This window comes from Pseudomonas sp. S60, assembly GCF_016647865.1.
GTDB lineage: Bacteria > Pseudomonadota > Gammaproteobacteria > Pseudomonadales > Pseudomonadaceae > Aquipseudomonas > Aquipseudomonas parafulva.
Genome location: NZ_JACVVH010000036.1, coordinates 1 through 54,465, shown reverse-complemented (window position 1 = coordinate 54,465; position 54,465 = coordinate 1). Strand labels below are relative to the sequence as shown.

General features: G+C 62.6%; 50 protein-coding genes, 1 tRNA gene and 1 pseudogene. 28 read left to right on the top strand and 24 right to left on the bottom strand.

Annotated features, from left to right (window positions below; genetic code table 11):
- Positions 1 to 379: 379 nt before the first annotated feature.
- Positions 380 to 2,005, top strand: a complete 1,626-nt coding sequence (locus IAE33_RS18050; protein ID WP_201164512.1) for a methyl-accepting chemotaxis protein — start codon at positions 380 to 382, stop codon at positions 2,003 to 2,005.
- A gap of 77 nt (positions 2,006 to 2,082) precedes the next feature.
- Here IAE33_RS18050 and IAE33_RS18045 read toward each other — a convergent pair whose 3' ends face one another.
- The 7 genes and pseudogenes from IAE33_RS18045 to IAE33_RS18015 all read right to left on the bottom strand — a co-directional run bounded on the left by IAE33_RS18045 (position 2,083) and on the right by IAE33_RS18015 (position 5,084).
- Positions 2,083 to 2,253, bottom strand: a complete 171-nt coding sequence (locus tag IAE33_RS18045; RefSeq protein WP_169338814.1) for a hypothetical protein — start codon at positions 2,251 to 2,253, stop codon at positions 2,083 to 2,085.
- A 364-nt stretch (positions 2,254 to 2,617) separates the two neighbouring features.
- Positions 2,618 to 2,830 carry a hypothetical protein gene (locus IAE33_RS18040; RefSeq protein WP_201164511.1) on the bottom strand — a complete coding sequence of 71 codons (213 nt, stop codon included), beginning with the start codon at positions 2,828 to 2,830 and terminating at the stop codon, positions 2,618 to 2,620.
- A gap of 65 nt (positions 2,831 to 2,895) precedes the next feature.
- A complete protein-coding gene (locus tag IAE33_RS18035; RefSeq protein WP_236404058.1) occupies positions 2,896 to 3,315 on the bottom strand; it encodes a hypothetical protein in 420 nt (139 codons plus the stop codon).
- Positions 3,312 to 3,431: pseudogene (locus IAE33_RS25000) on the bottom strand (glycoside hydrolase); the annotation flags it as partial. The pseudogene IAE33_RS25000 and the gene IAE33_RS18035, both read right to left, overlap by 4 nt.
- 223 nt (positions 3,432 to 3,654) lie before the next feature.
- Positions 3,655 to 4,017, bottom strand: a complete 363-nt coding sequence (locus tag IAE33_RS18025) for a hypothetical protein (RefSeq protein ID WP_201164510.1) — start codon at positions 4,015 to 4,017, stop codon at positions 3,655 to 3,657.
- 170 nt (positions 4,018 to 4,187) lie between these two features.
- Entirely contained in the window at positions 4,188 to 4,406 is a 219-nt protein-coding gene (locus IAE33_RS18020; RefSeq protein WP_201164509.1) for a hypothetical protein, read from the bottom strand.
- A gap of 590 nt (positions 4,407 to 4,996) precedes the next feature.
- Positions 4,997 to 5,084, bottom strand: a tRNA-Ser gene (locus IAE33_RS18015).
- Between the two features lie 133 nt (positions 5,085 to 5,217).
- On the opposite strand from IAE33_RS18015, the gene IAE33_RS18010 reads away from it, so the two are divergent.
- The 8 genes from IAE33_RS18010 (at position 5,218) to IAE33_RS17975 (ending at position 11,006) form a co-directional block, all read left to right on the top strand.
- Positions 5,218 to 5,889, top strand: a complete 672-nt coding sequence (locus tag IAE33_RS18010; RefSeq protein WP_028633595.1) for a Bax inhibitor-1/YccA family protein — start codon at positions 5,218 to 5,220, stop codon at positions 5,887 to 5,889.
- A gap of 210 nt (positions 5,890 to 6,099) precedes the next feature.
- The gene (locus IAE33_RS18005) at positions 6,100 to 7,479 is read left to right on the top strand and encodes a nucleobase:cation symporter-2 family protein (RefSeq protein ID WP_201164508.1); all 1,380 of its coding nucleotides are present in this window, start codon (positions 6,100 to 6,102) and stop codon (positions 7,477 to 7,479) included.
- Positions 7,480 to 7,563: 84 nt separating this feature from the next.
- Positions 7,564 to 7,956, top strand: a complete 393-nt coding sequence (gene tusD, locus IAE33_RS18000) for a sulfurtransferase complex subunit TusD (protein WP_028633597.1) — start codon at positions 7,564 to 7,566, stop codon at positions 7,954 to 7,956.
- 1 nt (position 7,957) lies between these two features.
- Entirely contained in the window at positions 7,958 to 8,317 is a 360-nt protein-coding gene (gene tusC / locus IAE33_RS17995; protein WP_201164507.1) for a sulfurtransferase complex subunit TusC, read from the top strand.
- On the top strand, positions 8,317 to 8,613 hold the full coding sequence (gene tusB / locus IAE33_RS17990; RefSeq protein ID WP_201164506.1) for a sulfurtransferase complex subunit TusB: 297 nt from the start codon (positions 8,317 to 8,319) through the stop codon (positions 8,611 to 8,613). Before tusC ends, tusB begins: the two co-directional genes overlap by 1 nt.
- A complete protein-coding gene (locus tag IAE33_RS17985) occupies positions 8,610 to 8,945 on the top strand; it encodes a TusE/DsrC/DsvC family sulfur relay protein (RefSeq protein ID WP_201164505.1) in 336 nt (111 codons plus the stop codon). Before tusB ends, IAE33_RS17985 begins: the two co-directional genes overlap by 4 nt.
- Entirely contained in the window at positions 8,942 to 9,952 is a 1,011-nt protein-coding gene (locus tag IAE33_RS17980; protein ID WP_201164504.1) for a glycosyl transferase family protein, read from the top strand. The genes IAE33_RS17985 and IAE33_RS17980 overlap by 4 nt, the downstream gene beginning before the upstream one ends.
- A gap of 94 nt (positions 9,953 to 10,046) precedes the next feature.
- The gene (locus IAE33_RS17975; RefSeq protein WP_201164503.1) at positions 10,047 to 11,006 is read left to right on the top strand and encodes a glutathione S-transferase family protein; all 960 of its coding nucleotides are present in this window, start codon (positions 10,047 to 10,049) and stop codon (positions 11,004 to 11,006) included.
- A gap of 117 nt (positions 11,007 to 11,123) precedes the next feature.
- On the opposite strand, the gene cysG is transcribed toward IAE33_RS17975, so the two are convergent.
- The 6 genes from cysG to IAE33_RS17945 form a co-directional block, all read right to left on the bottom strand.
- Positions 11,124 to 12,512 (bottom strand): siroheme synthase CysG, encoded by a 1,389-nt coding sequence (cysG, locus tag IAE33_RS17970; protein ID WP_201164502.1) that lies wholly within the window; start codon positions 12,510 to 12,512, stop codon positions 11,124 to 11,126.
- Entirely contained in the window at positions 12,513 to 13,793 is a 1,281-nt protein-coding gene (serS, locus tag IAE33_RS17965) for a serine--tRNA ligase (RefSeq protein WP_060482943.1), read from the bottom strand.
- A gap of 30 nt (positions 13,794 to 13,823) precedes the next feature.
- Positions 13,824 to 14,198 carry a fluoride efflux transporter CrcB gene (crcB, locus tag IAE33_RS17960; protein WP_028632348.1) on the bottom strand — a complete coding sequence of 125 codons (375 nt, stop codon included), beginning with the start codon at positions 14,196 to 14,198 and terminating at the stop codon, positions 13,824 to 13,826.
- Positions 14,195 to 15,520, bottom strand: a complete 1,326-nt coding sequence (locus IAE33_RS17955) for a replication-associated recombination protein A (protein ID WP_201164501.1) — start codon at positions 15,518 to 15,520, stop codon at positions 14,195 to 14,197. The genes crcB and IAE33_RS17955 overlap by 4 nt, the downstream gene beginning before the upstream one ends.
- Before the next feature lie 12 nt (positions 15,521 to 15,532).
- On the bottom strand, positions 15,533 to 16,156 hold the full coding sequence (gene lolA / locus IAE33_RS17950; RefSeq protein WP_028632346.1) for an outer membrane lipoprotein chaperone LolA: 624 nt from the start codon (positions 16,154 to 16,156) through the stop codon (positions 15,533 to 15,535).
- Positions 16,157 to 16,217: 61 nt separating this feature from the next.
- Entirely contained in the window at positions 16,218 to 18,791 is a 2,574-nt protein-coding gene (locus IAE33_RS17945) for a DNA translocase FtsK (RefSeq protein WP_442967388.1), read from the bottom strand.
- Positions 18,792 to 19,079: 288 nt separating this feature from the next.
- On the opposite strand from IAE33_RS17945, the gene aat reads away from it, so the two are divergent.
- The 3 genes from aat to infA all read left to right on the top strand — a co-directional run bounded on the left by aat (position 19,080) and on the right by infA (position 20,844).
- Entirely contained in the window at positions 19,080 to 19,760 is a 681-nt protein-coding gene (gene aat / locus IAE33_RS17940; protein WP_201164513.1) for a leucyl/phenylalanyl-tRNA--protein transferase, read from the top strand.
- Between the two features lie 56 nt (positions 19,761 to 19,816).
- A complete protein-coding gene (locus tag IAE33_RS17935) occupies positions 19,817 to 20,524 on the top strand; it encodes an arginyltransferase (RefSeq protein ID WP_201164499.1) in 708 nt (235 codons plus the stop codon).
- Positions 20,525 to 20,625: 101 nt separating this feature from the next.
- The gene (infA, locus tag IAE33_RS17930) at positions 20,626 to 20,844 is read left to right on the top strand and encodes a translation initiation factor IF-1 (protein WP_002553999.1); all 219 of its coding nucleotides are present in this window, start codon (positions 20,626 to 20,628) and stop codon (positions 20,842 to 20,844) included.
- Between the two features lie 80 nt (positions 20,845 to 20,924).
- On the opposite strand, the gene clpA is transcribed toward infA, so the two are convergent.
- Positions 20,925 to 23,195 carry an ATP-dependent Clp protease ATP-binding subunit ClpA gene (clpA, locus tag IAE33_RS17925; RefSeq protein WP_028632342.1) on the bottom strand — a complete coding sequence of 757 codons (2,271 nt, stop codon included), beginning with the start codon at positions 23,193 to 23,195 and terminating at the stop codon, positions 20,925 to 20,927.
- A 30-nt stretch (positions 23,196 to 23,225) separates the two neighbouring features.
- A complete protein-coding gene (gene clpS, locus IAE33_RS17920; protein ID WP_023534830.1) occupies positions 23,226 to 23,588 on the bottom strand; it encodes an ATP-dependent Clp protease adapter ClpS in 363 nt (120 codons plus the stop codon).
- A gap of 229 nt (positions 23,589 to 23,817) precedes the next feature.
- Here clpS and cspD point away from each other — a divergent pair, with 229 nt between their 5' ends.
- On the top strand, positions 23,818 to 24,072 hold the full coding sequence (gene cspD / locus IAE33_RS17915) for a cold shock domain-containing protein CspD (RefSeq protein WP_201164498.1): 255 nt from the start codon (positions 23,818 to 23,820) through the stop codon (positions 24,070 to 24,072).
- 71 nt (positions 24,073 to 24,143) lie between these two features.
- Here the strand turns inward: cspD and icd are convergent, their stop codons facing one another.
- The gene (icd, locus tag IAE33_RS17910; protein WP_028632340.1) at positions 24,144 to 25,400 is read right to left on the bottom strand and encodes an NADP-dependent isocitrate dehydrogenase; all 1,257 of its coding nucleotides are present in this window, start codon (positions 25,398 to 25,400) and stop codon (positions 24,144 to 24,146) included.
- Between the two features lie 460 nt (positions 25,401 to 25,860).
- On the opposite strand from icd, the gene IAE33_RS17905 reads away from it, so the two are divergent.
- The 10 genes from IAE33_RS17905 (at position 25,861) to IAE33_RS17860 (ending at position 38,310) form a co-directional block, all read left to right on the top strand.
- Complete coding sequence (locus IAE33_RS17905; protein ID WP_201164497.1) at positions 25,861 to 28,086, top strand: NADP-dependent isocitrate dehydrogenase; 2,226 nt, start codon at positions 25,861 to 25,863, stop codon at positions 28,084 to 28,086.
- Positions 28,087 to 28,269: 183 nt separating this feature from the next.
- Positions 28,270 to 28,710 carry an NUDIX hydrolase gene (locus IAE33_RS17900; protein WP_201164496.1) on the top strand — a complete coding sequence of 147 codons (441 nt, stop codon included), beginning with the start codon at positions 28,270 to 28,272 and terminating at the stop codon, positions 28,708 to 28,710.
- Between the two features lie 59 nt (positions 28,711 to 28,769).
- Entirely contained in the window at positions 28,770 to 29,894 is a 1,125-nt protein-coding gene (gene mnmA / locus IAE33_RS17895; protein ID WP_201164495.1) for a tRNA 2-thiouridine(34) synthase MnmA, read from the top strand.
- On the top strand, positions 29,891 to 30,508 hold the full coding sequence (hflD, locus tag IAE33_RS17890) for a high frequency lysogenization protein HflD (protein WP_201164494.1): 618 nt from the start codon (positions 29,891 to 29,893) through the stop codon (positions 30,506 to 30,508). Before mnmA ends, hflD begins: the two co-directional genes overlap by 4 nt.
- Before the next feature lie 225 nt (positions 30,509 to 30,733).
- The gene (gene purB / locus IAE33_RS17885; RefSeq protein ID WP_028632335.1) at positions 30,734 to 32,104 is read left to right on the top strand and encodes an adenylosuccinate lyase; all 1,371 of its coding nucleotides are present in this window, start codon (positions 30,734 to 30,736) and stop codon (positions 32,102 to 32,104) included.
- Between the two features lie 81 nt (positions 32,105 to 32,185).
- Positions 32,186 to 33,352 carry a ribosomal protein uL16 3-hydroxylase gene (locus IAE33_RS17880; protein ID WP_060482933.1) on the top strand — a complete coding sequence of 389 codons (1,167 nt, stop codon included), beginning with the start codon at positions 32,186 to 32,188 and terminating at the stop codon, positions 33,350 to 33,352.
- Positions 33,345 to 33,773, top strand: coding sequence for a GNAT family N-acetyltransferase (locus IAE33_RS17875; RefSeq protein WP_028632333.1), 429 nt, complete (start codon positions 33,345 to 33,347; stop codon positions 33,771 to 33,773). Before IAE33_RS17880 ends, IAE33_RS17875 begins: the two co-directional genes overlap by 8 nt.
- Before the next feature lie 190 nt (positions 33,774 to 33,963).
- Complete coding sequence (locus IAE33_RS17870; RefSeq protein WP_201164493.1) at positions 33,964 to 35,937, top strand: DNA topoisomerase III; 1,974 nt, start codon at positions 33,964 to 33,966, stop codon at positions 35,935 to 35,937.
- Between the two features lie 83 nt (positions 35,938 to 36,020).
- Positions 36,021 to 37,397 (top strand): glutamine synthetase family protein, encoded by a 1,377-nt coding sequence (locus IAE33_RS17865; RefSeq protein WP_201164492.1) that lies wholly within the window; start codon positions 36,021 to 36,023, stop codon positions 37,395 to 37,397.
- A 133-nt stretch (positions 37,398 to 37,530) separates the two neighbouring features.
- Entirely contained in the window at positions 37,531 to 38,310 is a 780-nt protein-coding gene (locus IAE33_RS17860; RefSeq protein ID WP_028632330.1) for a TSUP family transporter, read from the top strand.
- Here the strand turns inward: IAE33_RS17860 and nudC are convergent.
- Both nudC and IAE33_RS17850 read right to left on the bottom strand, forming a co-directional pair.
- Positions 38,278 to 39,108, bottom strand: coding sequence for an NAD(+) diphosphatase (nudC, locus tag IAE33_RS17855; protein ID WP_028632329.1), 831 nt, complete (start codon positions 39,106 to 39,108; stop codon positions 38,278 to 38,280). The two genes, IAE33_RS17860 and nudC, sit on opposite strands and share 33 nt — an antisense overlap.
- Before the next feature lie 35 nt (positions 39,109 to 39,143).
- Positions 39,144 to 39,956 carry a crotonase/enoyl-CoA hydratase family protein gene (locus tag IAE33_RS17850; protein ID WP_201164491.1) on the bottom strand — a complete coding sequence of 271 codons (813 nt, stop codon included), beginning with the start codon at positions 39,954 to 39,956 and terminating at the stop codon, positions 39,144 to 39,146.
- Between the two features lie 162 nt (positions 39,957 to 40,118).
- On the opposite strand from IAE33_RS17850, the gene IAE33_RS17845 reads away from it, so the two are divergent.
- Entirely contained in the window at positions 40,119 to 40,679 is a 561-nt protein-coding gene (locus IAE33_RS17845; protein WP_060482929.1) for a lipocalin family protein, read from the top strand.
- A 39-nt stretch (positions 40,680 to 40,718) separates the two neighbouring features.
- On the top strand, positions 40,719 to 41,678 hold the full coding sequence (locus IAE33_RS17840; protein ID WP_201164490.1) for an MBL fold metallo-hydrolase: 960 nt from the start codon (positions 40,719 to 40,721) through the stop codon (positions 41,676 to 41,678).
- On the opposite strand, the gene IAE33_RS17835 is transcribed toward IAE33_RS17840, so the two are convergent.
- Together IAE33_RS17835 and IAE33_RS17830 are read right to left on the bottom strand one after the other, a co-directional pair.
- Positions 41,679 to 42,962 carry a Zn-dependent hydrolase gene (locus tag IAE33_RS17835; protein ID WP_201164489.1) on the bottom strand — a complete coding sequence of 428 codons (1,284 nt, stop codon included), beginning with the start codon at positions 42,960 to 42,962 and terminating at the stop codon, positions 41,679 to 41,681.
- A 53-nt stretch (positions 42,963 to 43,015) separates the two neighbouring features.
- Positions 43,016 to 44,506, bottom strand: coding sequence for an NCS1 family nucleobase:cation symporter-1 (locus tag IAE33_RS17830; protein ID WP_201164488.1), 1,491 nt, complete (start codon positions 44,504 to 44,506; stop codon positions 43,016 to 43,018).
- A 336-nt stretch (positions 44,507 to 44,842) separates the two neighbouring features.
- Between IAE33_RS17830 and hydA the strand changes: the two genes are divergently transcribed.
- The 3 genes from hydA to preA are packed head-to-tail and all read left to right on the top strand — an operon-like array spanning position 44,843 to position 48,981.
- A complete protein-coding gene (hydA, locus tag IAE33_RS17825) occupies positions 44,843 to 46,282 on the top strand; it encodes a dihydropyrimidinase (RefSeq protein WP_201164487.1) in 1,440 nt (479 codons plus the stop codon).
- Between the two features lie 57 nt (positions 46,283 to 46,339).
- The gene (locus tag IAE33_RS17820) at positions 46,340 to 47,707 is read left to right on the top strand and encodes an NAD(P)-dependent oxidoreductase (RefSeq protein WP_201164486.1); all 1,368 of its coding nucleotides are present in this window, start codon (positions 46,340 to 46,342) and stop codon (positions 47,705 to 47,707) included.
- Entirely contained in the window at positions 47,707 to 48,981 is a 1,275-nt protein-coding gene (preA, locus tag IAE33_RS17815; RefSeq protein ID WP_201164485.1) for an NAD-dependent dihydropyrimidine dehydrogenase subunit PreA, read from the top strand. Before IAE33_RS17820 ends, preA begins: the two co-directional genes overlap by 1 nt.
- Positions 48,982 to 48,996: 15 nt before the next feature.
- On the opposite strand, the gene IAE33_RS17810 is transcribed toward preA, so the two are convergent.
- From IAE33_RS17810 to gnd, 4 genes are all read right to left on the bottom strand, one after another.
- On the bottom strand, positions 48,997 to 49,617 hold the full coding sequence (locus tag IAE33_RS17810; RefSeq protein WP_028632320.1) for a TetR/AcrR family transcriptional regulator: 621 nt from the start codon (positions 49,615 to 49,617) through the stop codon (positions 48,997 to 48,999).
- 75 nt (positions 49,618 to 49,692) lie between these two features.
- Positions 49,693 to 51,489, bottom strand: a complete 1,797-nt coding sequence (locus tag IAE33_RS17805) for a glycoside hydrolase family 15 protein (RefSeq protein ID WP_201164484.1) — start codon at positions 51,487 to 51,489, stop codon at positions 49,693 to 49,695.
- Positions 51,490 to 51,519: 30 nt separating this feature from the next.
- The gene (zwf, locus tag IAE33_RS17800; protein WP_201164483.1) at positions 51,520 to 53,028 is read right to left on the bottom strand and encodes a glucose-6-phosphate dehydrogenase; all 1,509 of its coding nucleotides are present in this window, start codon (positions 53,026 to 53,028) and stop codon (positions 51,520 to 51,522) included.
- Positions 53,025 to 54,008 (bottom strand): phosphogluconate dehydrogenase (NAD(+)-dependent, decarboxylating), encoded by a 984-nt coding sequence (gnd, locus tag IAE33_RS17795; protein WP_201164482.1) that lies wholly within the window; start codon positions 54,006 to 54,008, stop codon positions 53,025 to 53,027. Before gnd ends, zwf begins: the two co-directional genes overlap by 4 nt.
- Positions 54,009 to 54,465 lie beyond the last annotated feature (457 nt).

Here is a 54,465-nt window from a genome sequence, read left to right as displayed (position 1 = left end):
CGAGCAAAGCTCGCGATGCGCCGCGCGGGCGGCGCTCGATCTCACAGGCGCAGAACCTATTACGGCGAACACTGGATAACCCACACCCAATCTTGACCCGCCTCTTGGCCCAGCATGCGGTGCGGCTGGGAAACCTTCAACGGCTAAGCCGTCCGCTAACCTGCCCTATCGCAAACTTCTGCACTCCCCCTCCCCACCCCCAACTAATTAAAACGAAAGCGTTATCGCTTTTGTTACAGAAAAATATTTCCCTTTAACCATAAAGTTTAATAGCCCCTTGGCCGACAGCCTGAGCAAGAACGGAGTTCATAACCGTCCGCCCTCGAGCCCGTACCGCCTTGCTTAGATTAGCAAGTATTGCAACATCAAGGAGCTTCACATGTATTTAAGAAACCTCAAAATCGGCATTCGCGCCACTGCCATTTTCGCCGCCCTCGCCCTCCTGGTTTTAATACTCGGCCTCACCTCCCTGAACCGCATGCACACGATGGACAGCGCCACCGACGAGGTACGCACTTCGTGGCTTCCAGCCGTCATGCTGCTGGATGAAATGAGCATGAATCTGGGCCGCGCCCGCGCCCTGGCGCTGCGCAGTGTGCTGGAAGACAGCCCCACGGCCAGAACTGAAACACTCGATAAGATCGAGACCATCAACAAACAATATGAAACCCAACTAAGCGACTATGAAAAGTCGATAACGGAACCCACTGACCGTTCGCTGTTTGACACTTTCTCCGCTGCAAGCACAACCTATCACGGCTTGCAGAATGCTATTCGTGAAGCCGTTCGCAATAATGATCTGGAAGAAGCCAAACGCTTGGTGAATGGGTCACTGGCCGATTATGCCGACGCCATGATGAAAGCGTTGATTCAGCTCACTCACTATAATGCCAACGGGGCAACACACGCCTCAGAGGCCAGCAGTGAAGCCTACGAACAGTCATTTGCTATTATCGCCGTGACCATTGTGATCATCATCAGCCTGATGATCGCGCTGGCCATCTTGCTGACCCGCAGCATCGTGCTGCCACTGGCAGAAGCAGTAAAGGTGGCCGAGCGGGTAGCCGCCGGGGAACTCAACCAGGACATTCAGGTGAAGGGCCGCGACGAACCCGCGCTGTTGCTGCTGTCGCTTTCAAAAATGAAGGACAGCCTGCGCGAAACGATCGCCAGCATCGCTGCCGCCTCGGACCAGCTAGCGTCCGCTTCGGAAGAGCTGTTCACCGTCACCGAAGACACCAGCCGTGGCCTGCATCAGCAAAGCGCCGAAATCGACCAGGCTGCCACCGCCGTGAACCAGATGACCGCAGCGGTCGAGGAAGTGGCCAGCAACGCTGTAAACACCGCCGATGCCTCCAAAGGCGCAGACCAGAGCACCCGGGACGGCCAACAGCGCGTCAATGAAGCGTTGCAGTCCATTGGCCACCTGGTGGGCGATGTGACCACCACTTCGCAGGAAATCGAACACCTGGCCAGCAGCGCCAACGAAATCAGCCGCGTGCTGGACGTGATCGGCTCCATCGCCGGCCAGACCAACCTGCTGGCCTTGAACGCCGCTATCGAAGCCGCCCGCGCCGGCGAAGCAGGCCGTGGCTTTGCCGTGGTAGCAGACGAAGTGCGCGCCCTGGCCCACAGGACGCAGCAATCCACCGCAGAAATAGAAGGCATGATCACCGGCATCCAGACCGGCACCGAATCGGCTGTAAACGCCATGCATGCCAGCAAGGGCCGAGCGACCGGCACCCTGGAAGTGGCCCAGTCCGCTGGCCAGGCCTTGGACATCATTGCCGAGGCCATTTCGTCCATCAACCAGCGCAACCTGGTGATCGCCAGCGCTTCGGAAGAGCAGGCCCAAGTGGCGCGTGAGGTGGACAGGAACCTGGTGAACATCAGGGACCTGGCCATGCAGACGTCAGCCGGGGCGAATCAGACCAGTGCGGCGGCGCAGGAACTGTCGCGGTTGGCGGTCGAGCTGAATGGAATGGTGGGCAAGTTCAAGGTGTGATCAGGGGCCCTTGCTCGCCGCCATGTGCGGTGAGCAAAGGTGAATGCGGTGGGGCACTGAATGTAATGTCGGCCCTGTCACGCTCGGCGACGGTAACCGGTTACGAGCAACAGGAGGCCGGGGATCAGCAGGCCGATAGCGGTGTAGCCGAATGCAGGTTGGCCGGAGGCACCTACCGCAGCGAAAGCGGCGCCGGTTGCCAGCAGCGGTGCTGCTGCCAGGTAGAATGGTTTGGATGAAGTGCCCATGTCGAACCTCCTGTTTGATGGGGCTGGGGAGCTCGCGCCCGACTGACGTCGGGGTGAAGGTCGACAGTAACTGGGTGTTGTCAGTGGTGGCAAGGCAGATCAGTGCGATGACGTTGCAATGAGCTATTTTGGGCGCCCCAAAAACGCAAAAATCCCTGAATAATCAGGGCTTTGAATATGGCGGAAGCGTAGTGATTCGAACTCTACGATAGTTGCCCATCGACGGTTTTCAAGAGCGTGGGATAAAGCCAGAACCTATGCCGCTTGCGGGGCGTAATCGACTCCAATACAAACACGAAACGCCACGGCTATAGACCCCATACTGCAAGGGTCGCCGTTTAGGTTTTGGAATTGAAATTCGGCGTTATTCAATGGTGTTGGTGACAGCACGCACAACGGTAGACAAGCCCTGCGCCTTCACTGCAGCATCCTTCAAGCACTTATCCTGCTCAGCACCTTGAAGCCGGATACACGACACGGCTTTATTGTTGAGGTCAGCAATCGTGTTGTAGAAACCAAATGCTGTCGCAGAGACAACAGCGAGGATGACTAAGTAGACAAACGTGACAGGGTTCATGCGGTAATCCATGCAATGGCAATTGGCCGCACATCATACAATGGATTCCCCAGACTACTACTCTTTCAGCTTCCAGTACTGCAGCAGTGTCGGTTTGCTTGCGATAGGCATAGCCCCAGCTCCTTGTCGATGATCGAGGTGGCGGCCGCGCACTCATCGCCGCCGGCACGTTCCTGCTGCAGCCGGTTTGCGGCCTGGTAGTCGGCTTGGGCACTGGAACGAGCATCGGCGACCGCCTTCTCAGCGCTGGCCTGGGGCTGTTGCGCGGCAAGCTGCAGGTCGCCCAGCGCTATGCCCTGCTCAGTAGTCAGGGCAACCAGATTGTCTCGGGCAGCCTGGCACGCCCCGGCCTTCTCGGCCATGGCCGCGATATCGACGCGAGCGTCTTGTATCTGGCCATGCTGGCACCAAAATAGGCCGGAAGCTGCCAGGGCTAACACCAGCCAGAGCGGTATAGCCTTCAATGCCGCAAGCGCGGCGTTCATGCCAGCGCCCCGCCCATCTCCACCCACTTGCCCAACAGCTTGTCTAGGCGGTGTGGATTTTGTCCTTAGACATTACCTGGGAAGCTGGCCCAGATGTTCGAGCATTTGGCGATGGCGTTGGCGAAAACAATGTACAAAAAAGCCCCTCCGGAGGACCCAACCAATGTGGCCGGGTCCAATTCCGGAAAGGCCGCACACTGGCCGACGCTGGCAAGTGCGCCGGTCACTGCGAGGGCGCCGGTGCTTGGCTCGGCCATAAGCACTGTTCCATAAAAAAGCCCCAGCATTTGCCAGGGCTCGAAACGACAGAACCCGGCTTTCATAACCGGGCTCAAGGATTCAGTTGGACTGCTGCCTACTGTGATGCCAGTAGAGGTACAGCAATCCCAGAGGTGCGATGAAGATCGCCAAGAACCAGCACATGAACATCGTGATCACCTTGACAAACAGCATCAACAGCGCGTTTACGAAGAACACGTTGCGCCCCATGATGAAGCCCACCACGCTTTCATACACGAATCGGGAGTAGGGATAAAGCAAGGTGCTTACCACCGAAATTGCAACCGTTGCAAAGTCAATTCCGTGCGGTGCGCGTGATTTCATGTAGATGAAAAAAACCGCAAAGAGTGCACCAAAGAACAACTGCCGAGCGTAATAGCTAGGTGTGAGTCCGCCAATGGTCATCGCCAGAAACTGCCGCATAAGATCCGTCTCAAGTTTCAAAAAGGGAGCAAATTTTAGCAGCCTATCCGCACATCAAGTAAATCCCTGAAACAAAAAGCCCAGCATTTAGCTGGGCTTTTTTTGCCACTCCTCGATAACGCGCAGGAATAACAGGATGGGGAAATAATCGGCCATGCGGCCATTTGATGTCAAGCGGCATTTTCAATCGACAGGCCTTCGTAGTACAGAATTTCGGCTGCAGGCTCCAGCGCTTCTTCGGCCATTTGCTTCAGCACCTCCTCGATATCCTTCCTCCAGCGACGGCGAGTTCGCTCAGCTCGATCATCCGGGTCCCAACGGTTGAGATCATAGAACTGGGCCGGCAATACGATCATATCGCTCGACGGCTTTCCTTCGGCGCCCTTCATCCTCGGGATCGCCCAGGCCTAAACTGCACTGGTGATGAACAGCTTCGGAGCATCGGGGCAAAGCCCTCGCCGTGGACAGAAGAAGACCCATAAGAAGCTGCGAATCCTGCTGGAGGTGGACGGATCGGCCAGCGGCTTGGGCGTCCTTATCGAAAAGATCTTGAAGCGAAACGCTGGGCAAGTATCGCCATGCCTGATCCTCACCGAAGCGGGCAAACGGGTTACTGCGCCGATGCTACGCCACCGCTAGGATGATGCCCGGAAAGAAGCTGTGAAGGAGGCCGTCGCCACCGGTGACAAGTTGCTAGCCAACCAGATCAGCCAGTTCCAATTCCGCAACCTTTGACCCAAGGCGGCCTCGGAAATCGCCAATCTAGACCATGCCAGCCTGCTGCTGGACCACGCGAAAGGAGACATCACCGAAAGTGTTTACCGACGCGTCGGGGCGCTCGCCAAGCCGACCAAATGATCAAAGTTTTAGGACGCGTCCTAATACGATGATGGGAGCAGTACTCGTAAGGGTATTCCCAAAGGCAGATTTTCTATGCCCCAAAAACGCAAAAAGCCCTGAATAATCAGGGCTTTGAATATGGCGGAAGCGTAGAGATTCGAACTCTAGGATAGTTGCCCATCGACGGTTTTCAAGACCGTTGCCTTAAACCACTCGGCCACGCTTCCAGCTTGTTTTGCGGGCGCCATCATACCGTAATGAAACAAGCTGTCAAACTCTCTGTGTCGCGGGTTGCAGGAGCTCTGGTAGACTCCTACCATCTGAACGTTCCAAACCACAGGTCCACCTAGGAGTCTCGCCATGCGCGAACAGGATTACGCCGTCCATCACGGCCAGCAGGTCGAGCAGCAGGAGATCAGCAAGGTCCTGCGCAACACTTACAGCCTGCTGGCGCTCACCCTCGCTTTCAGCGGCCTCATGGCCTTCATCTCCCAGCAAATGCACTTCGGCTATCCGAACGTGTTCGTCGTGCTCATCGGCTTCTACGGGCTGTTCTTCCTCACTGCCAAACTGCGTGATTCGGTCTGGGGCCTGGTGTCCACCTTTGCCCTCACCGGCTTCATGGGCTTCATCCTCGGCCCGATCCTCAACCGTTACCTGGGCATGAGCGGTGGCGCTGAAGTCGTCAGCTCGGCATTTGCCATGACTGCACTGGTGTTCGGCGGCCTGTCGGCTTACGTGCTGATTACCCGCAAAGACATGAGCTTCCTCAGCGGCTTCATCACCGCAGGCTTCTTCGTGCTGCTGGGTGCCGTGGTGGCGAGCTTCTTCTTCCAGATCAGCGGCCTACAGCTGGCGATCAGCGCGGGCTTCGTGCTGTTCTCGTCGGTCTGCATCCTGTTCCAGACCAGCGCGATCATTCACGGTGGTGAGCGCAACTACATCATGGCGACCATCAGTTTGTACGTTTCCATCTACAACCTGTTTGTCAGCCTGCTGCAGCTGTTCGGCATCATGGGTCGCAGCGACTGATCCATTGCCATGCTTGAAAGCCCGCTTCGGCGGGCTTTTTTGTGCCTGCTGCGCGTGTAAGACCTGAACCAGTCCCGCGCATTATTCTGACTGTAAAGTCAGCTAAATGAACAAAACGTCGCCGATTGCGCGTATAGCTGGCTTGGCGCTACCACAGATGCAATCCAGCCCGTAGAATGCGCTCCTTTTTATTCCGGGGCAGCTTGCGCAATGAGCTCGAATGAACACAGCCCAGGCGCCGTGGCGCCTGACAACGAACTGGTATTGGGCCTTGAAGACAAGCCACGGCTGGCCATCAGCCTGTTGGCGGCGCTGCAACACCTGTTGGCGATCATTGTGCCCATCGTTACCCCGGGCTTGCTGATCTGCCAGGCACTGGGGGTATCGGCGCGGGACACCAACCTGATCGTATCCATGTCCTTGGTCATTTCAGGTATCGCCACCTTCGTGCAGTGCAAACGCTTTGGTCCGTTTGGGGCTGGGTTGCTGATCGTGCAAGGCACCAGCTTCAACTTTGTCGGCCCGCTGATTGCCGGGGGTGCGCTGATGGTGAAGCAAGGCACACCGGTTGAAGGGGTCATGGCCGCGATCTTTGGCGTGGTGATTGCCGGCTCGTTTGTAGAGATGGGTGTTTCGCGCATTCTGCCGTTCGTCAAACGGCTGATCACGCCCTTGGTCACCGGCATCGTCGTACTGATGATTGGCCTCACTTTGATCAAGGTCGGCCTGATCAGCATGGGCGGCGGCTTTGGCGCCATGGCCAATGGCACCTTCGCCAATGGCGAAAACCTGCTGTTGTCGGGTGTGGTGCTGGCGATCATCGTCGTGCTCAACCGCATCCCGGTGGTGTGGCTGCGCAGTTGTGCCATCGTTATCGCCCTGGCGGTGGGCTATGCACTGGCCGGCTACCTGGGCCGGCTGGACTTTACCGGCATGCATGAAGCGGCGCTGTTCCAGGTACCGACACCCCTGCACTTCGGCCTGGGCTTCTCCTGGGCGCTGTTCATCCCGATGCTGGTGATCTACCTGGTCACCTCGCTGGAAGCCATTGGTGATGTGACGGCTACCAGCAAGGTGTCCCGGCAGCCGGTAGAAGGGCCTGTGTGGATGCGGCGCATCAAGGGTGGTGTGCTGGTGAACGGTGCCAACTCATTGCTGGCCGGCGTGTTCAACACCTTCCCCAGCTCGATTTTTGCGCAGAACAACGGGGTGATTCAGCTGACCGGCATCGCCAGCCGGCATATCGGCGTGTGGATTGCCGTGATGCTGATACTGCTGGGGCTGTTCCCGAGCGTGGCCGGGGTGATTCAGGCAGTGCCGGAGCCGGTGCTGGGCGGCGCGGCCATGGTCATGTTCGGTGCGGTTGCCGCCTCTGGCATCAATATTCTGGCCAGCACCCGGCTGGACCGCCGCGCGCTGCTGATCATCGCCGTTTCCCTGGCCCTCGGCCTGGGTGTGGCGCAGGTGCCGGAGTTCCTGGCGCATATGCCGGCGGCCATTCGCAATGTGCTGGAATCTGGCGTGGCCACCGGAGGCATCTGTGCACTGGTGCTGAACTGGTTCCTGCCAGAAGGCAAGCAACAGGCCTGACCCCAGGCACCGGCAAAGGCCTGCGGCAAGCGAGCGCAGGCTTTTTTGCTTTATCATGGCGGCATTCCTTTGCATGAGTTAGCCATGAAATTCGCTATCGCGGTGTTCTCCCCGGCCCACGCGCCCTCCTCCCGGCGCGCCCTGCGTTACGCCGAGGCGGTGCTGGCCGGTGGGCATGAGATTGCCCGGCTGTTCTTCTATCAGGACGGGGTGCACAGTGCCTCGGCCAACCTCGTGGTACCGCAGGACGAACTGGATGTGGCCGGGCAATGGCGGGCGTTTATCCAGGCCAACCAGCTCGACGCGGTGGTGTGCATTGCTGCTGCGCTGCGCCGTGGCGTGCTGGATGAAGCCGAGGCCAACCGTTACCAACGCCCCGCCGTGAACCTGCCGGCGCCTTGGGAACTCTCCGGCCTTGGCCAGTTGCACGAAGCGGCGCAGTTGGCTGACCGGCTCGTGTGTTTTGGAGGCGATTGATATGGCCAAATCGTTGTTGATCATCAGCCGCCAGGCCCCATGGAATGGCCCATCGGCACGCGAAGCGCTGGATATCGCACTGGCGGGCGGTGCCTTCGACCTACCCCTGGGCATGGTGTTTCTGGACGATGGCGTGTTCCAGCTTGCCAACGGCCAGCAGCCTGCCGCGTTGCAGCAAAAAAACCTGGCGGCCAACCTGCAGGCATTGCCGATGTTCGGCGTTGACGCACTGTTTGCCTGCGGGCACAGCCTGGCCAGCCGGGGCCTGGCAGCAGGCGACCTGGCACTGCCGGTGCAGGTGCTGGATGACGCCGCACTCACAGGGCTTATCGCGCAATACGACCAGGTGGTGACCCTCTGATGGCGACCTTGCATGTAATTGCCCACTCCCCCTTCGGCGATGAGCGGCTGCGCAGCTGCCTACGCCTGCTCGGGGCTGACGACGCAGTGTTGCTGTGCGGTGACGCCGTTTACGCACTGCGGCCCGGCGCTGCACCTCATCAGCAGCTGCAACAGGCCAACCTGGCGGATCGCCTGTTTGCCCTGGACGAGGACCTGCAGGCCCGCGCAATAGAGAACACACTGGCAACGGCGGTCGATTACCCAGGTTTCGTCGCGCTTTCACTGCACTACGACAAGGTCAACAGCTGGTTATGAACACGCTCGATAGCGGCGGCCAGGCCATCGCACTGGACAAGGACGGCTTTCTGGTGGACTTGCACGCCTGGTCCCACGAAGTTGCCCAGGGGCTCGCCGCCCGTGAAGGCATCGCCCTCACCGCCGACCACTGGGAAATCCTCGAACTGCTGCGCCAGTTCTACCAGGAGTACCAGCTCTCACCGGCCACGCGCCCGCTGATCAAGTACGCAGCGCTGAAGCTGGGCCCCGAGAAGGGCAACAGCCCACACCTGAACCGACTGTTCAATGGCACCCCCGCCAAACTTGCCGCCAAGCTGGCGGGCCTGCCCAAGCCGACCAATTGCATATGATCCAGCCCACCCCACCCCGCCCACTCACCCTGCAAACGCCGGCTGAGCACCCATTTGCCGAGTTCGTGCGCATTCTGGGCAAAGGCAAGCGCGGCGCCCGCGGCCTCAGCCGGGAAGAAGCCCACGCCGCCATGACCCTGCTGCTGGAAGGCAAGGTCGAGGACGCCCAACTGGGTGCCTTCCTGATGCTGCTGCGGCACAAGGAGGAAAGCGCAGAAGAGCTCGCTGGCTTCACCGAAGCACTGCGCGCGCACCTGCAAGCCCCCGCTATTGCCGTAGACCTGGACTGGCCCACCTACGCGGGCAAGAAGCGCCACCTGCCTTGGTACCTGCTGGCCGCCAAGTGCCTGGCAGCCAATGGCGTGCGCATCCTGATGCATGGCGGCGGTGCACACACCGCAGGGCGGCTGTACACCGAGCAATTGCTCGACCTGTTGCAGATTCCGCTGTGTCGCAGCTGGGGTGAGGTCGAGCGCACGCTGGGCCAAGATAACCTGGCGTTCTTCCCCTTGCAGGACTGGGCGCCGCAGTTACAGCGCATGATCGACCTGCGCAACACCCTGGGGCTGCGCTCCCCCATCCACTCCCTGGCCCGGGTACTCAACCCGCTGGGGGCGAAGTGCGGTTTGCAGAGCATCTTCCACCCCGGCTACCAGGCCGTGCACCGCGAAGCCAGCCGGCTGCTGCGTGACCATGCCGTGGTGATCAAGGGGGATGGCGGCGAGATCGAGGTAAACCCGGATGTCATCAGCCACCTGTACTGGGCCACTGATGGCCAGGCGTGGGACGAAGAGTGGCCAGCGCTAAGCGAACGGCGACACGTGAAACCGGCGAGCCTGCAGCCCGAGCATCTGCTGGCCTTCTGGCGCGGCAACGTCGAGGACAGTTACGGTGAGAAGGCTGTCATCGCCACCATGGCCCTCGCCCTGCGGGGGCTTGGCCAGGACCGCGACGCGGCCTTCGCCACCGCTCGCCAGTACTGGGACGCCCGCAACAGATCGATTTGATCGATCATATCGCCTGACTCTTTGGGTTATTCGTTCGAACCACATGCCCTAGACTGGGCTCCAACGACAAATCGCTTTTGTTAAGGAGCTCATCATGGGCCTGTTGATCGATGGCCGCTGGCATGACCAGTGGTATGAAAACGGCAAGGACGGCACATTCAAGCGCGAGAACGCCCAGCGCCGCAATCAGCTGCCCGCCGCCGAGGCCGGTCGTTACCACCTGTATGTATCGCTGGCGTGCCCCTGGGCCCACCGAGCCTTGATAGTACGCGCCCTCAAAGGCCTGGAGCCGCTGATAGATGTCTCGGTGGTGAGCTGGCTGATGCAGGACCAGGGCTGGACGTTCGATCAGCAGCAGGGCTCTACTGGCGACCATCTCGACGGCCTGCAGTATCTGCACCAACGCTATACCGAGGACGATCCCAAGTACACGGGCCGGGTGACCGTACCGGTGCTGTGGGACAAGCAGGAAAAGCGCATCGTCAACAACGAGTCGGCGGAGATCATCCGCATCTTCAACACGGCGTTCAATGGGCTGACTGGCAATACCCTGGACCTGTACCCCGAGCACCTGCAAACAGCCATCGATGGGCTGAACGAGCGTATCTACCCGGCTGTAAACAACGGTGTGTACCGGGCTGGCTTCGCCACGACCCAAGCTGCCTATGAAGAGGCGTTTGATGATGTGTTCAGCGAGCTGGACCATCTGGAAGCGCTACTCGACCGCAACCGCTACCTGGCCGGCGAGTACCTGACCGAAGCTGATGTTCGCCTGTTCACTACGCTTGTGCGCTTCGATGCGGTGTACCACGGGCACTTCAAGTGCAACCTGCGCCGCCTGTGTGATTACCCCAATCTGACCCACTGGCTGCGCGAGCTTTATCAATGGCCGGGTGTGGCAGGCACAGTGAACATGGAACATATCCAGAAGCACTATTACCTGAGCCACACCACCATCAACCCGAACGGCATCGTGCCAAAAGGCCCGCTGCAGGATTTCAGCCAGCCTCACGACCGGGCGCGGCTGCCTGGTAAAGGGATCTACACCCGGTAGCCGACACCCCGTGTGGGAGCGGGTTTACCCGCGAAGCAGGCACCGCGGTGGATGGCACCGGCTTTGCCGGTGTTCGCGGCTGAAGCCGCTCCCACAGGTACATGAGCTGAAAAGAGGTTATGTACCGGCCCCTTCGAACCAGGCTAGCTTGTCCCGCAGTTGCACCACCTCACCCACAATCACCAGGGTGGGCGCGTGCACCTCGTGCCGGGCCACCAGGTCAGGCAGGTCCGCCAGGGTGCCGGTGAACACCCGCTGGTTGCGGGTGGTGCCCTGCTGAACCAGCGCCGCAGGCGTATCCGCCGCACGGCCGTGGCGGATCAGTTCGGCGCAAATCGTCGGCAAGCCTACCAGGCCCATGTAGAACACCAGGGTCTGGCCTGGCGCTACCAGGTCGGTCCATGGCAGGTTGCTGGTGCCGTCCTTCAGGTGACCGGTGACGAACCGCACAGATTGCGCATAGTCGCGGTGGGTGAGCGGAATGCCGCCGTAGGCGGAGCAGCCGCTCGCAGCCGTGATGCCAGGCACTACCTGGAACGGGATGCCGTGCTCGGCCAGCTCTTCGATTTCCTCACCACCACGGCCAAAGATGAACGGGTCACCCCCCTTCAGCCGCAGCACGCGTTTACCTTGCTGGGCCAGGTCCACCAACAGGCGGTTGATCTGGTCCTGGGGCACGGCATGATCGGCGCGGCGCTTGCCCACGTAAATGCGCTCGGCGTCGCGGCGGCACATGTCGATGATGGCCGGGGCCACCAGCCGGTCATACAGCACCACGTCCGCCTGCTGCATCAGGCGCAAGGCACGGAAGGTGAGCAAATCCGGGTCGCCCGGCCCTGCCCCCACCAGGTACACCTCGCCGCCCTGTTGAACCGGAGCACCGTCGACCATGGCTTGCAACAACCGCTCGGCCTCGGCGCCCTGCCCGGCCAACTGGCGCTCGGCAATCGGGCCCTGGAACACGGTTTCCCAGAACCCGCGACGCTGGTTGACGTCCGGGTAAAGGGATTTGACCCTGTGCCGGAACCGCGCTGCCAAACCGGCCAGCTCGCCATAGGCGGCAGGTATCCAGGCCTCCAGCTTGGCGCGGATCAGGCGTGCCAGCACCGGCGCATCGCCACCGCTGGACACGGCGATCACCAACGGCGAGCGGTCGACGATGGCGGGGAAAATCACCGTGCACAAGGCCGGCGCGTCCACCACGTTGACCGGCAGGCTCAACGCCTGCGCATCCGCCGACACCTGGGCATTGAGGCCAGGGTCGTCGGTGGCAGCGATCACCAGGCGGCATTCGGCAAGGTCGGCTGCCTGGTAACCACGCACCCGCACTTCACCGCCGCCTTCCCGGGCCATGGCGGCCAGCTGGCCGTCCACGTCCGGTGCGACTACGCGCAGCGCGGCGCCGGCATCGGCCAGCAGGCGCGCCTTGCGCAAGGCAATTTCGCCACCGCCGACGACCAGCACCAGGGCGCCCTGCAGCTTGTGAAACAGCGGCAGGTAATCCATTTAGCGAATGACCTCGACGCCGCCCATGTACGGTTTCAGCACATCCGGTACGCGGATCGAACCATCGGCCTGCTGGTAGTTTTCCAGCACAGCCACCAAAGTACGGCCAACAGCCAGGCCGGACCCGTTGAGGGTGTGCACCAGCTCAGGCTTGCCGGTTTCCGGGTTGCGCCAGCGCGCCTGCATGCGGCGCGCCTGGAAGTCGCCACAGTTGGAGCACGAGCTGATTTCACGGTATTTGTCCTGGCTGGGCACCCACACTTCCAGGTCGTAGGTTTTCACTGCGCCAAAGCCCATGTCGCCTGTGCACAGGGCCAGTACGCGGTAAGGCAGTTCCAGCAACTGCAGCACACGTTCGGCGTTGGCGGTGAGGCCTTCCAGGGCTTCCATCGACTTGGCCGGCTCTACCACCTGCACCATCTCGACTTTGTCGAACTGGTGCTGACGGATCATGCCGCGGGTGTCGCGGCCAGACGCACCGGCCTCACTGCGGAAACACGGCGTGTGTGCGACCAGCTTGAGCGGCAGTTGCTTGGCATCGAGGATTTCCCCGGCCACCAGGTTGGTCAGCGACACTTCAGCGGTCGGGATCAGGTAGAAGTCAGCCTCACCCTCACGGGTGATCTTGAACAGGTCTTCCTCGAACTTCGGCAACTGGCCGGTGCCTTGCAACGCAGGGGCCTGCACCAGGTAAGGGGTGTAGTGCTCTTCGTAGCCATGTTCACCGGTGTGCAGGTTGATCATGAACTGCGCCAGCGCACGGTGCAGGCGGGCTATGGGGCCACGCAGCACGGCAAAGCGGGCGCCAGACAGCTTGGCAGCCGCCTCGAAGTCCAGGCCGCCGCTCACTTCACCCAGGGCAACGTGGTCCTTGATCTCGAAATCGAAGGCTGTCGGCGTGCCCCAGCGGCGCACTTCGACGTTGTCGTCTTCGCTGGCGCCCACCGGTACGCTGGCGTCCGGCAGGTTGGGGAGGGTCAACAGAATGCCGTCCAGCTCAGCCTGAATACCGTCCAGCTCGGCCTTGCCAGCGGCCAGCTCGTTGGCCATGCGCTCGACGTCGGCCATCAGCGGTGCAATGTCCTCGCCCTTGGCCTTGGCCTGGCCGATGGACTTGGAGCGGGCGTTACGCTCGGCCTGCAGCTGTTCAGTGCGGGTCTGCACCGCCTTGCGGCGTTCTTCCAGTGATTCGATGCGCGCGACATCCAGGCTGAAGCCACGGGAGGCCAGGCGTTCTGCCACTTCCTGAAGTTGGCCGCGTAACAGTTTGGAATCGAGCATATCGTTCTCTCGTTATAGGTAGGTGTTGGTTCAGAAACGGGTAAGGCACAGCCCGGCCCAGGTCGCGAGCAGGCCGCCCACCACACTGATACCGGTATAGCCCAATGCCAGAGGTACCTGCCCGCTTTCCAGCAAGCGCACGGTATCCAGCGAAAAGGAAGAAAAAGTGGTCAGGCCGCCCAGAAAACCCACGATCAGGCCGGCACGCAGCTCCACTGGCACCATGGGTTTATGCAAGAACAGCCCGTACAAAAGACCGATGAGCAGGCAGCCGACCAGGTTCACGGCCAGCGTACCCAGATAGAAGTGCCGTGGCCAGTGGGCGACCACCCAATTGCCGGTGGCAAAGCGTAGCAGGGTGCCGGCGATGCCACCCGCCGTCACCGCAGCGATCAACGCAATCATGGTTTTCTCCGCTGGCGGGGGCTGTTGCGGTCCAGGTCGGCCAGGTGCCGCAGCTTCTCGCCGATCTTCAATTCAAGGCCGCGGGGTACAGGCTGGTAATAAGGGCGCGGCTCAAGTGCATCGGGGAAGTAGTCTTCACCTGCTGCGTAGGCATCTGGCTCGTCGTGGGCGTAACGGTACTCGTCGCCGTAGCCCAACTGCTTCATCAGCTTGGTCGGGGCGTTGCGAAGGTGCAGCGGCACTTCCAGCGAGCCATGCTCGGCAGCTTCGCGCAGGGCGGTCTTGAAGCCGACGTAAACGGCGTTGCTCTTGGGGGCACAGGCGATGTAGGTGATGGCCTGGGCGACGGCGAGCTCGCCCTCCGGGCTACCTAGGCGCTCCTGCACGTCCCATGCCGCCAGGCACAGGCTGAGCGCACGGGGGTCGGCGTTGCCGATGTCTTCGCTGGCCATGCGCACCACACGGCGGGCGATGTACAGCGGGTCGCAGCCACCATCGAGCATGCGCGCGAACCAGTACAGGGCCGCATTCGGATCAGATCCACGCACCGATTTGTGCAGCGCCGAAATCTGGTCGTAGAACGCTTCGCCACCCTTGTCGAACCGGCGGCGGCTGTCGCCCAGCAGGCTCTGCAGCAGTTCTACATTGATTTCGCTGCCGTCTTCGGCCAGGTCGGCGGCGTTTTCCAGAAAGTTGAGCATGCGCCGGCCATCGCCGTCGGCAGCGGCCATCAGCATCTTGAACGCCTCATCGCCAACTTGCAGGTTGCGCTTGCCCAGGCCACGTTCTTCGGTCAGTGCACGGTTCACCAGCTTGCGCAGGGCCGCTTCGTCCAGGCTCTTGAGCACGTACACCCGTGCCCGTGAAAGCAAGGCGTTGTTGAGTTCGAACGATGGGTTTTCGGTGGTCGCGCCGATGAACAGCAGGGTGCCGTCTTCCACAAACGGCAGAAAGGCGTCCTGCTGCGACTTGTTGAAGCGGTGAACTTCATCGACGAACAGAATGGTGCGCCGGCCGTATTGCCCGGCCTGCTGCTTGGCCACCTCCACCGCCTGGCGGATCTCCTTGACCCCGGCCAGTACCGCTGACACGGTTTCGAAATGCGCATCGCAGAACTGGGCCAACAGCCGCGCCAGGGTGGTCTTGCCCACCCCAGGCGGGCCCCAGAAAATCATCGAATGCAGTGCGCCCTGCTCCAGCGCCTCACGCAGCGGCTTGCCACGGGCCAGCAGGTGCTCCTGGCCCACGTACTCGTCCAGGTTGGACGGGCGCAGGCGCGCCGCGAGGGGCTGGGCGACAGGTTCGCTTCGAAACAGGTCCATGACGGGCTCTGGTTACTCCTTGATCACATCCGCGCCTTTGGGGATGTCGAACTTGAAGCGGCTATCGGCCACTGCCTGGTTGGCCTTGACGCCGTTGAACAGGATGTTGGTGCGCTGGCCGACACTGTCGATCAGCTGCATGTCGTTGATCAGGCCCTTGCGGAACGACACGCGCAGCGAATCGAACAAGGTGTCCTTGGTTTTGGGCTTGAGGGTGAAGTCCATCACGTCCCCCTGCTGCTTCGACGTAATGTCGAAGCTCTGGCTGATCTTCGAGACGTCACCGGACAACAACAGCGCCGGGGTCTGGTTCAGGCGCACGTCGAGCTTCTTGATGGTGGCCTGTTCCAGGTCAGGGTCCCACAGGGTGACGTTGATGCCGTCTGACACCACCACCTGCTCCTGGGGCGCATCGGTGTGCCAGTAGAACAGGCCTGGCCGTTTCACGGTCATCTTGCCAGACGTTTCCTGCAGGCTGGTGCCACCGGCATCCAGGGTCAGCTGGGAGAAATTGGCCTCGATGGTTTGCGACTTCTCCAGCAACTGGGTCAGGCGTTGTACGTCTTGCTCGCCGGCAAAGGCTGCAACAGGGCCCAGGGCAAGGGCAGAAACCAACAGCATGCGAATTGCGCGCATGGGAATCCTCATTGAGCGTTAATAAGCCGGGCGCCATGGTTGGCGACCGGCAGGGTGATCATCAGTCGCGCGGGCCGCCTGGGGCAATCACTTCCCGCGAGCCGTTGCTGTTCATGGGGGTGACCACACCGGCCATCTCCATGGCTTCGATCATGCGGGCAGCGCGGTTGTAGCCGATCTTGAGCTTGCGCTGCACGGCCGAGATGGACGCACGGCGGCTCTCGAGCACGAACTGTACGGCTTCATCGTACAAGGCGTCGCTTTCGGAATCGTCGCCATCACCACCGCCGCCACCGCCTTCGAAGCCACTGCCGGCTTCCTCGACACCGTTGAGGATGTCGTCGTTGTAGTCCGGGGCGCCGCGCTGCTTCCACGCTTCCACCACGCGGTGCACTTCATCGTCGGACACGAACGCGCCGTGTACGCGGATAGGCAGGCTGGTACCGGGCGGCATGTACAACATGTCACCATGGCCCAGCAACTGCTCGGCACCGCCCTGGTCGATGATGGTACGCGAGTCGATCTTGCTCGATACCTGGAACGCCATGCGGGTCGGGATGTTGGCCTTGATCAGGCCGGTGATCACGTCCACCGACGGGCGCTGGGTAGCGAGAATCAGGTGGATACCCGCCGCACGTGCCTTTTGCGCGATCCGGGCGATCAGCTCTTCGACCTTCTTGCCGACGATCATCATCATGTCGGCAAACTCGTCCACCACCACCACGATGGTGGGCAGGGTTTTCAGTGCTGGCGGCTCGTCCTCCATGCTTTCGCGACGGTACAGCGGGTCGTGAATGATTTCACCCGCTTCCTGGGCGTCCTTCACCTTGCGGTTGAAGCCCGCCAGGTTACGCACGCCCATGGCCGCCATCAGCTTGTAGCGGCGTTCCATTTCGGCCACGCTCCAGCGCAGCGCATTGGCGGCGTCCTTCATGTCGGTGACCACCGGGCACAGCAGGTGCGGGATGCCTTCGTAGATGGACAGCTCGAGCATTTTCGGGTCGATCATGATCAGCCGCGCGTCTTCCGGGCTGGACTTGAACAGGATCGACAGAATCATGGCGTTCACACCCACCGACTTACCGGAGCCGGTGGTACCGGCCACCAGCAGGTGGGGCATCTTGGCGAGGTCGGTGATCACCGGTTTGCCACCGATGTCATGGCCCAGCGCCAGCGTCACTGGGGACTTCTGGTCATCGTACTGCGGCGTGGCCAGCACCTCAGAGAAGCGCACCATCTGCCGGTTTTCGTTGGGGATCTCGATACCGACGGTGGTCTTGCCTGGGATCACTTCCACTACGCGCACGCTGGTCACGGCCAGCGAGCGCGCCAGGTCCTTGGCAAGGTTGGCGATACGGCTGACCTTCACACCGGCCGCAGGCTGGATTTCATAGCGGGTGATCACGGGGCCCGGATGGATGGAATCCACCGTCACTTCGACGCCGAACTCCTTGAGTTTGATCTCCAGCAACTGACCTACGCCCGCCAACGATTCAGGCGAATACTCGATCTTTTTCTGTTCGGCCGGGTCCAGGATGGAAATGGACGGCAAGGTGCCCTCCACGGCGCTGTCGATGAACAGTGGCGTTTGCTTCTCTTTCATCACCCGCTTGCTGGGCTCGGGCGCCTTGGCGGCGGAAGGCGGCACGATCGTTGGCATGGCTGCCTGCGGGCGCGGTACCACGGGCTCGCGCTCCACCACCGGTTCGCGGGCCAATACAGGTTCACGCCCCAGGGTAGGCTCACGCGGCTCTGCTGCCTGGGCAGGGGCTTCTTCGCGCTTGAACAGGCGCTCGCGCAACGGTGTTTTGGCCGGTTCGCGTTTTTCCGGCGTAACGGGCGCGGCCTTGGCCGCAGGCACCACCGGTTCATCATCGCGCAGTTGCGCCTCCAGGCGCTTGCGCTCGTTGCGCGCCTCCCACCAGCGCGACGCGGCGCCTTGCACCAGTTCCAGCAGGTCGAGGGTGATCTTGCCGGTAAGGTCCATCACCTTGAACCACGACAGGTCTGTAAATACGGTCAGGCCGAACAGGAACAGGGCGATGAACATCAGGGTGCTGCCCTGCACGTTCAAGAAGTTGCGGGCCAGCTCGCCGAGGCTTTCGCCCAACGCCCCGCCAGCCGAGAACGGCATGCTGGCCGGGGGGTGGAAATGAATGTGCGCCAAGGCCGCGCCCGACAGCACCAGGAACACCAGGCCGATCAGCCGCCAGGAGAACAGCCAGCCGCTCCAGTCCCAGGGCTGGTGACGCTGACGGAAGATCTGCCAGGTCTTGAGCGCCAGCAGCAGCGGGAAGATGTAGGCGAAATAGCCAAGCACCATGAACAGGATGTCGGCGAAGTACGCCCCGGCACGCCCGGCGGCATTCTGCACCTGGTCGACCGTGGCCGTGTGGCTGAAAGCCGGGTCCGAGGTGTCGTAGGTGAGCAGCGCCATCCACAGGTACAGGCACAGGGCGCCGACAGCGATCAACGCGCCTTCCTTCAGGCGATAGTGCAGCTGCTGCCGCCACAGGGGCACAGGCAAGGGAGCTGGGGTTGCGGTGGATTTCTTCAAAACGCGTCTATTCCTGCGCGTGGTGCGCGTCCAGTAGTGACCGGCAGGCCTGGGCCAACGGATCACTACTTTTAACATTACTGCCCGCCAGCCGCCATGGCGCTTAGCCATAAGGGGTCTGACCGGGGGCGACTTTCCAATAGCTGCAATTTGAGCACGCATTGCCTTCTGTGACAAAGGCTTATGCTGTGTTTTTGCACAGGTGTGACAGCAAATGTGGCAGATGGTGCCGACGCTTTCATGAATGCGTGGGAATTTGCCTATTCGGTTGTGAGGCGCCGCCGCACATCAGCCCCATCGGCATTGACCCTGGCAAGTACCCGCGCCATGCTGCCCCCTCTCCCCTCCCCCACCGTTAGGCAGACCATGCTGACCTGGCTCACCCGCGACGCCCTCACCTTCCCGCCACTGGAAAAGGCCCTGCAAGAACCCAACGGCCTGCTGGCCGCCGGCGGCGACCTGAGCCCCGAGCGCCTGGTGCAGGCGTATCGGCATGGCTGCTTTCCGTGGTACCAGGACGGCCAGCCGATCATGTGGTGGTCGCCCGACCCACGCACGGTGCTGCTGCCCGGCCAGCTACATGTGTCGCGCTCCTTGGCCAAGCTGATGCGCCAGGGCCGCTACCAAGTCAGCTTCGACACGGACTTTGCCAGCGTCATCGCGGCCTGCGCCGCACCGCGCAGCTATGCCGACGGCACCTGGATCACCGACAACATGTGCGCTGCGTATTGCGAGCTGCATCGCCGCGGCATCGCTCACTCCGTGGAGGTACGCCAGGATGGCGAGCTGGTGGGTGGCCTGTATGGCCTGGCCATGGGCCAGCTGTTTTTCGGGGAGTCGATGTTCAGCCACGCCGACAACGCCTCCAAGGTAGGCTTTGTAACCCTGGTGAACCACTTGCGCGAGGCCGGCTTCGTGCTGGTCGACTGCCAGATGCCCACCAACCACCTGCACAGCCTGGGCGCGCACGCCATCAGCCGCGCCGAGTTCGCCCGCTACCTCGACCGCCATCTGGACCAACCCAACAGTGCCAACTGGGTCGCCTAGGCGAGTTTCTACAGCTGGCTTACACTTAAGGCAACGTCTTACCGAGGGGGTTGATCATGACAGAGCTGGCGCGGTTGAAGTTTTATGCCACTCAACCCCACTCCTGCAGCTACCTGCCAGACGAGCAGGCCACCACCCTGTTTCTGGACCCCAGCCAGCCGATGGACGTGCACGTGTACGCCGATCTGTCGGAAATGGGCTTCCGTCGCAGCGGCGATCACCTCTATCGCCCCCATTGCCAGAACTGCAATGCCTGCGTGCCGGCACGCATCCCGGCTGCACGCTTCACCCCCAGCCGCCAGCAACGGCGCATTCTCAAGCGCAACACCGACATGACGGTGACCGCAGCACGCCCCGCCTTCAAAGAAGAATATTTCGAGCTGTACCGGCGCTACATCGAGGCCCGGCATGCCGACGGCGACATGTACCCACCCAGCCGTGACCAGTTTTCCACCTTTCTGGTACGTGACCTGCCATTTTGCTGGTTTTACGAGTTCCGCGCCGGCGGGCGCCTGCTGGCGGTGGCGGTGTGCGACTTGTTGCCCAACGGGCTGTCTGCCGTCTACACCTTCTACGAGCCCGACGAAGAGCGCCGCAGCCTGGGCCGCTTCGCCATTTTGTGGCAGATCGGCGAGGCGTTGCGTCAGGGCCTGGAGGCGGTTTACCTGGGTTACTGGATCAAGAACTGCAAGAAGATGAACTACAAGACGCAGTACCGGCCCATCGAATTGCTGATAAACCAGCGCTGGGTCACCCTCAATTGAAAGCATTGGCTTGAAACACAGTTTTCCGGCATAATCCACGCCACTTTTTTGCCCGGTGCGGTTATGCGTCGGGCCAACACTGGATCCGAGGGCTCAACTGCATGTCGAAAGAAGACAGCTTCGAAATGGAAGGTACTGTCGTCGACACCCTGCCCAACACCATGTTCCGCGTGGAGTTGGAAAACGGGCACGTCGTAACCGCGCACATCTCCGGAAAGATGCGCAAAAACTACATCCGTATTCTCACTGGCGACAAGGTTCGCGTCGAGCTGACGCCATACGACCTGAGCAAGGGCCGCATCACCTACCGTGCGCGCTAAGCTCCAGCCATGAAAAAGCCCGGCCATGTGCCGGGCTTTTTTGTGGGCGACAGAGGGGCCGCAAGGCGGCCCCAATACCGTTAGGCCACCTCGGCGGTAGTCTCGAAGTCGAACACCAGCTCGCCGTCGCGCAAGTCGACATGCACCACACCGCCATGCTCGGCCAGCTCCCCGAACAGGATCTCCTCGGCCAGCGGCCGCTTGATCTTGTCCTGGATCAACCGCGCCATCGGCCGTGCGCCCATCTGCACGTCGTAGCCCGATACCGCCAGCCAGCCGCGTGCGGCATCGCTGACTTCCAACAGCACGCGCTTGTCCTCCAGCTGAGCCTGCAACTCGATAAGGAACTTGTCGACGATGCTCTTGATGGTTTCGGTGCTCAGGCGGCCAAACTGGATGATGGTGTCAAGGCGGTTGCGGAACTCCGGCGTGAAGCTTTTGCGGATGACCTCCATGGCATCGGACGCATGGTCCTGATGAGTGAAGCCGATCGAGGCCCGAGCTGCCGTTTCTGCCCCGGCGTTGGTGGTCATGATCAGGATCACGTTACGGAAGTCCGCCTTGCGCCCGTTGTTGTCGGTGAGGGTACCGTGGTCCATCACCTGCAACAGCAGGTTGAAGACTTCCGGGTGGGCCTTCTCGATTTCGTCGAGCAGCAACACGCAGTGAGGTTGCTTGGTGATGGCTTCGGTCAGCAGACCGCCCTGGTCGAAGCCCACATACCCGGGTGGCGCACCGATCAGGCGGGACACGGTGTGGCGCTCCATGTATTCCGACATGTCGAAGCGTACAAGCTCCACACCCAGGGCCTTGGCCAACTGCCGTGCCGCCTCGGTCTTGCCCACGCCGGTAGGGCCGGCGAACAGGAACGAACCGACAGGTTTGTCGGGCGATTTGAGCCCGGCGCGAGACAGCTTGATCGCGGTAGCCAACGAGTCGATGGCAGCATCCTGGCCAAACACGGTCAGCTTCAGGTCACGCTCCAGGTTACGCAGCAGTTCCTTGTCGGAGCTGGTGACATGCTTTGGCGGAATGCGCGCGATCTTGGCAACGATGTCTTCAACCTGCGGCACATCGATACGCTTCACACGGTTGGCTTCTGGCTGCAGGCGCTGGTAAGCACCCGCTTCGTCGATCACGTCAATGGCCTTGTCAGGCATGTGGCGATCGTTGATGTACCGCGAAGCGAGTTCCGCAGCGGCGCGCAGCGCCTCATCGCTGTACTCGATGTTGTGGTGGCTCTCGAAGCGGCCTTTCAGGCCACGCAGGATGCCCACGGTGTCTTCCACCGACGGCTCGCTCACATCCACCTTCTGGAAGCGGCGGGCCAGGGCCCGGTCTTTCTCGAAGATGCCGCGGAATTCCTGGAACGTGGTAGAGCCGATGCAACGGATTTCACCCGACGACAGCAGCGGCTTGAGCAGGTTGGAGGCATCCATCACCCCGCCCGACGCCGCACCGGCACCGATGATGGTGTGAATCTCGTCGATGAACAGAATGGCCTGCGGGCGTTTGCGCAGCTCGCCAAGCAGCGCCTTGAAGCGCTTCTCGAAATCGCCGCGGTACTTGGTACCGGCCAACAACGCGCCAAGGTCCAGGGAGTAGACCACGCTTTGGGCCAGCAGGTCGGGCACCTGGCCATCAACGATGCGCTTGGCCAGGCCTTCGGCGATGGCGGTTTTGCCCACCCCCGCCTCACCCACCAGCAGCGGGTTGTTCTTGCGGCGACGCGCCAGAATCTGCGCCACGCGCTCCACTTCCTGTTCGCGGCCCACCAGCGGGTCGATGCGCCCGGCACGGGCCAGCTCGTTCAGGTTGCTGGCGTAGGCATCCAGCGGGTTGCTGGAGGATGTGGTTTCGCCGCCGTCCTCGTCCTGCATTTCCTGGTCGCTCTCGGAATGCGGGCCGTGGCCAGGCACCTTGGAGATGCCATGGGCGATAAAGTTGACCACGTCGATACGGGCCACGCTCTGCTGCTTGAGCAGAAACACCGCCTGGCTTTCCTGTTCACTGAAAATGGCCACCAGCACATTGGCACCGGTGACTTCGCGCTTGCCGGAGCTTTGCACGTGGAACACGGCACGCTGCAGCACCCGCTGGAAGCCCAGGGTGGGCTGGGTTTCACGGTCTTCATCGCTGACCGGGATCAGCGGCGTGGTTGAATCGATGAACTCTTGCAGGTCGTGCTTGAGCTTGTCGAGATTGGCGCCACAGGCGCGCAGAACGGTCGCGGCAGCCTCATTGTCAAGGAGTGCCAGCAGCAGATGTTCGACGGTCATGAACTCATGACGCTTCGAACGGGCCTCCTTGAAGGCAAGATTGAGGGTGACTTCGAGCTCGCGGTTTAACATAGCTTCACCTCATACCCAAGTGGTCGGCGATTAACCGTCCTTCTCGATTTCACAGAGTAGCGGATGCTGGCTTTCCCTGGCGTATTGGTTGACCTGCATGGCCTTTGTTTCGGCGATGTCGCGGGTAAACAATCCGCACACTGCCCGCCCCTCGGTATGGACGGTCAGCATGATCTTGGTCGCCAGCTCGCGGTTCAGATTAAAGAACGTTTCGAGCACTTCGACGACGAAATCCATCGGCGTGTAGTCATCGTTGAATAAAACCACCTTGTACATCGGTGGGGCCTGCAGGATCGGCTTGGCTTCCTGAACCGCCAGACCAGCGCCATCGTCCTCGTTGGATTGAGGGCGATCCTGATTGAATGTTAGTCGAATCTGGCTGTGTGCATGCATGGAAAGAATTTCATCACATCGACAGGATAAGGTTATGGGTTGACCCTGCAGCAGGCCGTTGGTGCAGCCGCCGCATGACCTTGACTATCGGCAAAACGGTGTTACAACCAATAAGAACCCACCGTGGTCAATAAAGATCCGCGCAGTCAACCCGATTTTTTCGCAGGTTCGTATGCGGATGACGTGGATGATACTCCAGTGATGGAGTCCTTTGCAGAGGGACATAGGGATGGCAAGCGGTAAAGTCAAGTGGTTCAACAATGCCAAGGGCTATGGGTTCGTCCTTGAAGATGGCAAGGATGAAGACCTTTTCGCCCACTTTTCAGCCATCCAGATGGACGGATACAAAACCCTGAAGGCCGGGCAGGCCGTGACGTTCGATATCATCCAGGGGCCCAAGGGGCTACATGCGGTGAACATCACGAGCGCTGTCACCCAGGCCCAGGCTAGCACGACTGCAGCCAGCAACACCGCCGACGCCTGACAGGGCTCGGCGCCTTTGCTTGCCAGTAACCGGCCGCTTGCCTGCAAGGCGGCGGCCGGTTTGCCGTGCCATTACATGTGCTTGATCATTGCCTCGCCAAAGCCTGAGCTGCCCACCAGGGTGGCGCCATCCATCAGCCTTTCGAAATCATAGGTCACCGTCTTGGCGGCGATGGCCCCGTTGGTGCCCTTGATGATCAGGTCGGCTGCTTCGGTCCAGCCCATGTGCCTGAGCATCATTTCTGCAGACAGAATCACCGACCCCGGGTTGACCTTGTCCTGCCCCGCATATTTGGGCGCCGTGCCGTGGGTGGCCTCGAACATGGCGACCGTATCGGACAGGTTGGCGCCTGGCGCGATGCCGATACCCCCGACCTCGGCGGCCAGCGCATCGGACAGGTAGTCACCGTTGAGGTTGAGGGTGGCGATCACATCGTATTCGGCCGGGCGCAGCAGGATCTGCTGCAGCATGGCATCGGCGATGGCGTCCTTGACGATGACCTCGCGGCCGGACTTCGGGTTCTTGAAGCGCATCCACGGGCCGCCATCGAGCAGTTCGGCGCCAAACTCGTCCCGCGCCACCTCGTAGCCCCAGTCTTTGAAAGCGCCCTCGGTGAACTTCATGATGTTGCCCTTGTGCACCAATGTCAGCGATTCGCGGTCGTTGTCCACCACGTATTGCAAGGCCTTGCGCACCAGGCGCTTAGTGCCCTCGCGCGACACCGGCTTGATGCCGATGCCGCAGTCCTGGTCGAAGCGGATCTTGGTGACCCCCATCTCTTCTTTCAGGAACTTGATCACCTTGTCGGCTTCAGGGGAGCCCGCCTTCCATTCGATGCCGGCATAGATGTCCTCGGAGTTCTCGCGGAAGATCACCATGTCCACGTCGCCCGGCTTCTTGACCGGGCTGGGCACCCCCTGGAACCACAGTACCGGGCGCAGGCAGACGTACAGGTCAAGCTGCTGGCGCAGCGCCACGTTCAGCGAACGGATGCCTCCCCCCACCGGCGTGGTCAGCGGCCCCTTGATGGACACCACGTAGTCGCGCACAGCATCCAGGGTTTCCTGAGGCAGCCAGGTGTCCTGGTCATAGACCTGCGTGGCCTTCTCGCCGGCGTACACCTCCATCCAGGCGATCTTGCGCTTGCCGCCGTAGGCCTTGTGCACCGCAGCATCGACCACCTTGATCATGACCGGCGAAACATCGATGCCGATGCCGTCCCCTTCGATGTAGGGGATGATGGGGTTGTCAGGCACATTGAGCGAATGGTCGGCATTGACGGTGATCTTGGCGCCATCGGCTGGCACCTTGATTTTCTGGTATCCCATGCTTGCACTACTCCGCGGTCGGGTGTGGGTTGGACATCATGCGATCCACACAGCCTAATCCAGCTTTCACACCCTGCAAGTTAGAAGCAGCAAGTTACAAAATCCCTAGTCTCGGCCGCCCCGCCAGCTGCGACAACCGGCCACATTGCCGCTACGTCTTTCGTCTTATAAATGGGCTGATATCACCTGGCCTTGCTGATTAGTCCGATTGGTTTGATATACTGCCCCGCGACCGTAGGGTCATCGGGGCGATCCCTTGGAAAAATGCGGACCGCCCTTGGCCATCGAAGGCCACGAAGCCCGGGTTGTTACCGCAGCTCGGCACTTGACGCTCGACTGATGCATCCACCATCACCGCTCGCAGCCTCTCGACTTTCCGCTCATGGCGCTGCCAGGGCGATGCGCCTACCTTGCGCAGCACGAGACTCGAGCACGCTCAGCACATAGAGAGTTAACCCGCATGCCCACCCGTTCCAAGATCATCTATACCTTCACCGACGAAGCCCCCGCCCTCGCCACCTACTCGCTGCTGCCGATCATCGAAGCCTTCACCGCTTGCGCTGACATCGCCGTCGAAACCCGCGATATCTCCCTGGCCGGTCGCATCCTCGCCGCCTTCCCGGAGCAACTGGGCGCAGAGAAGCAAGTAGGCGATCACCTGGCGGAACTGGGCCAGCTGGCTACCACCCCTGAAGCCAACATCATCAAGCTGCCGAACATCAGCGCCTCGGTACCGCAGCTCAAGGCCGCGATCAAGGAACTGCAAGCCAAGGGCTACAACATCCCTGACTACGCTGACGAGCCGGCCACCGCGCAAGAGAAAGAATCCCGCGCCCGCTACGACCGCATCAAGGGTTCGGCCGTAAACCCGGTACTGCGCGAAGGTAACTCCGACCGCCGCGCCCCGCTGTCGGTCAAGAACTACGCACGCAAGCACCCGCACAAGATGGGCGCCTGGGCTGCCGACTCCAAGTCGCACGTGGCTCACATGACCCAAGGCGACTTCTACGGCAGCGAAAAGGCCGCCCTGATCGAAGCTGACGACAGCCTGCGCATCGAGCTGGTCGGCAAGGATGGCACCACCACCGTCCTGAAAGAAAAAACCGCCGTCAAGGCAGCTGAAGTCATCGACTGCGCCACCATGAGCCGCAAGGCCCTGAAAGCCTTCATCGCCGAGCAGATCGCCGATGCCAAGGCGTCTGGCGTGCTGCTGTCGGTGCACCTGAAAGCCACCATGATGAAGGTGTCCGACCCGATCATGTTCGGCGTGATCGTCGAAGAGTTCTACAACGACGTGCTGGCCAAGCATGCCGCAGCGCTGGCCGAAGTTGGCTTCAACGCCAACAACGGCATCGGCGATCTGTACGCCCGCATCAAGGACCTGCCAGCCGACAAGCAGGCCGAGATCGAAGCCGACATCCAGGCCCTGTATGCCCAGCGCCCGGCCCTGGCCATGGTCAACTCCGACAAGGGCATCACCAACCTGCACGTGCCAAGCGACGTGATCGTCGACGCCTCGATGCCGGCCATGATCCGTGACTCGGGCAAGATGTGGAACACCGCAGGTGAGCTGCAAGACGCCAAGGCTGTTATCCCGGACCGCTGCTACGCCGGCATTTACCAGGCCACCATCGAAGACTGCAAGGCCAACGGCGCCTTCGACCCGACCACCATGGGCAGCGTACCGAACGTTGGCCTGATGGCGCAGAAAGCCGAAGAGTACGGCTCCCACGACAAGACCTTCCAGATCCAGGCCGACGGCGTGGTACGGGTGGTCGACAGCAAAGGCACCGTGGTGCTGGAGCAGAACGTCGAAGCCGGTGACATCTTCCGTATGTGCCAGGTGAAAGACGCGCCGATCCAGGACTGGGTCAAGCTGGCCGTCAACCGTGCCCGCCTGAGCAACACCCCTGCGGTGTTCTGGCTGGACCCGGCCCGCGCCCACGACGGCGTCATGATCGAGAAGGTGCAGAAGTACCTGAAAGACCACGACACCTCCGGCCTGGACATCCGTATCCTGGCCCCGGTAGAGGCCATCAAGTTCTCCCTGGCCCGCATCCGCGAAGGCAAGGACACCATCTCGGTGACCGGCAACGTGCTGCGCGACTACCTCACCGACCTGTTCCCGATCATGGAACTGGGCACCAGCGCCAAGATGCTGTCCATTGTCCCGCTGATGAGCGGCGGTGGCCTGTTCGAAACCGGCGCTGGCGGCTCGGCACCCAAGCACGTGCAGCAACTGGTGGAAGAGAACTTCCTGCGCTGGGACTCGCTGGGTGAATTCCTGGCCCTGGCCGCATCGCTGGAGCACCTGGGCAACACCTACGACAACCCACGTGCAAAAGTGCTGGCCAGCACTCTGGACCAGGCCACTGGCAAGTTCCTCGACACCAACAAGTCGCCTTCGCGCAAGGTCGGCGGTATCGACAACCGCGGCAGCCACTTCTACCTGACCCTGTACTGGGCCCAGGCACTGGCCGCACAGAACGACGACGCCGCCTTGCAGGCTCGCTTCGCGCCACTGGCCAAGGCCCTGGGTGATAACGAAGAGGCCATCGTTGCCGAACTGAATGCGGTGCAAGGCAAGCCAGTCGACATCGGTGGCTACTACGCCCCGGATGCCGAGCTGACCGCCAAGGTGATGCGCCCGAGCCAGACCCTGAACAGCGCTATTGCAGCCCTGTAAGCTTGGCTTGAAGTAACAGCAAAAACCCCGGCCACGCACCGGGGTTTTTTTTAAGCTGCAAGCTTGAAGCTGCAAGCTTGAAGCTGCAAGCTACAAGTAAAAGCAGTCCGCGCACGCCTTGTCTTGCAACTTGCAGCTTGCAGCTTGCAGCTTGCAGCTTGCAGCTCCTAAGGAGTATTGATCGTGTCCTGGCAACCCCATATCACCGTCGCCACCGTAATTGAGCAAGACGGCAAATTTCTCTTTGTCGAGGAATTCAAGGCCGGCAAAGCCGTATTCAACCAACCTGCTGGCCACCTGGAACCTGATGAAAGCCTGGCCCAGGCCGCCTTGCGTGAAACCCTGGAAGAAACCGCCTGGGAGGTCGAGTTAACCGGCCTGGTGGGTATCTACCTGTACACCGCACCCAGCAACGGCGTGACCTACCAGCGCATCTGCTTTGCCGCACGCCCCGTGCGCCATCATTCCCACCTGGCCTTGGACAGCGACATTACCCGTGCGCTGTGGCTGACCCGCGACGAGCTGCTGGCCGACCCGGCGCGCTGGCGCAGCGAACTGGTACCGCGCTGCCTGGACGACTACCTGGCCGGCCCCTTGCACAGCCTTGCCCTGCTGCGCGACTGACGCGCCGCTGCGGGTTTGATAGAATCGGCGTTTTTCCCCCTTGATACACACCGGTAACCATGACCAGCCCAGTACTTAAAGACCCCGCCAAGACCCGCGTCATCGTCGGCATGTCCGGCGGCGTGGACTCTTCCGTCTCCGCCCTTCTGCTCATCGAGCAGGGCTACCAGGTAGAAGGGCTGTTCATGAAAAACTGGGAAGAGGACGATGGCACCGAATACTGCACCGCCCGCGAAGACCTGGCAGACGCCCAGGCCGTGTGCGACCGCATTGGCATAAAGCTGCACACGGCCAACTTTGCCGCCGAGTACTGGGACCATGTGTTCGAGCACTTCCTCGAAGAGTACAAGGCTGGCCGCACGCCCAACCCCGACATCCTCTGCAACCGCGAGATCAAGTTCAAGGCGTTCCTCGATTACGCCCTGTCGCTGGGTGCCGACCTGATCGCCACCGGCCACTATGTACGCCGCCGCGACACCGGCGCTGTCACCGAGCTGCTCAAGGGCCTGGACCCGAACAAGGACCAGAGCTACTTCCTGCATGCCGTGGGCGGCAAGGAAATCGCCCGCACCCTGTTCCCGGTGGGTGAGCTGGAAAAGCCCGAGGTGCGTGCCATCGCCGAGAAACATGGCCTGGCTACCGCCAAGAAGAAAGACTCCACGGGCATCTGCTTCATTGGCGAGCGCCGCTTCAGCGACTTCCTCAAGCAGTACCTGCCGGCGCAACCAGGCGACATCGAAACCACGGACGGTGAAGTGATTGGCCGCCACCACGGCCTGATGTACCACACCATCGGCCAGCGCCAGGGCCTGGGTATCGGCGGCCTGAAAGACGCCGGTGACGAGCCGTGGTACGTGCTGCACAAGGACCTGGAGCGCAACGTGCTGGTGGTCGGCCAAGGCAACGAACACCCCTGGCTGTTCTCCCGCGCCCTGCTCGCCTCGGAGATTTTCTGGGTCAACCCGGTTGACCTCACCGGCCCACGCAACCTCACCGCCAAGGTGCGCTACCGCCAGAGCGACCAGCCCTGCACCCTGGAGCGCACCGCCAGTGGCTACCGCGCCGTGTTCGACGAGCCGCAACGGGCCGTTACCCCTGGCCAGTCGGTAGTGTTCTACGACGGCGAGGTGTGCCTGGGTGGTGGCGTCATCGAAACCGCAGAGCCCTGGAGCCCGCGCTCATGACCAACCTGCAGGAGCAACTGGTAGCGCTGGGCGGGGTGTTCCAGGCTGCGGTGCTGGTCGACCGCATTGCCCGTACCGGCCAGGCCAGCGAGGCCAACATCGGCTGCATGCTGGGTAGCCTGCTGGTGCGTGACCCCAAGGACACCCTGGAGGTGTTCGGTGGCGACGACCTCAACCTGCGCGACGGCTACCGTGCACTGGTAGGCGCCCTGGAGCGCGACCCCAGCAGCCTGCAGCGCGAACCCCTGCGTTATGCCCTGTCGATGCTGGGCCTGGAGCGCCAGCTGAACAAGCGCGGTGACTTGTTGGACACCATCGGCAACCGCTTGCCGCAAATTCAGTCCCAGGCCGACCATTTCGGCCTGGTTCATGAAAACGTCATCGCTTCCAGTGGAGCCTTGTACCAGGACACCCTCAGCACCTTGCGCCAACGTATTCAGGTGCACGGCGACATGCGTTTCCTGCAGCAGGCCAGCAACGCCTCGAAAATCCGCGCCCTGCTGCTGGCCGGCATCCGCGCCGCCCGCCTGTGGCGCCAGCTGGGCGGCCACCGCTGGCAACTGGTCTTCAGCCGCCGCAAACTGCTCAACGAACTTTACGACATGCTCAGGTAGCTTCAAGCGGTAAGCTGCAAGCTGCAAGTAGAAGCAGTTCGCCTTTAGCTTGTAGCTTGTAGCTTACCGCTTGCGGCTTGCGGCTTGCGGCTTGCGGCTTGCGGCTTTTAGCTTGCAGCTTGCAGCTTGCAGCTTGCAGCTTGCAGCTTGCAGCTTCGTGGATTGTGGCTGCCTTTTAATGTATGATATGCGCCCTCCAAAAGCCTGACTGTCCGAGAACACCCCATGCAGCTTTCTTCGCTCACTGCGGTTTCCCCTGTTGACGGCCGTTACGCCGGCAAAACCCAGGCCTTGCGCCCCATCTTCAGCGAATTCGGCCTGATCCGTTTCCGCGCCCTGGTCGAAGTGCGCTGGTTGCAGCGCCTGGCGGCCCACCCGCAAATCGGCGAAGTGCCGGCGTTCTCGGCCGAGGCCAACGCCGTGCTCGACAGCCTGGCCACCGATTTCAAGCTTGAACACGCCGAACGCGTCAAGGAAATCGAGCGCACCACCAACCACGACGTCAAGGCTATCGAGTACCTGCTCAAGGAGCAGGCTGCCCAGTTGCCAGAACTGGCCAAAGTCAGCGAGTTCATCCACTTCGCCTGCACCAGCGAGGACATCAACAACCTGTCCCACGCCCTGATGCTGCGCGCTGGCCGTGATGACGTGCTGCTGCCGCTGATGCGCCAGATCGCCGAGGCCATCCGTGCCCTGGCCCATGCCCACGCCGAGGTGCCGATGCTGTCGCGCACCCACGGCCAGCCAGCCTCGCCAACCACCCTCGGCAAGGAACTGGCCAACGTCGTGTACCGCCTGGAGCGCCAGATCGCCCAGGTGGCTGCCGTGCCGCTGCTGGGCAAGATCAACGGTGCCGTGGGCAACTACAATGCCCACCTGTCGGCCTACTCGCAGGTCGACTGGGAGCAGAACGCCCGCGCCTTCATCGAAGACGAGCTGGGCCTGCAGTTCAACCCCTACACCACGCAAATCGAGCCGCACGACTACATCGCCGAACTGTTCGATGCCATTGCCCGCTTCAACACCATCCTCATCGACTTCGACCGGGATGTGTGGGGCTACATTTCGCTGGGTTACTTCAAGCAGAAGACCGTGGCTGGCGAAATCGGCTCATCGACCATGCCGCACAAGGTCAACCCGATCGACTTCGAGAACTCCGAAGGCAACCTGGGCATCGCCAACGCGCTGTTCCAGCACCTGGCCAGCAAGCTGCCGATCTCGCGCTGGCAGCGCGACCTCACCGACTCCACCGTGCTGCGCAACCTGGGCGTGGGTTTTGCCCACAGCGTCATCGCCTACGAAGCCAGCCTGAAAGGCATCGGCAAGCTGGAAGTGAACGAAGCCCGCATCGCGGCCGACCTCGACGCCTGCTGGGAAGTGCTCGCCGAGCCGATCCAGACCGTCATGCGTCGCTTCAACATCGAGAACCCCTACGAGAAGCTCAAGGAGCTGACCCGTGGCAAGGGCATCACCCCTGATGCACTGCTGACCTTCATCGACGGCCTGGACATGCCAGCCGACGCCAAGGCCGAGCTCAAGCAGCTGACCCCTGCGACCTACATCGGTAACGCGGCAGCCCAGGCCAAGCGCGTCTAAAGCAACCGTCGCGCCCAACGCCCGGCCTGGCCGGGCGTTTTTATTCCCGTAAAAAAATTACGATTTTTCAATAGGTTGAACATGAATCCTGATACTCCACTGCAGCTGCTGGGCGGCATTTCTGCCCGTGAATTCATGCGCGACTACTGGCAGAAGAAGCCGCTGCTGGTGCGCCAGGCGTTCCCCGATTTCATCAGCCCGATCGACCCCGACGAACTCGCGGGCCTGGCGCTGGAGGAAGAAGTGGAGTCGCGGATCGTGCTGGAGCACGGCGCCCACCCCTGGGAACTGCGTCGCGGCCCGTTCAACGAAGACACCTTCGCCGAGCTGCCAGAAAAAGACTGGACCCTGCTGGTTCAGGCGGTGGACCAGTTTGTGCCGGAAGTGGCCGAGCTGCTGGAAAACTTCCGTTTTCTGCCCAGCTGGCGCATCGATGACGTGATGATCAGCTTCGCGGCCCCAGGCGGCAGCGTTGGCCCGCACTTCGACAACTATGACGTGTTCCTGCTGCAAGGCCACGGCCAGCGCAACTGGAAAGTGGGCCAGATGTGCAGCAGCGACAGCGCGCTGCTGGAGCACAGCGACCTGCGCATCCTGGCCGAATTCGAGCAGAGCGGTGAGTGGACCCTGGAGCCCGGTGACATGCTCTACCTGCCACCGCGCCTGGCCCACTATGGCGTGGCGGTGGACGACTGTCTAACCTACTCTGTCGGCTTCCGTGCCCCAAGCGCCGCCGAAGTGCTGACCCACTTCACCGACTTCCTCGGCCAGTTCCTGCCGGACGAAGAGCGCTACAGCGACGCTGACGCGCAGCCCGCCAGCGACCCTCACCAGATCCAGCACGATGCCCTCGACCGCCTCAAGGCGCTGCTCGAGAAGCATATGGGTGACAAGGACCTGCTGCTGACCTGGTTCGGCCAGTTCATGACCGAGCCGCGCTACCCCGAGCAAATCGTCGGCGAAGAGCTGTCGGAAGAAGAACTGATCGATGCCCTTGAGCAGGGTGCGATCCTGATCCGTAACCCGAGCGCGCGCATGGCCTGGTCGGAGTTCGAACAAGACCTGTTGCTGTTCGCCAGCGGTCGCAGCTGCCCGCTGCCTGGCAAGTTGCGCGAATTGCTGAAGCTGGTGTGCGCAGCCGATGCCCTGCACATCGACAACCTCGGCCAATGGCTGCAGGATGAAGACGCACTGATGCTGGTGCAGCAACTGGTCAAGCAAGGAAGCCTGGGATTCGCCAATGAATAAAATTCGTGTGCGCCTCGCCGATTGGCACAAGGACAACGCCGACATCCGCCGCATCCGTGAAGCGGTGTTCATCGCCGAGCAACACGTGCCGCCTGAACTTGAATGGGACTCCGATGACCCGACGGCGGTGCACTTCCTGGCCGTTGAAGGTGACTATGCGATCGGTACGGCCAGGCTGCTGTCTGACGGCACCATCGGCCGTGTGTCGGTGCTCAAGGACTGGCGGGGCTTGAAGGTGGGCGATGCCTTGATGAATGCGGTAATCGCCGAAGCGCAGCACCGTGATCTGAAAACGCAGCGCCTGAGTGCCCAGGTGCATGCCACACCGTTTTACGAACGGCTGGGCTTTCGCGTGGTGAGTGAGGAGTTCCTGGAGGCGGGTATTCCGCACGTGGACATGTTGCGCGACGCCCAAGGCTGACACGCAGGGCCGCCCTGCGGCCCTGTCACGCGGTGCGCTCGCGCCTACCAAGGGGTATCGAGCGAGCGCATACCGCGTTGACCGCACACAAACCTTCACAAAAACCTGTACATCCATCCAGATAAAACTTGCCTCCCGGCGCCTGCTTGCGCATCCTAGTGCCCATCTACCTGATGAAGCGTCTGCGGCCATGCGCCTGTTCCTCTGTGAAAAGCCCTCCCAGGCAAAAGACATCGCCAAGGTGCTCGGCGCCCATCGCAAGGCCGACGGCTGCTGGCAGGGTACCGACGTCTGCGTAACCTGGTGCATCGGCCACCTGCTGGAAACCGCCCCGCCAGACAGCTACGACGAGCGCTACAAGCGCTGGAACCTCGCCGACCTGCCGATCATCCCGGCGCAGTGGAAGATGCAGGTCAAACCCAAAACGGCCAGCCAGTTCAAGGCGGTCAAGCGCCTGCTGGGCGAAGCCCGCGAGCTCGTCATCGCCACCGATGCGGACCGCGAAGGCGAAATGATCGCCCGCGAGCTGGTCGAGCATTGCCGTTACCGAGGCCCGGTACAGCGGTTGTGGCTGTCGGCCCTGGACGATGCGTCCATTCGCAAGGCCCTGGCCCGCCTGCTGCCCGGCCACGAAACCTTCAACCTGTACCATTCGGCCCTGGGCCGCTCCCGCGCCGACTGGCTGATCGGCATGAACATGAGCCGGCTGTTCACCCTGCTGGGCCGGCAATCGGGCTATCAGGGGGTGCTGCCAGTGGGCCGGGTACAAACCCCTACCCTGCGCCTGGTGGTCGACCGCGACCGCAGCATCGCCGATTTCGTGCCTGTCCCCTTCTGGGCTATCGATGTGCAACTGGCCCACGCCGGCCAGGCCTTCAACGCCCAGTGGCGGGCGCCGGACGACACCTGCGACGAGCAGGGCCGCTGCCTGAACCAGGCACTGGCGCAACAGGCCGCAGTAGACATCGGCAATGCCGGGGTCGCACACGCCACCCGGGTGAGCACAGAGCGGGTGCGCGAAGCCGCCCCCCTGCCCTTTGATCTCGGCACGTTGCAGGAGCTGTGCTCGAAAAAATTCGGCCTGGGTGCCCAGGAAACCCTGGACATCGCCCAGGCCCTGTACGAAACACACAAACTGATCACCTACCCACGCAGCGACTGCGGCTACCTGCCGCTCAGCCAGCACAGTGAGGCGCCTGGCATTCTGGCTGCACTGCAGCGGGCCGATGCCAGCCTGGCACCGCTGCAGCCACACCTGGAGCCCCAGCGCCGCTCCCGGGCCTGGAACGACGCCAAGGTCAGCGCACACCACGGCATCATCCCCACGGCTGCCGCCAGCGACCCGGCGCGGCTACCGGCCAAGCACAAGGCTGTGTATACCCTGATCCGCGCCCGCTACCTGGCGCAGTTTCTGCCAAACCACGAATATGACCGCACCCAGGCCGACTTCGATTGCGCCGGCCACGCCCTGCGGGCCGTCGGCAAACAGATTGTCGAGCCGGGCTGGCGACGCGCCCTGCCCGAAGCCCTCACACCGGCCAAGGGTCGTGAAGCCGCCCCGCCTCAGGTACTGCCGGCGCTGAGCCAGGGCCAGGGCTGCGCCGTACAGGCGGTGCAGTTGAAGGACCTGTGGACCCAGCCACCCAAGCCGTTCACCGAGGGTGATCTCATCAAGGCCATGAAGAACGTGGCCAAACTGGTAGACGACCCGCGGCTGAAACAGAAGCTGAAAGAAACCACCGGCATCGGCACCGAGGCCACCCGCGCCAGTATCATCCAGGGCCTGCTCGACCGCGGCTACCTGGTCAAGAACGGCAAGGCGCTGTCTGCCACCCCTGCGGCGTTCAGCCTGATTGATGCAGTGCCCCGCGCCATCGCCGATCCAGGCACTACCGCTATCTGGGAGCAGGCATTGGACATGGTGCAAAGCGGCGAAATGAGCCTGGACGAATTCGTCACCCGCCAGTCGGCCTGGATGGGCAAGCTGGTAGAACGCTGCAGCGGCCTGCGCATGACCATCAGCGGGCCAGCAGCCGGCACGGCCCCGCCGTGGAAAAAGAAGCGCAGAAGCGGCGGCAAAGCCAAGGCCGCCGCAGGCAAAACGGCAACCGGCAAGGCTGTAGGGGGCAAAGCGAGGGTAACCCGCAGGAAGACCAGCCCCTGACCCAGGTCAAGGGTGCAGCACGCGGGCCTGGCACCGGGTAGGGCTTCTGCTAGATTGGATTGAAACAATCTTGGATACGTTTCATGAGCTCAGGCTTGGACAGCACGGCCAACACCGCCACCGACTTCCCCGACCTGCCCAGCGAAGTGCGCGCGTTCAGGGCGCACTACCCTGAGGTACGCTATGTCGATCTGCTGTGCCTCGACATCCCTGGCCACTTCTACGGCAAGCGCTACCCCATCGACATGCTGGAAAACGTTGCTGCAGGCAGCCCCCTGAAGCTGCCACAAAATGCCGTGCTGCTAGGGGCACAGGGCGGCTTGTTCCCCATCGGTGACTACTGTTTCAGCGATGGCGACCCGGATGCCGTGCGCCGGCTGATACCCGGCACACTCAAGCCGGTGACCTGGGAGCAGCAAGCGCTGGGGCAGATGCTGATCACCACCGACGGCACCCCCGCGCCCATCGAGTTCGAACCCCGCGAAGTACTGGCCAGGGTGCTGCAACGCCTGGCGCGGCGCGGTATCCACCCGGTAGTCGCATTCGAATTGGAGTTCTACCTGTTCGACCGCGCACTGAAAGACGGCTTGCCGCAGTGCCCCCGCGACAGCCTGACAGGCGATGCGGATAACCAGCCGAACATGCACATGGAGCGGCTGTCGCGCTTTGGCGACGTGCTGCGCGACATGGTCGACACCGCCAACCTGCAAGGCGTGGACGCCAACGTGATCAGCGCGGAACTGGGCCCCGGCCAGTTCGAGATCAACTTTGGCCACTGCGATGATGGCCTGCGTGCGGCAGACTGGGCCGCACTGTTCTGCCGCAGCACCCGTGGCGTCGCGCTCAAACACGGCTACCGCGCCTCGTTCATGAGTAAACCCTACCTGCAGGCACCTGGCAGCGGCATGCATGTGCACGTCAGCCTGTACGATGCAGCGGGCAGCAACCTGCTGGCAGCGGGCGGCCAGCGCCCGCTTCGCCACGCTGTGGCCGGCTGCCTGGCACTGCTGCCCCATTGCATGCCGATATTTGCTGCCAACCACAACGCCTTCCGCCGCTACGGCGCCATGGTCAATGCGGCCAGCCGCGCCAGTTGGGGCTTCGAAGACCGCGACGCATGCATCCGCATCCCGGAGTCAGACCCGGCCAATTTACGCATCGAACACCGGCTTGCCGGTGCCGATGCCAACCCCTACCTGGTCCTGGCGGCCATCCTGTGCGGCATGGAACAAGGGCTCGATACCAGGCAGGAACCGATCGCCCCGCTGAACGAGGACCGCAGCAGCGGCATCGATTTCCCCACGGACATGCTCAGCGCCGTGGCCGCCATGCGGCACCACCCGGCGGCCAAACAAGGCCTGGGGGAGGAGTTCGTGATGGTGTACTGCGAAAACAAGCGCCAGGACCACCTGGCGTTCATGCAAGAGGTGAGCGCTCGGGAGTACCGCTGGTTCCTATGACGAGGCCAGCAAACGGCATGCTGTGCGTTCTGCAAAGCACTCGGCACTGGCACCGGCCCCGTCACGGCATTACCATGGGCTGCTTCGCACGCGGCTTGTTGTCGCACCCAGCCTCCCTGCCTGCCAGAACGCCATGCCCTTCGAGCTCACTGTTGAACCCCTCACCCTACTGATCCTGGTCCTGGTTGCCTTTGTCGCCGGTTTCATCGATGCCATCGCCGGCGGTGGCGGCCTGCTGACCACCCCCGCCCTGCTCACGGCCGGCATGCCGCCTCACCTGGTGCTGGGTACCAACAAGCTCAGTTCCACATTCGGCTCTGCCACGGCGGGGTTCACCTACTACCGGCGCAAGCTGTTCCACCCGGTGCAATGGCGGCGGGCATTGCTCGGCACGTTGGTCGGCGCGCTGCTGGGCGCGGTGGTGGCCCACTACATGCCGGCCGAATGGCTGAACAAAATGCTGCCCGTGATCGTGTTTGCCTGCGGCATCTACCTGCTGTTCGGCGGCACGCCCAAGGCGCCGCTGGATGCCGAAGCGCCAATCAGCAAGAAGTGGCAGGCGCCGCAGGGCCTGGCCCTGGGCTTCTACGACGGCGTTGCAGGACCCGGCACCGGGGCATTTTGGACGGTGAGCACCCTGCTGCTGTACCCCATCGACCTGGTACGTGCCAGCGGCGTGGCCCGCAGCATGAACTTCGTCAGCAACATCGCAGCGCTGACGGTGTTCGTGTTGTCCGGGCAGGTGGATTACATCGTGGGCCTGTGTATGGGCCTGTCGGTGATGGTCGGCGCGTTCTTTGGTGCGCGCACCGCCATCAGCGGGGGCAGCAAGTTCATCCGCCCCGTGTTCATCACCGTGGTGCTGGCGCTGACCGTGCGCCTAGCGTGGCAGCACTGGTTCGGGCAGGCCTAACCGCCGTGCAACGTACAGGTCGATGAGGTGGCGGGCGATGGAGCGGCCCGCCGGCAGCGGCGGCAGGTGGTGCACGCTGAACCACTGCGCATCCTCGATTTCATCGGGCTGCATCACGATGTCGCCACCGGCGTACTCGGCATGAAAACCCAGCATCATCGAGTGTGGAAATGGCCAGCACTGGCTGCCCACGTACTGGATGTTCTTCACCTGCACCGCCACTTCTTCGTGTACCTCGCGCACCAGGCAATCCTCGGCAGACTCGCCGGGCTCGGCAAAGCCTGCCAGGGTGCTGTATACGCCGGCCACAAAGCGCGGAGAGCGTGCCAGCAGGATCTCATCGCCCCGGGTCACCAGCACGATCATGCTCGGTGAAATACGCGGGTAGCTGCGCAGGTCGCAGGCCGTACAGTGCATGGCCCGCTCCCAGCGGATTTGCGTCATGGCCTGGCCGCAGCTGCCGCAGAACCGGTGTTCCCGCGCCCAGGTGCCAATCTGTGCGGCATAGCCCAGCACCTTGTAGGTGTCGAAATCACCCTCCAGCATGAACGCGCGCAAGCCGCGCCAGCTGCAGCCTGGTAGGGCCGCTGCGCTGTGCAGCTCCAGCAGGAACACTGGCTGGCCGTCGAAATGGCCGATGCCGTGTTCACACAGCACGTCCAGGCCCTGGCGTTTCAGCCAGTCCCGGGGGAACATTGCTCCCTCGTCGGCCACCAGAAACCCTTCCGGGCTACGGGCCACTGCCAGGCCGCCGGTGATCTGGGGGTCGAGTACTGCAGTGGTCCAGCGTGCTGACATATCAGGGTTCCTGTAAGGCGCGTCCCCCGGGGTTGTCAGTCGGTGAACGTCGGTTTCTGTTTGCTCATGTGCGCTGCCATCGCCAGCCGAAGGTCTTCGGACTGCAGCATCGCAGCGTTCCAGGTAGCGATGTAGTCAAGGCCGTCGTCAACGCGGTGGTCACGCATGTAGCTGAGCAGGTGCTTGGTGCCGGCCACGGCAATGGGCGATTTTGCGGCAATGTCCCGGGCCATGGCAAAAACGCCGTCCAGCAGAGTCGCAGCGTCATCGTACACGCGGTTCACCAGGCCAATGCGCAGCGCCTCGTCAGCCTCCACATTGCGCCCGGTGTAGGCCAGCTCCCGCATCATGCCGTCGCTGATGATACGTGGCAAACGTTGCAGCGTGCCGACATCGGCCGCCATGCCCATGTCGATTTCCTTGATGGAAAACTGCGCGTCAGCGCTGCAATAGCGCATGTCGCAGGCTGATATCAGGTCGATGGCCCCGCCGATGCAGTAGCCCTGCACCGCCGCCAGTACCGGCTTGCGGCATTGGTCCACCGCATTGAACGAAGCCTGCATGCGCAGGATGGTCTTGCGCAACAGCCGCGCATTGCGCCCCACATCCTTGCCCAGCTGGCCCGCCACCGACGCCAGTAGCGCCAGGTCGATGCCGGCAGAAAAGTGCTTGCCGGCGCCACTGATGACCACCACCCGTATGGCATCGGTGTCGTCCACCCACTGGAAGATATCGATGATCTCCTCCCAGAATGCCGCATTCATGGCATTGAGCTTTTCAGGCCGGTTGATCTGGACGTGTGCGATGTTGTCGATCAGTTCGACCTTGAACGCGCTGTATTCGGCCATGGGCGACACTCCTGTGGGTATAAGGCGATGCCATCGATGGTAACCCAGGCAGGTGGCTGCACGTCTGCCAAAACCGGGACTGGTGCATCGTGCGATTGCGCACAACTTTTGCTCGCGCCTGGCATCGAAACATTCAGGCACCCAACTTCCGGGAGAAACGCAATGGCGATACGCAAGGCATTGATGCTTTCCTGCATGGCCCTGGCCCTTTACGGCTGCGCCGGCAACGATCACCCCGCCCCGCCGCGCACTCAGCAAGTGGACCTGCAACGCTACCAGGGCACCTGGTACGAACTGGCACGCCTGCCAATGTTCTTCCAGCGCAACTGCGTGCAGTCCGAGGCCCACTATGCCCTGCGCACCGATGGCCGCATCGACGTCACCAACCGCTGCAAGGAGAAGGACGGCGAGTGGAACGAGGCCAAGGGCATTGCCGAGGCCCAGCAGGCTGGCAGTACCGACAAGCTGTGGGTACGCTTCGACAACTGGTTCAGCCGCCTGGCACCGGACCTGACCAAGGGCGAGTACTGGGTGCTGTACCACGACAAGGACTACCGCGTGGCGCTGGTAGGCCACCCGAACCGGGAATACCTGTGGCTGCTGTCACGCACCCCCGCCATCCCCGACCAAACCCGCGACCAGTTGCTGGGCATCGCCCGTGAACAGGGTTACGACACCAGCAAGCTGGTGTGGCGCCAGGCTGATACCAAGGCCATGAACTGAACACCGCCCCGGCATAAGCCGGCCATCACAGGAGTAAGAATGGACCTGCTGTTTCTCGGCACTTCGGCCGGAGTGCCGACCAAGGCCCGCAATGTCAGCGCCACAGCGCTGCTCGAAACCACGGGCAGAGGCTGGTACCTGGTGGACTGTGGTGAAGGTACCCAGCACCGCCTGCTGCACACGCCGTTGTCCGCCCAGGACCTGGCAGGCATTTTCATCACCCATGTGCATGGCGATCATTGCCTGGGCCTGCCCGGCCTGTTGTCCAGTGCAAGCATGAATGGCCGGCGCGATCCCCTGAACGTGGTGTTGCCTGAGGCGCTGCACCCTTGGCTGCGCCTGAGCCTTGCGGCCACCGACAGCCACCTGTCTTTCGAGCTGCGGCTACTGGCGGTGGAAGGTTTCGAGGGTTGGCAGAACGGCACGGTCAAGGTCACCACCGTCGCGCTCTCCCATCGAGTGCCCAGTGTGGGGTATGTATTCGACGAAGTGTGTCCGCAGCCGCGCCTGAACACCGACCGCCTGGACGCCGAAGGCATCCCGCGCGGCCCTCTGTGGGGGGATTTGGCAAAGGGCCTGCCTGTGCAGCATGGTGAACGTGCGCTGGATGCCGCCGATTACCTGAGCCCGGGCCGTGCACCGCGTCGGGTCATCATCTGCGGAGATAATGATACCCCCGATTTGCTGGCAGGGGTGGCAGCCGATGCCGACGTACTGGTGCACGAGGCCACGTTCACCCAGCCGGCGGTGGAGCGCACAGGGGTTACCTACGGCCACAGCACCGCCGCTGATGTGGCGCACATGGCCGAGAGCGCCGGCGTCCGAAACCTGGTGCTGACGCACTTCAGCGCCCGCTACCAGGCAGACCCCCAACGCAGCCCCTCCATCGACGACGTACGCCATGAAGCCCAGGCGCATTATCGCGGCAACCTGACCTTGGCCGCCGACCTGCAGCGCTATCACCTGGGGCGCGATGGCTTGCTGGTGCCAGCATCCTGACTAGGCCGCCAGCTGCGCCTTGGCCACCGCCTGGGAAGCTGCCAGCATCGCTCGCAGCAACACCGCACAGCCCGCAGCCAAGTCCTCCGCCGTGGCATTCTCGATCTCGTTGTGGCTGATTCCATTCTCGCAGGGCACGAAAATCATCCCTGCCGGGCCCAGCTCTGCCAGGAAGATCGCGTCGTGCCCCGCCCCGCTGACGATGTCCATGTGCGGCAAACCCAACGCCTCGGCCGACTGGCGCACCGCGTCGACACAACCTTTGTCGAAGTACAAGGCCGGGAAGTCTGCCGTAGGCACCAGCTCATGGGCCAGACCATGCATGGCACAGGTGGCCTCGATCACTCCGCGCACTTCGGCAATCATCGCATCCAGCTGTTCACCCTCAAGGTGCCGGAAGTCCAGGGTCATGCGCACCTCCCCGGGTATCACGTTGCGCGAGCCCGGGTACGCCTGCAGACAACCCACTGTGCCGCAGGCGTGGGGCTGGTGAGCCAGCGCGGTACGGTTCACCGCCTGCACCACGGCCGCCGCACCTACCAGGGCGTCCTTGCGCAGGTGCATGGGGGTGGGGCCGGCATGCGCTTCGACCCCGCGCAAGGTCAGGTCGAACCACTTCTGGCCCAGCGCCCCCAGCACCACACCGATGGTTTTGGCCTGGTCTTCCAGAATCGGGCCTTGTTCGATGTGTGCCTCGAAGTACGCACCCACCGGGTGGCCGGTCACGCTGCGGGGCCCGGCATAGCCTATGGCACCCAGGGCCTCGCCGACGCTGGTGCCCTGGGCATCACGTTTGGCCAACGTGTCAGCCAGGCTGAATTTGCCGGCGAACACGCCTGAGCCCATCATGCACGGCGCAAAACGCGAGCCCTCTTCGTTGGTCCACACCACCACCTCCAGCGGCGCCTCGGTTTCCACGCCCAGGTCGTTGAGGGTGCGGATCACCTCCAGGCCAGCCATCACCCCAAAGCAGCCATCGAACTTGCCACCCGTGGGCTGCGTATCGATGTGGCTGCCCGTCATCACCGGTGGCAGCGCCGGGTTGCGCCCGGGGCGGCGGGCAAACAGGTTGCCTACACCATCGATGCTCACCGTGCACCCGGCCTGTTCGCACCACTGCACGAACAGGTCACGGGCCTGGCGGTCCAGGTCGGTCAGGGCCAGGCGGCAGACACCGCCTTTTGCAGTGGCCCCCAGGCGGGCCAGGTCCATCAGCGATTGCCACAGGCGTGCGCTGTCGACGTGCTGGTCAGTGCTTTGCAGAAGGTCTTGGGCTGGGTTCACGGGTTCATCCTCAGGCATTGTTGTGATCGTGGCGCACGGCGGGTGTGCCGGCTTCAAGGCAACGGCTTGGCTACCCGCGCAGGGGTGCGGGCGGCCAAGCCGGCGAACAGGTAATACATGGCGGCCCCGAGCAACGACCCGGTGAACCAGCCATAGTCGTAGAACCAGCTGAAGCGGCTGTTGCCGATGGCCATCACGGTCAATGCCACCGGCACGCCAAAGGCGGCAAACCCGGCCCAGTTCCAGGCCGGGTAAACGTCGTCGCGGTACAGCCCGGCCAGGTCCAGCTGCTGGCGACGCACCAGGAAGTAGTCCACCACCATGATGCCGGCAATCGGCCCCAGCAGGCTGGAGTAGCCCAGCAGCCAATTGGAATACACGCTTTCAAGGCTGAGGTCGGACACAATCAAGCCCAGCTTCTTCAGCAACTCGTGGCCCATCAGGGCCAAGCCGATGAAGCCGGTAAGCCATACCGCCCGGCTGCGCCCAATCAAACGGGGGGCAATGTTCTGGAAGTCGTTGGTGGGCGAGACGATGTTCGCCGCCGTGTTGGTCGACAGAGTGGCTATCACGATCAGCGCCATGGCCAGGGCCACCCAGAACGGGCTGTGGATCTTGCCGATCAGGCTGACCGGGTCCGACACGGTTTCGCCCACCAGCGAGGCGGAAGCCGCCGTGAGTACCACGCCCAATGACGCAAACAGGAACATGGTCAGCGGCAAACCGAAAATCTGCCCCAGAATCTGGTCCTTCTGGCTGCGGGCATAGCGGCTGAAGTCCGGTATGTTCAGCGACAGCGTGGCCCAGAAACCGACCATGGCGGTAAGCCCGGCGCAGAAGTAGCCGACCATGCTCGCCCCCTCGGGGCGCTTGGGCGGCTGGGCCAGCAGTTCGGTCATCGACATGTGCGGCAGTGCCCATACCAGCAGGCCCAGGCCCACCGCCACCAGCAACGGCGCCGAGAGGGTTTCGAGCCACTTGATGGACTCGGCACCGCGCAGCACCACCCACAGGTTCAGGCACCAGAAAATCATGAAGCCGATCACCTCGCCGGTGCCGCCCAGGGCCTTCCAGCCCTCGAACACCGAGCCCAGGAACAGGTGGATGGCCAGCCCGCCGAACAAGGTCTGGATACCGAACCAGCCGCAGGCCACCACCGCCCGCACCAGGCACGGCACATTCGAACCCAACACACCAAACGACGAGCGCAGCAGTACCGGGAACGGGATACCGTACTTTGTCCCGGGGAACGCATTGAGCGTCAGCGGAATCAGCACGATCAGGTTGGCCAACAGGATGGCCATCAACGCTTCGCCCACGCTCAGGCCAAAATAGGCCGTGAGCACGCCCCCGAGGGTGTAGGTGGGCACACACACCGACATGCCGACCCACAGTGCAGTGATGTGCCATTTGTTCCAGGTGCGCTGGTGCACCTTGGTAGGTGCGATGTCGGCGTTGTAGCGCGGGCTGTCGAGTACATCGCTGCCCTCGCACAGCTCGAACAGGCCATTTTGCTCGACCACTTGCGATCTGCTCTGTTGCATGGGGCCTTCTCCAGATTTGTTGTAGTTGTTTGCTCATCGGGCTAATGCGATGGCCGGAGTACACACGCTGAATGTGGTTAAAATCTTGACCAGATCTGTATCTTGTCAAGTCAGTCAACGTCTCCTGAAACCCGCATGCTAGACCGCTGAATAATTTTTTGTTGTTTACTATCAACAACTTAAAAACCACAAAATTCGTGGGAATTATTTCTTGCTGAATGCGCAATCAGCATCTAGCCTCGATTCTTGTCAGTCCTGGCAGGATCACAACCTGCCAGGCCTGCCCCGACAATTCCAAGAACCGGCCAAGACCGGTCAGCCTGCGAGGAAGACGGTATGCCCCTGTTGATCCGTGGCGCCACCGTGGTCACCCACGAAGAAAGCTACCCCGCCGATGTGCTATGTGCCGAGGGCCTGATCCAGGCCATCGGCCAGAACCTTGAAGCGCCCACCGACTGCGAAATACTCGATGGCAGCGGCCAATACCTGATGCCCGGCGGCATCGACCCGCACACCCACATGCAACTGCCGTTCATGGGCACGGTGGCCAGCGAAGACTTCTTCAGCGGCACCGCTGCCGGGCTTGCGGGCGGTACCACGTCCATCATTGATTTCGTCATCCCCAACCCTCAGCAATCGCTGTTGGAGGCCTTCCACACCTGGCGCGGCTGGGCACAGAAAAGCGCCAGCGACTATGGCTTCCACGTCGCCATCACCTGGTGGAGCGAGCAGGTGGCCGAAGAAATGGGCGAACTGGTGAGCCAGCATGGGGTAAACAGCTTCAAGCACTTCATGGCGTACAAGAACGCGATCATGGCCGCCGACGACACCCTGGTGGCCAGCTTCGAGCGCTGCCTGCAACTGGGCGCGGTGCCCACCGTGCATGCCGAAAACGGCGAGCTGGTGTACCACCTGCAGAAAAAACTGCTGGCCCAGGGCATGACCGGGCCAGAAGCGCACCCGCTGTCGCGCCCGTCCCAGGTTGAGGGAGAAGCGGCAAGCCGAGCCATCCGCATCGCCGAAACCCTGGGCACCCCGCTGTACCTCGTGCACATCTCCAGCCGCGAGGCCCTGGACGAAATCACCTATGCGCGCAGCAAGGGCCAACCGGTCTACGGTGAAGTGCTGCCGGGCCATCTGCTGCTGGATGACAGTGTGTACCGCGACCCCGACTGGGCCACCGCCGCCGGCTACGTGATGAGCCCGCCGTTCCGCCCACGCGAACACCAGGAGGCCCTGTGGCACGGCCTGCTGTCTGGCAACCTGCACACCACGGCCACCGACCATTGCTGCTTCTGCGCCGAGCAGAAAGCCATGGGGCGGGATGACTTCAGCCGCATCCCCAATGGCACTGCGGGCATCGAGGACCGCATGGCCGTGTTGTGGGATGCCGGGGTGAACAGCGGGCGCCTGTCCATGCACGAGTTCGTCGCGCTGACTTCCACCAACACGGCGAAAATCTTCAACCTGTTCCCCCGCAAGGGCGCCGTGCGCGTGGGGGCTGACGCCGACCTGGTGCTGTGGGACCCGCACGGCACCCGCACCCTCTCGGCCAAGACCCACCACCAGCGCGTGGACTTCAACATCTTCGAAGGGCGAACGGTACGTGGCATACCCAGCCACACCATCAGCCAGGGCAAGGTGGTGTGGGCCGATGGTGACCTGCGCGCCGAAGCCGGGGCGGGCCGTTACGTGCAGCGCCCAGCGTACCCGTCGGTGTACGAGGTACTGGAACGTCGGGCCGAGCATCAGCGCCCAACACCCGTGCAGCGCTGAGCACCTGCCACGCAACCCTCGCGTTGTCTGCACTCATAAAAAAAAGAGGCTACCACCGTGATCGATCCCCTGAGCCATCTGCCGCGCCCCCAGGCCCGTGCAGACCAGCTGGCCGAGCGCTTCAGCGACCTGGCCCCACCCCTCACCGCCCGCCAGGCCGCCGTAGAAAGCGCGCGCTGCCTGTACTGCTACGACGCCCCGTGCATCAATGCCTGCCCCAGTGAAATCGACATCCCGTCGTTCATCCACCGTATCAGCGACGAGAACCTCCAGGGGGCGGCCCAGCGCATTCTCTCGGCCAACATCCTCGGCGGCAGTTGCGCCCGCGTATGCCCTACCGAAATTCTCTGCCAGCAGGCCTGCGTGCGGAACAATGCCCAGGAATGCGCACCCGTATTGATCGGCCAGTTGCAACGCTATGCACTGGATAACGCGCACTTCACAGAACACCCGTTTCGGCGCTCACCGGCCACCGGCAAACGGATCGCCGTGGTCGGTGCCGGCCCGGCCGGGCTGTCGTGCGCCCATCGCCTCGCTCTGCATGGGCACGAGGTGGTGGTGTTCGAAGCCAGTGACAAGCCAGGCGGCCTGAACGAATACGGCATCGCCCGCTACAAGCTGGTGGACGACTATGCCCAGCGTGAAGTGGCATTTCTGCTGGGCATTGGCGGTATCGAAATCCGCCACGGCCAGCGCCTGGGCGGCAACCTCAGCCTGGCCAGCCTGCGAGAGCAGTACGACGCGGTGTTCCTGGGCCTGGGCCTGAATGCCGTGCGCGACTTGGGCCTGCCGGATGAACATGCCCCAGGGCTGCTGCCAGCTACCCACTACATCCGCGAACTGCGCCAGGCCGATGACCTGAGCCAGTTGCCCCTGGCCGACCGCTGCCTGGTGATCGGCGCCGGCAACACCGCCATCGACATGGCCGTGCAAATGAGCCGCCTGGGTGCACTCGACGTCAACCTGGTGTACCGCCGTGGCCACGCCGACATGGGCGCCACGGACCACGAGCAGGCCATCGCCAAGGCCAACCAGGTGCGCCTGCACACCTGGGCACGCCCCGACACCGTGCTGCTGGACGAAGCCGGGCAGGTGCGCGGCATGCGCTTTGCCCGCACCGCCCTGGCAGAGGGCCGCCTGAGCGACACGGGCGAAACCTTCGAACTGGCCGCCGACGCCATTTTCAAGGCCATCGGCCAGGGCTTCGACAATGCCAGCCTGGTCGACCCGGCCGCCGCCCAGCTGGCACGCGAGGGGGAGCGCATTCGGGTAGACGCGCACATGCGCACCAGCCTGCCGGGCGTGTATGCCGGCGGCGACTGCACCGCGCTGGGCCAGGACCTCACCGTGCAGGCAGTGCAACACGGCAAGCTGGCGGCTGAAGCCATCCATGCCCAACTGATGACCAACGTGGAGGCTGCGTAATGGCTGACCTGTCGATCGAATTTGCCGGCATCAAGGCACCCAACCCCTTCTGGCTGGCGTCAGCGCCGCCTACCGACAAAGCCTATAACGTGGTACGGGCCTTCGAGGCGGGCTGGGGCGGCGTGGTGTGGAAGACCCTGGGCGAAGACCCTGCTGCGGTGAACGTGTCGTCGCGCTACTCGGCGCACTACGGCGCCAACCGCGTGGTGCAAGGCATCAACAATATCGAGCTGATCACCGACCGCTCGCTGGAAATCAACCTGCGTGAAATCACCCAGGTAAAGCGCGACTGGCCTGACCGGGCGCTGATCGTGTCGCTGATGGTGCCGTGCGAAGAAAACGCCTGGAAATTCATTTTGCCCCTGGTGGAAGCCACCGGTGCAGATGGGATCGAGCTGAACTTCGGCTGCCCCCACGGCATGCCCGAACGCGGCATGGGCGCCGCAGTGGGCCAGGTGCCGGAGTACGTGGAAATGGTCACGCGCTGGTGCAAGGCCTACTGCTCGCTACCCGTGATCGTCAAGCTCACGCCCAACATCACCGACATTCGCCAGTCGGCACGCGCCGCGCACCGGGGCGGGGCCGATGCGGTGTCGTTGATCAACACCATCAACTCCATCACCAGCGTCGACCTGGAGCGCATGGTGGCCCACCCCATCGTTGGCGACCAGAGCACCCACGGCGGCTATTGCGGGTCGGCGGTAAAACCGATTGCCCTGAACATGGTGGCAGAGATCGCCCGCGACCCGGCGACCCACGGCCTGCCCATCTGCGGCATTGGGGGCATTGGCAGTTGGCGGGATGCCGCCGAGTTCATCACCCTGGGCAGCGGTGCGGTGCAAGTGTGCACGGCGGCGATGCTGCATGGCTTTCGCATCGTGGAAGACATGAAAGACGGGCTGGCGCGCTGGATGGACCAGCACGGGCATCGCAGCCTGGAAGCATTCCGTGGCCAGGCGGTGGGGCACACCACTGACTGGAAGTACCTGGACATCAACTACAAGTCCATCGCCCACATCGACCCGCAAACCTGCATTGGCTGTGGCCGCTGCCACATCGCCTGCGAAGACACATCACACCAGGCGATCGCCAGCACCCCTGCAGCCGATGGCACCCATGTTTACCAGGTGATCGAGGAAGAATGCGTGGGCTGCAACCTGTGCCAGATCACCTGCCCGGTGCAGGACTGCATCGAGATGGTGGCCCAGGACACCGGCAAGCCCTACCTGAACTGGACCCAGGACCCACGCAACCCCTACCGCGAGGCCAGTTGAGGCCAAGCCTGCGCATCAGGGCTCCAGGCCGATGCCCCGCAGGATCACGCAGGTCACTGTCTGCACCGCGCGCTCGAAGGCGCGGTCAGACAGCGGCTGGCCGCCGTTGAGCAGGGTTACCTGGAAACCGAAGTCCGCGTAGTGCTGGGTGGAAGCCCAGATCATGTAGAGCAGCGCAGACGGCTCCACCGGCTGAATGCGCCCCTCTTCCACCCAACGGCGGATCTTGGCCTCCTTCAGCCGTGCCCAGGGCACCAGGCTTTCGCTGAGGTTGATGCCCAGCACCGGGGCACCGTGCAGCATCTCCTCGGCCCAGATCCGCGAACCCAGCGGCCGCGACCGGGAATGGCCCATCTTCGCCCGTATGTAGCTGGTCAGCACCACACGCGGGTCATCGAAATGCTCGAAGCACTGGGCGTCCTGCTTCCATTCCTCCAGCAAGTCTTGCAGCACGGCACGGAACAGCTCGTCCTTGGTGGTGAAGTAGTAGTGCAGGTTGGAACGCGGCAGCCCGGCCTGCTCGGCGATGTCGCCCATGGACGTGCCGCCGTAGCCCTGCTCGGCGAACACTTTTTCCGCAGCTTGCAGAATTTTTTGCACATTACGCCGGCGTATCTCGATCTTGTGGTTGGCCATCAGCCCACTGCCATCAGAAGGTAATACGCAAGGTTACCCCATGTAGGGCGATAGGCCGCAAACTGGCCACGTCGCCTACCCACACCTCGCCCTGTCCCGCGCCGGGCACTGTGCCCGGTGCAGGTTGATGGCCGTATTGATAATGCCGATATGGCTGAACGCCTGCGGGAAGTTGCCCAGCATGCGCTGGTCGGCCGGGTCGTACTGCTCGGCCAGCAGCCCCACGTCATTGCATAGCCCCGTCAGCCGCTCATACAGCGCCTGCGCTTCGGCCTGGCGCCCCAACAGCACATACACATCCGCCAGCCAGAACGAACACACCAGGAACGTGCCCTCGCCTGCAGTCAGGCCGTCACCGCAGCTGTCGGTGTCATAGCGCAGCAGCAGGCCGTTTTTCAGCAGGCGCTGCTCGATCTGCTCCAGCGTGCGCAGAAAACGTGGGTCCTCAGCGGGCAGGAAGCCGGTCAGGGCAATGTGCAGCAGGCTGGCATCCATCTCCGCAGAACCATACGCCTGGACGAAGTGACTGCCCCCGGCATCCAGGCCCTGCTCGCACACCTCCTGGTGGATCTGGTCGGCCACCTGGCGGTAGTGGCGGGCCTGTTCGCGGCCTTCTTCCGTGGTTTCGGCGAGCCCGGCGGCGCGGTCGAACGCCACCCAGGCCATGACCTTGGAGTGCACGAAGTGCTGCCGACCGCCGCGCACTTCCCAGATGCCTTCATCCGGGTCACGCCAGATGCTTTCGAGGTACGGCAGGATCAGCCGGGCGATGGCCGCACTGCGTGGGTGCCGAGGCAGCCCGCCGCGAATGGCCTGGCTCATGGCATCGGCCAGCTCGCCATAGATGTCCAGCTGGGTTTGGGCCGATGCCGCGTTGCCTACCCGCACCGGCTGGGAGTGCTCGTAACCGGCCAGCCACGGCAGGGTGTACTCCTGCAAGTCCCGTTCACCGGCCAGGCCGTACATGATCTGCATCTGCTCGGGGTTGCCGGCCACCGAGCGCAGCAACCATTCGCGCCACGCCTGCGCCTCTTCGAAGTAACCCAGGTTCATGAACGCCAGCAAGGTCATGGTGGCATCGCGCAGCCAGCAGAAGCGGTAGTCCCAGTTACGCTCACCGCCCAGGCGCTCGGGCAGCGAGGTGGTCACTGCGGCGACGATGCCCCCGGTAGGTGCGTAGGTCATGGCCTTGAGCACCAGCAACGAGCGGCGCACCAGCGCGGTGTACGGCCCCACCTCCGGGCAACGGAAAGCAAAGGTTTCCCACTGGTCCACCGTGTCCTTGAGCGAGGCGTCGACATCATGGTCGGGCTGCACCGGCAGGTGCGACAGCTGGTGGCGCAGGCTGAAGACCTGCCGCTCGCCAGCGCCCACCCGGAACCGCGCACCGGTGTGGTGATCGCGGGCGTGTGGCGGCACGCTGGTCGCCAGGATCAACCGGTCCGGCCCGGCCACGGCGCTGAGGGTAAGGGGCGCCAGGCGCTCGACCCAGGGCACCGTGCGCCCGTAGTCGAAGCGCATCACCAGGTCCATCTCGAAGTTGATTTCGCCGCTGATGCCCTCGACGATGCGCACCACCGAATTGACCTCACCCAGCGGCATGAAGTCCAGCACACGGGCACGCCCGGTGGCCGTTACCCAGGTGGTTTCCAGCACCAGCGTGTCGTCCAGATAGCGCCGGCTGCAGTGCTCCACGGGGTCGCACGGCGCCAGGCGCCACCGGCCGTTTTCTTCGTTGCCCAGCAGCGCCGCGAACACCGCAGGGGCATCGAAACGCGGCAGGCACAGCCAGTCGATCGAGCCGTCCTTGCTGACCAGGGCAGCACTGCGGCAGTTGCCCAGCAGGGCGTAGTCTTCAATATGAGCGGGCATTGAGGCTCCTGTGTGTGATTGCTGTTGGGCTCAACCCAAGCGGTGCCACTCGCGCTTGTCGCGGACGAGCAACTCATTGCCCGCTTCGGGCCCATCTTCCCCTGCCGCGTAATCGTGCACCTCGCCGCCCGCTGCCCAGGCATCCAGAAACGGCTGCACCGCCCGCCAGCCGTTCTCGATGTTGTCAGCGCGCTGGAACAACGTCTGGTCGCCGGTGAGGCAGTCGTAGATCAACGTTTCGTACCCGGTGGCAGGGGTCATCTTGAAGTAGTCCTTGTAGGCAAAGCCCAGCTCCACGTTCTCCATCACCAGCTCGGGGCCAGGGCGTTTGGCCTGCAGGTCGAACCACATGCCCTCGTTGGGCTGGATCTGGATTTTCAGGTAGTTGGGCTTGGGCCGCTCCAGCTCCGACTCGCGGAACTGGGCATAAGGCGCAGGCTTGAAGCAGATGGCGATTTCGGTGTCACGCACGCTCATGCGTTTGCCCGTGCGCAGGTAGAACGGCACACCCGCCCAGCGCCAGTTGTCGATCATCACCTTCAGCGCGACGAAGGTCTCGGTCTGGCTATCCTCGGCAACGTTCTCCTCCTGGCGGTACCCGGCAATCTGCTTGCGCCCCTGCTTGCCAGCCACGTACTGGCCACGCACGGAGTTCTTCAATGCCATCTTGGTGGACCAGGGCCGGATGGCACCGATGACCTTGGCTTTTTCGCCGCGCACGGCGTCCGCGGCAAATGCGGCAGGCGGCTCCATGGCAACCATTGCCAGCAGCTGGAACAGGTGGTTGGGTACCATGTCACGCAACGCGCCAGTGCTGTCGTAGAAGGCCCCCCGGGTTTCTACACCCACGGTTTCAGCCGCCGTGATCTGGATGTGATCGATGTAGTGGTTGTTCCAGAACGATTCGAACAGGCCGTTGGAAAACCGGCTGACCATGATGTTCTGCACCGTTTCCTTGCCCAGGAAGTGGTCGATGCGGTAGATCTGCCGCTCGTCCATTACCTTCAACAGGCAGGCATTGAGCGCCTGGGCGCTGGCCAGGTCGGTGCCGAAGGGTTTTTCCACCACCAGGCGGCGAAAACCACCGCCCGATTCATCCAGCAGGCCCGCCTCACCCAGCCGCTGGGCCACTTCGGGGAAAAAGCGCGGTGAGGTGGCGAGGTAGAAAATGGCGTTGCCGTGGCGGGTCTTGTTGACCCGCTCGGCAATGGCCTGGTACGTGGCCGGGTCCATGAAATCGCCGGTCTGGTAGTCCAGGCGTTTGGCCAGGCCGGCCCAGAGGGTTTCGTCCAGGCTGGCAGGCGCACCTTCACCGCCCTTGTCGCGCTCGGCGATGAAGGTGTGCAGGCGTTCGGCAAATTCCTCGGCGGTGGCAGTGTTGTGGTCCACGCCCACAATGCGCAGGTTGCGGTCCAACAGGCCGTCACGGCTGAGGTTGTACAGCGCCGGCATCAGCAGGCGCTTTACCAGGTCGCCATTGGCGCCAAACAGAAACAGGGTGCACGGTGGGGCAGCGGGGGTTTTCTGTTTTTTGCTCATTCAGGTTTTTTCTCGACGTGGCCACCAAACCCCAGGCGCATGGCCGAGAGCACTTTGTCACCGTAGGTACCCTGCTGCTGCCGGGAACGGAACCGTGCAAACAGCGCGCTGGACAGCACCGGCACCGGCACCGCTTGCTCCACTGCGGCATCGACGGTCCAGCGGCCTTCGCCGCTGTCCGACACCGAGCCGCTGAACTGGGCAAGCTGAGGGTCGGCCGCCAGCGCATCGGCGGTGAGGTCCAGCAGCCAGGACGTCACCACGCTGCCGCGTCGCCACACTTCGGCAATTTCCGCAACGTTCAGGTCGAAGCGCTGGTCCTCGGGCAATTCCGTACCGCCCTTGCTGCGCAGCAGGTCGAAGCCTTCGGCATAAGCCTGCATCAGCCCATACTCGATGCCGTTATGCACCATCTTCACGTAGTGCCCGGCGCCAGGCGGGCCGGCGTGGATATACCCGTGCTCGGCACGCTGGTGTTCCCCGCTCAGGCCATGGGTACGTGGGATTTCACCCACGCCAGGTGCGAGTGCCAGAAACAGCGGTTCCAGCCGCTCGAACACGTCCTTTTCGCCGCCAATCATCATGCAGTAGCCACGCTCCAGCCCCCACACGCCACCGGACGTGCCGACGTCCAGGTAATGCAGCCCGCGCGTGGCCAGCTCGGCGGCGCGGCGCATGTCGTCCTTGTAGAAGGTGTTGCCGCCGTCGATGATCGCATCCCCCGGTTCCAGCAGGTCGGCAAGCTGGGCGATGGTCTGTTCGGTAGGCTCGCCTGCCGGCAACATCACCCACACCGCACGGGGTGCCTGCAGTTGTGCCACCAATGCGCCCAGGTCGTGGGCAGCCTGGCTGCCCTCACCTTCCAGCGCGGTAACGGCATCCAGGTTGCGGTCGTGCACCACGGTGTGGTGGCCGGCGCGCATGAGCCGCCTTGCGATATTGCCGCCCATGCGGCCAAGCCCGACGATTCCCAATTGCATGAGCCGATGCTCCCCTTCTGGATTCTGGAATGGATGACGACAGTTCAGCCTTTCAGGTTAGTCCAGCGCGCTGCGCGAGGGTTCAGCGACGAACGGCACAAGGCCATGCGCCGCTTCGTGGACCACGCTGCATTATCACGCACCATCACAGTGCAGCCATGATGTTCAGTGCCCCGCAGCCTGCCCTCGGATGGGCCGCGCACAGGCCCGCTTGCGCAAGCGGCGCAAGCGCCAACGTTTGCGTCTGGCACGGGGCCTGACAATAGTGACCAGCGGGTCACATTTGTCACATTTTCTACCCTACACTCGATTGTCGGCCCAGCTTTTGCTGGAGGTGCAAGTGACGAAAATAAGTCGAACTTTCACGAAAGCCGGCAGGTCAGGAAATAAGTAGGCCAGAGGGATGGGTATCTCCCCCCATTAGCCCCCCCCCCCCCCAACAAGGCCTTTTTCATTT

What these genes read in the sequence shown, in the direction of transcription:
- purB (WP_028632335.1), top strand. Translation starts at nt 30,734, where the DNA reads ATGCAGCTTTCTTCGCTCACTGCGGTTTCCCCTGTTGACGGCCGTTAC.
- hflD (WP_201164494.1), top strand. Translation starts at nt 29,891, where the DNA reads ATGACCAACCTGCAGGAGCAACTGGTAGCGCTGGGCGGGGTGTTCCAG.
- IAE33_RS17870 (WP_201164493.1), top strand. Translation starts at nt 33,964, where the DNA reads ATGCGCCTGTTCCTCTGTGAAAAGCCCTCCCAGGCAAAAGACATCGCC.
- IAE33_RS17880 (WP_060482933.1), top strand. Translation starts at nt 32,186, where the DNA reads ATGAATCCTGATACTCCACTGCAGCTGCTGGGCGGCATTTCTGCCCGT.
- tusC (WP_201164507.1), top strand. Translation starts at nt 7,958, where the DNA reads ATGGCCAAATCGTTGTTGATCATCAGCCGCCAGGCCCCATGGAATGGC.
- infA (WP_002553999.1), top strand. Translation starts at nt 20,626, where the DNA reads ATGTCGAAAGAAGACAGCTTCGAAATGGAAGGTACTGTCGTCGACACC.
- IAE33_RS18040 (WP_201164511.1), bottom strand. Translation starts at nt 2,830, where the DNA reads ATGAACCCTGTCACGTTTGTCTACTTAGTCATCCTCGCTGTTGTCTCT.
- IAE33_RS17905 (WP_201164497.1), top strand. Translation starts at nt 25,861, where the DNA reads ATGCCCACCCGTTCCAAGATCATCTATACCTTCACCGACGAAGCCCCC.
- IAE33_RS17985 (WP_201164505.1), top strand. Translation starts at nt 8,610, where the DNA reads ATGAACACGCTCGATAGCGGCGGCCAGGCCATCGCACTGGACAAGGAC.
- mnmA (WP_201164495.1), top strand. Translation starts at nt 28,770, where the DNA reads ATGACCAGCCCAGTACTTAAAGACCCCGCCAAGACCCGCGTCATCGTC.
- IAE33_RS17810 (WP_028632320.1), bottom strand. Translation starts at nt 49,617, where the DNA reads ATGGCCAACCACAAGATCGAGATACGCCGGCGTAATGTGCAAAAAATT.
- nudC (WP_028632329.1), bottom strand. Translation starts at nt 39,108, where the DNA reads ATGTCAGCACGCTGGACCACTGCAGTACTCGACCCCCAGATCACCGGC.
- gnd (WP_201164482.1), bottom strand. Translation starts at nt 54,008, where the DNA reads ATGCAATTGGGAATCGTCGGGCTTGGCCGCATGGGCGGCAATATCGCA.
- lolA (WP_028632346.1), bottom strand. Translation starts at nt 16,156, where the DNA reads ATGCGCGCAATTCGCATGCTGTTGGTTTCTGCCCTTGCCCTGGGCCCT.
- IAE33_RS18050 (WP_201164512.1), top strand. Translation starts at nt 380, where the DNA reads ATGTATTTAAGAAACCTCAAAATCGGCATTCGCGCCACTGCCATTTTC.
- IAE33_RS18025 (WP_201164510.1), bottom strand. Translation starts at nt 4,017, where the DNA reads ATGCGGCAGTTTCTGGCGATGACCATTGGCGGACTCACACCTAGCTAT.
- IAE33_RS18045 (WP_169338814.1), bottom strand. Translation starts at nt 2,253, where the DNA reads ATGGGCACTTCATCCAAACCATTCTACCTGGCAGCAGCACCGCTGCTG.
- icd (WP_028632340.1), bottom strand. Translation starts at nt 25,400, where the DNA reads ATGGGATACCAGAAAATCAAGGTGCCAGCCGATGGCGCCAAGATCACC.
- IAE33_RS17860 (WP_028632330.1), top strand. Translation starts at nt 37,531, where the DNA reads ATGCCCTTCGAGCTCACTGTTGAACCCCTCACCCTACTGATCCTGGTC.
- serS (WP_060482943.1), bottom strand. Translation starts at nt 13,793, where the DNA reads ATGCTCGATTCCAAACTGTTACGCGGCCAACTTCAGGAAGTGGCAGAA.
- tusD (WP_028633597.1), top strand. Translation starts at nt 7,564, where the DNA reads ATGAAATTCGCTATCGCGGTGTTCTCCCCGGCCCACGCGCCCTCCTCC.
- IAE33_RS17945 (WP_442967388.1), bottom strand. Translation starts at nt 18,791, where the DNA reads ATGTTAAAAGTAGTGATCCGTTGGCCCAGGCCTGCCGGTCACTACTGG.
- aat (WP_201164513.1), top strand. Translation starts at nt 19,080, where the DNA reads ATGCTGACCTGGCTCACCCGCGACGCCCTCACCTTCCCGCCACTGGAA.
- IAE33_RS18020 (WP_201164509.1), bottom strand. Translation starts at nt 4,406, where the DNA reads ATGAAGGGCGCCGAAGGAAAGCCGTCGAGCGATATGATCGTATTGCCG.
- IAE33_RS17935 (WP_201164499.1), top strand. Translation starts at nt 19,817, where the DNA reads ATGACAGAGCTGGCGCGGTTGAAGTTTTATGCCACTCAACCCCACTCC.
- hydA (WP_201164487.1), top strand. Translation starts at nt 44,843, where the DNA reads ATGCCCCTGTTGATCCGTGGCGCCACCGTGGTCACCCACGAAGAAAGC.
- IAE33_RS17805 (WP_201164484.1), bottom strand. Translation starts at nt 51,489, where the DNA reads ATGCCCGCTCATATTGAAGACTACGCCCTGCTGGGCAACTGCCGCAGT.
- clpS (WP_023534830.1), bottom strand. Translation starts at nt 23,588, where the DNA reads ATGCATGCACACAGCCAGATTCGACTAACATTCAATCAGGATCGCCCT.
- IAE33_RS17875 (WP_028632333.1), top strand. Translation starts at nt 33,345, where the DNA reads ATGAATAAAATTCGTGTGCGCCTCGCCGATTGGCACAAGGACAACGCC.
- IAE33_RS17850 (WP_201164491.1), bottom strand. Translation starts at nt 39,956, where the DNA reads ATGGCCGAATACAGCGCGTTCAAGGTCGAACTGATCGACAACATCGCA.
- IAE33_RS18010 (WP_028633595.1), top strand. Translation starts at nt 5,218, where the DNA reads ATGCGCGAACAGGATTACGCCGTCCATCACGGCCAGCAGGTCGAGCAG.
- IAE33_RS17830 (WP_201164488.1), bottom strand. Translation starts at nt 44,506, where the DNA reads ATGCAACAGAGCAGATCGCAAGTGGTCGAGCAAAATGGCCTGTTCGAG.
- IAE33_RS18035 (WP_236404058.1), bottom strand. Translation starts at nt 3,315, where the DNA reads ATGAACGCCGCGCTTGCGGCATTGAAGGCTATACCGCTCTGGCTGGTG.
- clpA (WP_028632342.1), bottom strand. Translation starts at nt 23,195, where the DNA reads ATGTTAAACCGCGAGCTCGAAGTCACCCTCAATCTTGCCTTCAAGGAG.
- IAE33_RS17955 (WP_201164501.1), bottom strand. Translation starts at nt 15,520, where the DNA reads ATGGACCTGTTTCGAAGCGAACCTGTCGCCCAGCCCCTCGCGGCGCGC.
- tusB (WP_201164506.1), top strand. Translation starts at nt 8,317, where the DNA reads ATGGCGACCTTGCATGTAATTGCCCACTCCCCCTTCGGCGATGAGCGG.
- cysG (WP_201164502.1), bottom strand. Translation starts at nt 12,512, where the DNA reads ATGGATTACCTGCCGCTGTTTCACAAGCTGCAGGGCGCCCTGGTGCTG.
- zwf (WP_201164483.1), bottom strand. Translation starts at nt 53,028, where the DNA reads ATGAGCAAAAAACAGAAAACCCCCGCTGCCCCACCGTGCACCCTGTTT.
- IAE33_RS17845 (WP_060482929.1), top strand. Translation starts at nt 40,119, where the DNA reads ATGGCGATACGCAAGGCATTGATGCTTTCCTGCATGGCCCTGGCCCTT.
- IAE33_RS17840 (WP_201164490.1), top strand. Translation starts at nt 40,719, where the DNA reads ATGGACCTGCTGTTTCTCGGCACTTCGGCCGGAGTGCCGACCAAGGCC.
- IAE33_RS17865 (WP_201164492.1), top strand. Translation starts at nt 36,021, where the DNA reads ATGAGCTCAGGCTTGGACAGCACGGCCAACACCGCCACCGACTTCCCC.
- IAE33_RS17975 (WP_201164503.1), top strand. Translation starts at nt 10,047, where the DNA reads ATGGGCCTGTTGATCGATGGCCGCTGGCATGACCAGTGGTATGAAAAC.
- cspD (WP_201164498.1), top strand. Translation starts at nt 23,818, where the DNA reads ATGGCAAGCGGTAAAGTCAAGTGGTTCAACAATGCCAAGGGCTATGGG.
- IAE33_RS17980 (WP_201164504.1), top strand. Translation starts at nt 8,942, where the DNA reads ATGATCCAGCCCACCCCACCCCGCCCACTCACCCTGCAAACGCCGGCT.
- crcB (WP_028632348.1), bottom strand. Translation starts at nt 14,198, where the DNA reads ATGATTGCGTTGATCGCTGCGGTGACGGCGGGTGGCATCGCCGGCACC.
- preA (WP_201164485.1), top strand. Translation starts at nt 47,707, where the DNA reads ATGGCTGACCTGTCGATCGAATTTGCCGGCATCAAGGCACCCAACCCC.
- IAE33_RS18005 (WP_201164508.1), top strand. Translation starts at nt 6,100, where the DNA reads ATGAGCTCGAATGAACACAGCCCAGGCGCCGTGGCGCCTGACAACGAA.